Origin of the sequence: Vibrio jasicida 090810c, from assembly GCF_002887615.1 — a bacterium.
GTDB lineage: Bacteria > Pseudomonadota > Gammaproteobacteria > Enterobacterales > Vibrionaceae > Vibrio > Vibrio jasicida.
Genome location: NZ_CP025792.1, coordinates 2592843 through 2650513, shown reverse-complemented (window position 1 = coordinate 2650513; position 57671 = coordinate 2592843). Strand labels below are relative to the sequence as shown.

At 45.9% G+C, this 57671-nt stretch carries 41 protein-coding genes, 4 tRNA genes, 6 rRNA genes and 1 riboswitch (2 of these 52 cut by a window edge); of the genes, 10 read left to right on the top strand and 41 right to left on the bottom strand.

From position 1 onward, the window contains the following. A riboswitch (Lysine riboswitch) is annotated at positions 1-159 on the top strand; it begins 20 nt to the left of the window's first position. 121 nt (positions 160-280) lie between these two features. Continuing rightward, positions 281-1633 carry a lysine-sensitive aspartokinase 3 gene (gene lysC / locus C1S73_RS12640; protein ID WP_038864595.1) on the top strand — a complete coding sequence of 451 codons (1353 nt, stop codon included), beginning with the start codon at positions 281-283 and terminating at the stop codon, positions 1631-1633. Between the two features lie 75 nt (positions 1634-1708). Here lysC and metH read toward each other — a convergent pair whose 3' ends face one another. Then, positions 1709-5389 carry a methionine synthase gene (metH, locus tag C1S73_RS12635; protein WP_038864597.1) on the bottom strand — a complete coding sequence of 1227 codons (3681 nt, stop codon included), beginning with the start codon at positions 5387-5389 and terminating at the stop codon, positions 1709-1711. A 189-nt stretch (positions 5390-5578) separates the two neighbouring features. Here metH and C1S73_RS12630 point away from each other — a divergent pair, with 189 nt between their 5' ends. Next, positions 5579-6904 (top strand): cation:proton antiporter, encoded by a 1326-nt coding sequence (locus C1S73_RS12630; RefSeq protein ID WP_038864598.1) that lies wholly within the window; start codon positions 5579-5581, stop codon positions 6902-6904. 997 nt (positions 6905-7901) lie between these two features. On the opposite strand, the gene C1S73_RS12625 is transcribed toward C1S73_RS12630, so the two are convergent. The 17 genes from C1S73_RS12625 to dusA all read right to left on the bottom strand — a co-directional run bounded on the left by C1S73_RS12625 (position 7902) and on the right by dusA (position 26357). Next, positions 7902-7978 (bottom strand) — tRNA-Asp (locus C1S73_RS12625). Positions 7979-8047: 69 nt separating this feature from the next. Further along, positions 8048-8164: ribosomal RNA gene (gene rrf / locus C1S73_RS12620) — 5S ribosomal RNA — on the bottom strand. Positions 8165-8254: 90 nt separating this feature from the next. After that, positions 8255-11145: ribosomal RNA gene (locus C1S73_RS12615) — 23S ribosomal RNA — on the bottom strand. 291 nt (positions 11146-11436) lie between these two features. After that, positions 11437-11512 (bottom strand) — tRNA-Ala (locus C1S73_RS12610). Positions 11513-11551: 39 nt separating this feature from the next. Beyond that, positions 11552-11628: transfer RNA gene (locus C1S73_RS12605), tRNA-Ile, on the bottom strand. A 65-nt stretch (positions 11629-11693) separates the two neighbouring features. Continuing rightward, a 16S ribosomal RNA gene (locus C1S73_RS12600) occupies positions 11694-13246 on the bottom strand. Between the two features lie 367 nt (positions 13247-13613). After that, positions 13614-13730, bottom strand: a 5S ribosomal RNA gene (gene rrf / locus C1S73_RS12595). Between the two features lie 90 nt (positions 13731-13820). Then, positions 13821-16711: ribosomal RNA gene (locus C1S73_RS12590) — 23S ribosomal RNA — on the bottom strand. A gap of 294 nt (positions 16712-17005) precedes the next feature. Beyond that, positions 17006-17081: transfer RNA gene (locus tag C1S73_RS12585), tRNA-Glu, on the bottom strand. Positions 17082-17170: 89 nt separating this feature from the next. Continuing rightward, a 16S ribosomal RNA gene (locus C1S73_RS12580) occupies positions 17171-18723 on the bottom strand. The 16S, 23S and 5S rRNA genes sit together here with 4 tRNA genes alongside, the layout of an rRNA operon. Positions 18724-19350: 627 nt before the next feature. Then, positions 19351-20130 carry a phosphoadenylyl-sulfate reductase gene (locus C1S73_RS12570; protein ID WP_038865467.1) on the bottom strand — a complete coding sequence of 260 codons (780 nt, stop codon included), beginning with the start codon at positions 20128-20130 and terminating at the stop codon, positions 19351-19353. Next, positions 20123-21859 (bottom strand): assimilatory sulfite reductase (NADPH) hemoprotein subunit, encoded by a 1737-nt coding sequence (gene cysI, locus C1S73_RS12565; RefSeq protein ID WP_038865469.1) that lies wholly within the window; start codon positions 21857-21859, stop codon positions 20123-20125. The genes C1S73_RS12570 and cysI overlap by 8 nt, the downstream gene beginning before the upstream one ends. After that, on the bottom strand, positions 21859-23730 hold the full coding sequence (locus C1S73_RS12560; RefSeq protein WP_038865471.1) for an assimilatory sulfite reductase (NADPH) flavoprotein subunit: 1872 nt from the start codon (positions 23728-23730) through the stop codon (positions 21859-21861). Before C1S73_RS12560 ends, cysI begins: the two co-directional genes overlap by 1 nt. A 116-nt stretch (positions 23731-23846) precedes the next feature. Beyond that, positions 23847-24077: a hypothetical protein gene (locus tag C1S73_RS12555; protein WP_038865472.1), complete on the bottom strand. Its 231-nt coding sequence runs from the start codon at positions 24075-24077 to the stop codon at positions 23847-23849. A gap of 151 nt (positions 24078-24228) precedes the next feature. Beyond that, entirely contained in the window at positions 24229-24897 is a 669-nt protein-coding gene (locus C1S73_RS12550) for a TIGR04219 family outer membrane beta-barrel protein (protein ID WP_038865474.1), read from the bottom strand. A gap of 100 nt (positions 24898-24997) precedes the next feature. Next, complete coding sequence (gene pspG / locus C1S73_RS12545) at positions 24998-25213, bottom strand: envelope stress response protein PspG (protein WP_005438463.1); 216 nt, start codon at positions 25211-25213, stop codon at positions 24998-25000. Between the two features lie 163 nt (positions 25214-25376). After that, positions 25377-26357: a tRNA dihydrouridine(20/20a) synthase DusA gene (gene dusA, locus C1S73_RS12540; RefSeq protein WP_038865516.1), complete on the bottom strand. Its 981-nt coding sequence runs from the start codon at positions 26355-26357 to the stop codon at positions 25377-25379. Between the two features lie 284 nt (positions 26358-26641). Here dusA and zur point away from each other — a divergent pair, with 284 nt between their 5' ends. Continuing rightward, positions 26642-27106 carry a zinc uptake transcriptional repressor Zur gene (gene zur, locus C1S73_RS12535; RefSeq protein WP_038865518.1) on the top strand — a complete coding sequence of 155 codons (465 nt, stop codon included), beginning with the start codon at positions 26642-26644 and terminating at the stop codon, positions 27104-27106. A 9-nt stretch (positions 27107-27115) separates the two neighbouring features. Then, on the top strand, positions 27116-27577 hold the full coding sequence (locus C1S73_RS12530; protein ID WP_005381269.1) for a chemotaxis protein CheX: 462 nt from the start codon (positions 27116-27118) through the stop codon (positions 27575-27577). A 103-nt stretch (positions 27578-27680) separates the two neighbouring features. Here C1S73_RS12530 and pgi read toward each other — a convergent pair whose 3' ends face one another. Next, on the bottom strand, positions 27681-29333 hold the full coding sequence (gene pgi / locus C1S73_RS12525; RefSeq protein WP_038865475.1) for a glucose-6-phosphate isomerase: 1653 nt from the start codon (positions 29331-29333) through the stop codon (positions 27681-27683). Between the two features lie 306 nt (positions 29334-29639). Here pgi and C1S73_RS12520 point away from each other — a divergent pair, with 306 nt between their 5' ends. Further along, the gene (locus C1S73_RS12520) at positions 29640-30059 is read left to right on the top strand and encodes a secondary thiamine-phosphate synthase enzyme YjbQ (protein WP_038865477.1); all 420 of its coding nucleotides are present in this window, start codon (positions 29640-29642) and stop codon (positions 30057-30059) included. A 51-nt stretch (positions 30060-30110) separates the two neighbouring features. Here the strand turns inward: C1S73_RS12520 and C1S73_RS12515 are convergent, their stop codons facing one another. The 3 genes from C1S73_RS12515 to C1S73_RS12505 are packed head-to-tail and all read right to left on the bottom strand — an operon-like array spanning position 30111 to position 33801. After that, entirely contained in the window at positions 30111-31307 is a 1197-nt protein-coding gene (locus C1S73_RS12515; RefSeq protein WP_038865478.1) for a BamA/TamA family outer membrane protein, read from the bottom strand. 3 nt (positions 31308-31310) lie between these two features. Further along, positions 31311-32396, bottom strand: a complete 1086-nt coding sequence (alr, locus tag C1S73_RS12510; RefSeq protein WP_038865520.1) for an alanine racemase — start codon at positions 32394-32396, stop codon at positions 31311-31313. Positions 32397-32400: 4 nt separating this feature from the next. Beyond that, positions 32401-33801 (bottom strand): replicative DNA helicase, encoded by a 1401-nt coding sequence (locus C1S73_RS12505; RefSeq protein ID WP_038865480.1) that lies wholly within the window; start codon positions 33799-33801, stop codon positions 32401-32403. 322 nt (positions 33802-34123) lie between these two features. On the opposite strand from C1S73_RS12505, the gene C1S73_RS12500 reads away from it, so the two are divergent. Then, entirely contained in the window at positions 34124-34888 is a 765-nt protein-coding gene (locus tag C1S73_RS12500; RefSeq protein WP_038865481.1) for a DUF481 domain-containing protein, read from the top strand. An 81-nt stretch (positions 34889-34969) separates the two neighbouring features. On the opposite strand, the gene rplI is transcribed toward C1S73_RS12500, so the two are convergent. From rplI to pilM, 14 genes are all read right to left on the bottom strand, one after another. Further along, positions 34970-35422: a 50S ribosomal protein L9 gene (gene rplI, locus C1S73_RS12495; protein ID WP_038865482.1), complete on the bottom strand. Its 453-nt coding sequence runs from the start codon at positions 35420-35422 to the stop codon at positions 34970-34972. Positions 35423-35455: 33 nt separating this feature from the next. After that, positions 35456-35683 (bottom strand): 30S ribosomal protein S18, encoded by a 228-nt coding sequence (rpsR, locus tag C1S73_RS12490; RefSeq protein WP_000090472.1) that lies wholly within the window; start codon positions 35681-35683, stop codon positions 35456-35458. Between the two features lie 16 nt (positions 35684-35699). Next, positions 35700-36002: a primosomal replication protein N gene (priB, locus tag C1S73_RS12485; RefSeq protein WP_005438449.1), complete on the bottom strand. Its 303-nt coding sequence runs from the start codon at positions 36000-36002 to the stop codon at positions 35700-35702. Between the two features lie 8 nt (positions 36003-36010). Next, positions 36011-36400: a 30S ribosomal protein S6 gene (gene rpsF / locus C1S73_RS12480; protein WP_010443890.1), complete on the bottom strand. Its 390-nt coding sequence runs from the start codon at positions 36398-36400 to the stop codon at positions 36011-36013. Positions 36401-36629: 229 nt separating this feature from the next. Then, on the bottom strand, positions 36630-37301 hold the full coding sequence (rpe, locus tag C1S73_RS12475) for a ribulose-phosphate 3-epimerase (protein ID WP_038865484.1): 672 nt from the start codon (positions 37299-37301) through the stop codon (positions 36630-36632). Between the two features lie 100 nt (positions 37302-37401). After that, complete coding sequence (locus C1S73_RS12470) at positions 37402-38241, bottom strand: Dam family site-specific DNA-(adenine-N6)-methyltransferase (protein WP_038865486.1); 840 nt, start codon at positions 38239-38241, stop codon at positions 37402-37404. Between the two features lie 69 nt (positions 38242-38310). Continuing rightward, positions 38311-39810 (bottom strand): SPOR domain-containing protein, encoded by a 1500-nt coding sequence (locus C1S73_RS12465; protein WP_038865488.1) that lies wholly within the window; start codon positions 39808-39810, stop codon positions 38311-38313. 52 nt (positions 39811-39862) lie between these two features. Further along, entirely contained in the window at positions 39863-40963 is a 1101-nt protein-coding gene (gene aroB, locus C1S73_RS12460) for a 3-dehydroquinate synthase (RefSeq protein ID WP_038865490.1), read from the bottom strand. Between the two features lie 31 nt (positions 40964-40994). Beyond that, positions 40995-41513, bottom strand: coding sequence for a shikimate kinase AroK (gene aroK / locus C1S73_RS12455; RefSeq protein ID WP_038865492.1), 519 nt, complete (start codon positions 41511-41513; stop codon positions 40995-40997). 188 nt (positions 41514-41701) lie between these two features. Then, positions 41702-43453 carry a type IV pilus secretin PilQ gene (locus C1S73_RS12450; RefSeq protein WP_038865494.1) on the bottom strand — a complete coding sequence of 584 codons (1752 nt, stop codon included), beginning with the start codon at positions 43451-43453 and terminating at the stop codon, positions 41702-41704. A gap of 34 nt (positions 43454-43487) precedes the next feature. Then, entirely contained in the window at positions 43488-44003 is a 516-nt protein-coding gene (locus C1S73_RS12445) for a pilus assembly protein PilP (RefSeq protein ID WP_038865496.1), read from the bottom strand. Then, on the bottom strand, positions 43993-44586 hold the full coding sequence (locus tag C1S73_RS12440) for a type IV pilus inner membrane component PilO (RefSeq protein ID WP_038865498.1): 594 nt from the start codon (positions 44584-44586) through the stop codon (positions 43993-43995). The genes C1S73_RS12445 and C1S73_RS12440 overlap by 11 nt, the downstream gene beginning before the upstream one ends. Beyond that, positions 44579-45145, bottom strand: a complete 567-nt coding sequence (locus C1S73_RS12435; protein WP_038865500.1) for a PilN domain-containing protein — start codon at positions 45143-45145, stop codon at positions 44579-44581. The genes C1S73_RS12440 and C1S73_RS12435 overlap by 8 nt, the downstream gene beginning before the upstream one ends. Continuing rightward, entirely contained in the window at positions 45129-46145 is a 1017-nt protein-coding gene (gene pilM / locus C1S73_RS12430; protein WP_038865502.1) for a type IV pilus biogenesis protein PilM, read from the bottom strand. The genes C1S73_RS12435 and pilM overlap by 17 nt, the downstream gene beginning before the upstream one ends. A gap of 178 nt (positions 46146-46323) precedes the next feature. On the opposite strand from pilM, the gene C1S73_RS12425 reads away from it, so the two are divergent. Next, a complete protein-coding gene (locus C1S73_RS12425; protein WP_038865504.1) occupies positions 46324-48888 on the top strand; it encodes a penicillin-binding protein 1A in 2565 nt (854 codons plus the stop codon). Positions 48889-48957: 69 nt separating this feature from the next. Here the strand turns inward: C1S73_RS12425 and oxyR are convergent, their stop codons facing one another. Further along, a complete protein-coding gene (gene oxyR / locus C1S73_RS12420; RefSeq protein WP_038865506.1) occupies positions 48958-49866 on the bottom strand; it encodes a DNA-binding transcriptional regulator OxyR in 909 nt (302 codons plus the stop codon). Positions 49867-50039: 173 nt separating this feature from the next. Between oxyR and C1S73_RS12415 the strand changes: the two genes are divergently transcribed. The 3 genes from C1S73_RS12415 (at position 50040) to C1S73_RS12400 (ending at position 53135) form a co-directional block, all read left to right on the top strand. Continuing rightward, the gene (locus tag C1S73_RS12415; RefSeq protein ID WP_038865508.1) at positions 50040-50768 is read left to right on the top strand and encodes a redoxin family protein; all 729 of its coding nucleotides are present in this window, start codon (positions 50040-50042) and stop codon (positions 50766-50768) included. Positions 50769-50995: 227 nt separating this feature from the next. Continuing rightward, positions 50996-52468 carry a dihydrolipoyl dehydrogenase gene (locus tag C1S73_RS12410; protein WP_038865510.1) on the top strand — a complete coding sequence of 491 codons (1473 nt, stop codon included), beginning with the start codon at positions 50996-50998 and terminating at the stop codon, positions 52466-52468. A gap of 385 nt (positions 52469-52853) precedes the next feature. Beyond that, on the top strand, positions 52854-53135 hold the full coding sequence (locus tag C1S73_RS12400; protein ID WP_038865512.1) for a DUF3624 domain-containing protein: 282 nt from the start codon (positions 52854-52856) through the stop codon (positions 53133-53135). 154 nt (positions 53136-53289) lie between these two features. On the opposite strand, the gene argH is transcribed toward C1S73_RS12400, so the two are convergent. The 4 genes from argH to argC form a co-directional block, all read right to left on the bottom strand. After that, positions 53290-55164, bottom strand: coding sequence for an argininosuccinate lyase (gene argH, locus C1S73_RS12395; protein WP_038865514.1), 1875 nt, complete (start codon positions 55162-55164; stop codon positions 53290-53292). A 250-nt stretch (positions 55165-55414) separates the two neighbouring features. Further along, on the bottom strand, positions 55415-56629 hold the full coding sequence (locus tag C1S73_RS12390; RefSeq protein ID WP_038873682.1) for an argininosuccinate synthase: 1215 nt from the start codon (positions 56627-56629) through the stop codon (positions 55415-55417). A 90-nt stretch (positions 56630-56719) separates the two neighbouring features. Further along, positions 56720-57511: an acetylglutamate kinase gene (gene argB, locus C1S73_RS12385; RefSeq protein ID WP_038873685.1), complete on the bottom strand. Its 792-nt coding sequence runs from the start codon at positions 57509-57511 to the stop codon at positions 56720-56722. A 21-nt stretch (positions 57512-57532) separates the two neighbouring features. Continuing rightward, a protein-coding gene (gene argC, locus C1S73_RS12380; protein WP_038873688.1) for an N-acetyl-gamma-glutamyl-phosphate reductase crosses the window boundary here: on the bottom strand, positions 57533-57671 show its 3' end. The gene runs 866 nt beyond the window's last position; 139 of the gene's 1005 nt are visible here — the last part of the coding sequence; its start codon lies off the right edge, out of view; it ends in the stop codon at positions 57533-57535.

Genomic DNA, 57671 nt, shown 5'->3' with positions numbered 1-57671 from the left:
ACCCAGGCAGGTGATTTGTGGAGCCGCAATTCCAATACCAATCACTCAGGGGGAGTAGTGCCGAGGTAAGTCAAAGTTGCAGGATTTGGCTTATCGGTTGACTTGGGTTGAGTCCCATCAACTGTCATCAGCGCAGTCTGATGAAGGGCTTCTGAGGGTAAATTTTCAAATTACATTCTAAATACCTCTCTATTTGCTCTGTTCCTTTCCTCACCAAAACATTGGATGTATTGGCAACCAATTGATGTTGTTATTTTTTAGGAAGTCGTGGGAGAACGCAGTGAGCGCATTTAACGTAGCGAAATTCGGTGGAACCAGTGTTGCCAACTTTGAGGCAATGAGCCGTTGTGCCACCATTATAGAAAACAATCCAAATACCCGCCTTGTCGTGAGTAGTGCTTGTTCTGGCGTGACCAACCTTTTGGTCGAACTAGCAAACGGTGTTCAGGACCAAGTACATCGCGCTAAAGTGCTGCAAAAATTAGCCGATATTCATGAATCAATTTTATCTCGATTAGAAGATGCTACTAAAGCGGCTGCCGAGGTTTACGAGATTCTAGATACAGTCACAAGCCTTGCAGAAGCGGCCTCTATTCAAGCAAGCACCAAACTGACTGACCATTTAGTGGCATGTGGCGAGCTGATGTCGACTCATATTCTTGCTCAGTTAATGCGAGAAAGAGGCATCAACGCCGCTCGTTTTGATATTCGAGATATTTTAAAAACAGATGGCAACTTTGGCCGCGCAGAACCACAACTAGCAAGTATTTCAATGCTAGCGCAAGAACAGCTGGTTCCTCTTTGCCAAAAACATGTCGTCATTACACAGGGCTTTATTGGCTCAGATGAAGAAGGCAACACCACGACATTGGGTCGCGGTGGTAGTGACTACAGCGCAGCTTTGATTGCTGAAGGTGTTAAAGCCGCGGGCTTAGAGATCTGGACTGACGTTCCGGGCATTTACACTACCGACCCACGAATAGCCCCCAAAGCGTCACCAATTCCTGAGATCAGCTTTAGCGAAGCATCAGAGATGGCAAACTTCGGTGCGAAGATCCTTCACCCTTCTACTCTGGTACCAGCACTCCGTCACGATATTCCGGTCTTCGTTGGCTCTTCTAAAGAGCCAGAAAAAGGTGGTACGTGGATTCGACACCAAGTAGAGAGCTCACCGCTATTCCGAGCCCTTGCTCTTCGTTGCAATCAAACTATGGTCACTCTGCGCAGCGTGAACATGTTCCATGCTTACGGATTCTTAGCGAAAGTGTTCGAGATCCTGGCTAAACACAAGATCTCAGTAGACTTGATCACCACATCTGAAATCAGTGTGTCACTCACTCTCGATCAAACAGACACATCAGGTGGTGCTCCACAGCTACCACAGGCAGTACGCGAAGAGCTCGAAGAATTGTGTACAGTAGAAGTTGAGCACGACCTCTGTTTAGTCGCTCTGATTGGTAACAACATGAGCGAGAGCAAAGGCTACGCTAAGCAAGTCTTCGGAACACTAGAGGACTTCAACTTACGTATGATTTGTTACGGTGCAAGCCCACATAACTTATGTTTCCTTGTTCATGAGTCTGTATCACGACAAGCTATTCAGAAACTGCACACAGAGCTATTCGAGCAATAATCGCTACTAAATACTCTGGACGAATAAAACAAAGGGCTGCACGTAGCAGCCCTTTTCTTTTGCGTGTGGATCGATTTAACCGTTAATATTTGGACCGAGCCACTTTTCAGCCTCGATCCTATCCCAGCCCTTGCGATCAGCGTAACTTAACATCTGATCCTCTTGGATCTGAGCGATCGCAAAATAACGTGAGTCTGGATGGGAGAAGTACCACCCAGAAACAGAGGCTCCTGGATACATCGCATAGCTCGAGGTCAAAGACATACCAATATTCTCTTCAACATTCATCAATTCCCAAAGAGGTCCTTTCTCGGTATGTTCAGGGCATGCTGGATAACCTGGAGCAGGTCGAATACCTTGGTACTTTTCACGAATCAGGTCTTCATTAGAGAGTGCTTCTTCTGCCGCATAGCCCCAAATTTCTTTACGTACTCGTTCATGCAGACACTCAGCAAATGCTTCTGCCAGACGATCCGCAACCGCTTGAATCATAATAGCGTTGTAATCATCGCCTTGTACTTTGTATTCATCTGCGAGTTCACGCTCACCGATTCCACCAGTCACTGCAAATGCGCCAATCCAATCTTTTTTACCCGACTCTTTCGGAGCAACATAATCAGAAAGGCAATAGTTGAACCCTTTTGGTTTCTCGGTCTGCTGACGTAAATTGAGCAAAACTTTCGCTACTTCGGTACGTGATTCATCTGTGTAGACTTCGATATCATCGCCAACACTCGCAGCGGGGAACAAACCACACATACCACGAGCCTTAAGCAATCCTTCACGTTCAACTCGATCCAGCAAATCATTTGCATCTTTAAACAAACGCTTCGCCTCTTCACCAACCTCTGAATGTTTAAAAATGGTCGGGTACTTACCAACGAGAGACCACGTCATAAAGAAAGGCGTCCAATCGATGTACTGACGCAATGTCGCAATATCGAAGTCGTCAAAAACATGGATACCTGGCTTAACGGGTGCTGGCGGTGTGTAAACGTCCCAATCAATAGCAACCTTATTGGCACGAGCTTCTTCTAAAGTGACCGGCTTGGTTCTTGGCTTTTTGCGGTTGTGTTGATCACGGACACGGACGTAATCCTCATCCAGCTTCTCCACAAACGCAGGACGAAGTTCATCAGACAACAATGATGTACATACTCCAACCGCTCGCGAAGCATTATTCACATATACCACTGGGTTCTTGTAGTTTTGTTCAATCTTAACCGCAGTATGCGCTTTTGACGTCGTTGCACCGCCAATCAAGAGTGGCAAATCAAAATCAAGACGCTCCATCTCTTTTGCTACGTGAACCATTTCATCAAGAGAAGGGGTGATAAGGCCTGATAAACCAATAATGTCGACATTCTCTTCTTTCGCTACTTTGAGGATCTTTTCGCACGGCACCATGACACCAAGGTCAATGATTTCGTAGTTGTTACACTGCAAAACTACACCAACGATATTCTTGCCAATATCGTGAACGTCACCTTTCACCGTCGCGAGCAAGATTTTGCCATTCGATGAGCCCGCTTGCTTTTCTTTGTTAATGAAAGGTTCAAGGTGGGCAACCGCTTGTTTCATTACACGAGCAGACTTAACCACCTGCGGAAGGAACATCTTACCTTCCCCAAACAAGTCACCAACCACGTTCATGCCATCCATGAGAGGGCCTTCAATCACTTCTAATGGCTTGGAGGCATTTAAACGGGCCTCTTCTGTGTCTTCGACAATAAACTCCGTGATGCCCTTTACCAGCGCATGCTCTAAACGTTTTTCTACTGGCCAAGTACGCCACTCTAGAGCAGAAGCATCTTCTTCTTTGCCAACACCCTTTCCTGCGTATTCGGCGGCGATATCAAGTAGTCGCTCAGTTGAATCATCACGACGGTTGAGAACCACATCTTCTACCGCTTCACGCAACTTGTCAGGAACGTTATCGTAGATTTCTAGCTGACCCGCGTTAACGATACCCATGTCCATGCCATTTTTAAAACAGTGGTACAGGAATACCGCATGAATCGCTTCACGAACATAGTTATTACCGCGGAATGAGAAGGAAACGTTAGAGACACCACCAGAGATCATCGCATGAGGTAAGTCGCGTTTGATATCAGCCACCGCTTCGATGAAGTCCACTGCGTAATTGTTGTGTTCTTCAATACCCGTCGCGACAGCAAAAATGTTTGGATCAAAGATAATGTCTTCTGGCGGGAAGCCAACTTCGTCAACAAGGATTCGATACGCATTGGTACAAATTTCAAGTTTACGTTCTCGTGTTTCCGCCTGACCAAGTTCATCAAATGCCATCACAATAACGGCCGCACCATAACGACGGATCAACTTCGCTTGTTCAACAAACTTCTCCTTCCCTTCTTTCAAAGAGATAGAGTTAACAATGCCTTTGCCTTGAATACACTTCAAGCCAGCTTCGATAACCTCCCACTTAGAAGAGTCAACCATGATTGGTACTTTTGATATCTCTGGCTCAGATGCACATAGATTAAGGAAGCGAACCATACAGGCTTCAGCATCCAACATACCTTCATCCATGTTGATATCGATAATCTGAGCCCCGTTCTCTACTTGTTGACGAGCTACTTCAAGAGCTTCATCGTAGAGCTCTTCTTTGATCAGGCGTTTAAAACGAGCAGAGCCAGTTACGTTCGTGCGCTCACCCACGTTGATAAACAAGGTTTCTTTTTCAATAGTTAGTGGCTCAAGACCTGACAAGCGGCAAGCAACGGTAAGATCAGGTAACTCTCGAGGCTTCACCCCCTCAACTGCCATTGCCATGTGACGGATGTGTTCTGGTGTCGTACCACAACAACCACCAATTAAATTTAAGAAACCACTCTCTGCCCACTCTTTAACATGTTCAGCCATATCTTCAGGTGAAAGGTCATATTCACCAAATGCGTTCGGCAAACCCGCATTTGGATGAGTAGAGAGAAAGGATTCAGATATACGTGATAACTCTTCTACATACGGTCGCAATTCGTCAGGCCCAAGTGCACAGTTCAAACCGAACGAAAGAGGATTCACATGGCGTAACGAATTATAGAAAGCTTCGGTTGTTTGCCCAGATAGTGTTCGTCCAGACGCGTCCGTAATCGTGCCTGAAATCATAACTGGAAGTTTAAATCCTAGCTCTTCAAAGACGGAATCAACTGCAAAAGCACAAGCTTTGGCATTCAACGTATCAAAGATCGTCTCGATTAGAATAAGGTCAGAACCACCTTTAATTAAGGCGTGAGTTGACTCGGAATAAGCTTCAACTAGCTCATCAAACGAAACATTACGATAACCTGGGTCATTTACGTCAGGAGAGATAGAACAAGTACGGTTGGTTGGTCCAAGTACACCGGCAACATAACGCGGACGGTCAGGAGTCTTTGCCGTCCATTCATCAGCGGCTTCACGGGCCAGCTTAGCAGCCGCGAAGTTAATCTCTTCACTGAGACCTTCCATATCATAATCCGCCATCGCGATGGTCGTGGCGTTGAAGGTATTGGTCTCTAAAATATCAGCACCTGCTTCTAAATAAGCAGTGTGTATCTCTTTTATCAATTGAGGCTGACTAAGCACCAACAAATCGTTGTTGCCTTTTAGATCGCAATGCCAATCGGCAAAGCGCTCTCCTCGATAATCTTGCTCTTCAAGTTTGTAACCCTGAATCATGGTGCCCATACCACCATCGATCAGAAGAATACGTTGCTTTAACTGAGCTTCAATCTGTTGTCTTACATTACTTCCCACAGTACAGCCTCATTCCTTTTGTTATTTCTCCATCCTATCACACAAGCAACAGGAGTCTAGACGTCTAAAATAGGAATTGTAATTATTTTGTATTGTCTCGAGTTACAAAATAATCACGAAAAAATGTTTGCTATTTAGACAACATCGGCCGAGAATTCCATTCATAAAATGTTACAAATAGAGAGCTCTATGTCGGTCTATCATACTTTATGTTTTCTATCCGCGGCAGCAATGGTTATCGCCTTTGTAAACAGCAAGATAGGAAAGATGCAAACGACCATCGCCATTACCGCTGGTTCGATGATCCTTTCACTTCTCATTCTAATCGCAGGTCAAAACGATTGGTTTCATCTTACTGAGATTGCCACAGAAACCGTCACCAGCATAAATTTCGAAGATTTTCTTCTGAAAGGCATACTCGGCTTCCTGCTTTTTGCCGGTGGTTTGGGTATCAAACTTCCCAACCTTAAAGATCAAAAGTGGGAAATTACGGTACTCGCTTTAGGTGCAACGCTCTTCTCCACATTCTTCATTGGTTTTGTTCTTTACGGTTTTTGCCAAGTTATTGGTATTCAGTTTGACCTTGTTTACTGCTTACTGTTTGGCGCACTTATCTCTCCAACCGACCCGATTGCGGTTCTCGCTATTGTGAAGAAATTGGACGCTCCAAGACGCATTTCAACACAAATTGAAGGCGAGTCTCTGTTTAACGATGGTTTCGGTCTCGTTATCTTTGTCACTCTATTCACGATCGCATTTGGTACAGAAGCCCCGACGGTTGGTAGCGTAACCCTTCTATTCATCCAAGAAGCAATTGGCGGTATTGTTTACGGCTTCGTATTAGGGTTAGTTTTCCACTACTTGATTAGTGCGACCGATGACCACTCCATGGAACTATTATTAACGATTGGCGTTCCTACAGCAGGTTATGCTCTAGCTGAATATCTCCATGTTTCAGGACCACTTGCAATGGTAGTCTCTGGCATCATGATTGGTAACTGGACACGCTTTATCGGCTTCTCAAAAGAAAGTGAAGACCACCTAGACCATTTCTGGGAGTTGGTCGACGAATTCTTGAATGGTGTACTATTCCTTCTAATCGGTATGTCGATGTTGCTATTCGAATTCCATAAAGAAGACTGGATTATGATGGCGATATCTGTGCCGCTAGTACTTGGTGCCCGTTACCTAAGTGTCTTTATTCCTTATATTGGCTTTAAACGCTACAGAAAGTACAACCCATGGTCCGTGAAGATTCTAACTTGGGGTGGATTACGTGGAGGTCTAGCTTTAGCAATGGCACTATCAATTCCATCAGGTATTTTAGTCATCCCAGAAAAACTGATTGATGTGAAAGAGATCATCATGGTGATGACCTACTCTGTTGTAGTTTTCTCGATCCTTATTCAAGGCTCAACGATAACGCCAATGATTGAGAAAGCGAAGCAAGCAGAGAAAGAAATGGAAGCCGAAGCTTCTGTTGCTAAGCATGAAACTAAAGTCTCTCAAGAATAAACTCTCTTATAATTGAAAAATTAGGCAGCCGATTGGCTGCCTTTTTTATGCCTGAACCAAGCAGCTATTAATAGAATAGACTGGCTGATTTCCCTCAAACATCACCACGCTCTGATATCCTTCCAATATCAACAAACTCCAGTCAATACTAAAAACTCAAATTAAAACAATCCTCAAGATTCCTAGCTACACTAAGGTTGAATCTGTCGATGCTTAGTTTCAAGACTAAGTAAGATTTGGGCACAAAATACAACAGCTCGTTTACAGGCGGAATATGGCACAACATTGAACCCGATAGAGTAAGGCTATGAAAATATCATGTAGCAAACCAGAGCATTACGAACTACACCAATATTGCAGACGAGGTGTGATATGCATGGAGTTAACTCTTGGAAAGTGATGATGGAGTGGCAAATATGTGCAAAAGATAATGGATTAACCTGGCTAGTAATCTGACAGATTGGTATGGCACTAGCAGCCCACAACAAGCAACGAAGAAATTTGTGGATGCCAGAGTTGTTATTTCTAGCAAGACTTTCAAATAAGTGACTGAACGACTGGGCTTGCACTCAATTGGACTCGTTGGTTGTAGACCAAAGTAATATCGCAAATACGCCCCCCCCCAGCATTTCTGCTGGGGAGTTTTGTCTGAATAAGTAGCGAATCGGCGAGGACGCCTAGCCCGGAGTTGCAGGCGACCGAGACTCGTTCCCTGACAAGGGAAAACCTCTTTCCTTTTAAACGACAAAACCCAGTCCGAAGACTGGGTTTCTAAATAAGTGGCGGAGCGGCTGGGCTTGCACACAAGCGGGACTCGTTGGTCGTAGACCAAAAAAATAACATCGCAAACGTGAAAAGACCTCAGCATTTCTGCTGAGGTCTGGAATAAGTGGCTGACGGCCGGGGTTGCGGGCAACCGGGACTCATTCCCTGAAAGGGAACATTTTTGAGCTTTAAAATGACAAAACCCAGTCCGAAGACTGGGTTTTTAAATAAGTGGCGGAGCGGACGGGACTCGAACCCGCGACCCCCGGCGTGACAGGCCGGTATTCTAACCAACTGAACTACCGCTCCGCACTGGTTAGACATTTAAGTCTAAGTTTTTGTCTTCACTTTTTCATAAAAAGTGAAAATAAAATACAAGCCTGGCGATGTCCTACTCTCACATGGGGAAACCCCACACTACCATCGGCGCTAATTCGTTTCACTTCTGAGTTCGGAATGGAAGTCAGGTGGGTCCAAATCGCTATGGTCGCCAAGCAAATTCTTTAATTCGGAAAACTGATTTTAAGTTCTACTACACATTCAATCGTTCTTGCATTGAGTCCATCAAAACCCCTTGGGTGTTGTATGGTTAAGCCTCACGGGCAATTAGTACAGGTTAGCTCAACGCCTCACAACGCTTACACACCCTGCCTATCAACGTTCTAGTCTCGAACAACCCTTTAGGATACTTAAAGTATCAGGGAAGACTCATCTCAGGGCTCGCTTCCCGCTTAGATGCTTTCAGCGGTTATCGATTCCGAACTTAGCTACCGGGCAATGCGTCTGGCGACACAACCCGAACACCAGAGGTTCGTCCACTCCGGTCCTCTCGTACTAGGAGCAGCCCCCTTCAATCTTCCAACGCCCACGGCAGATAGGGACCGAACTGTCTCACGACGTTCTAAACCCAGCTCGCGTACCACTTTAAATGGCGAACAGCCATACCCTTGGGACCGACTTCAGCCCCAGGATGTGATGAGCCGACATCGAGGTGCCAAACACCGCCGTCGATATGAACTCTTGGGCGGTATCAGCCTGTTATCCCCGGAGTACCTTTTATCCGTTGAGCGATGGCCCTTCCATACAGAACCACCGGATCACTATGACCTGCTTTCGCACCTGCTCGAATTGTCATTCTCGCAGTCAAGCGGGCTTATGCCATTGCACTAACCTCACGATGTCCAACCGTGATTAGCCCACCTTCGTGCTCCTCCGTTACTCTTTGGGAGGAGACCGCCCCAGTCAAACTACCCACCAGGCACTGTCCGCAACCCCGATAAGGGGTCGACGTTAGAACATCAACACTACAAGGGTGGTATTTCAAGGACGGCTCCACACAATCTAGCGACTGTGCTTCAAAGCCTCCCACCTATCCTACACATGTAGGGTCAATGTTCAGTGCCAAGCTGTAGTAAAGGTTCACGGGGTCTTTCCGTCTAGCCGCGGGTACACTGCATCTTCACAGCGATTTCAATTTCACTGAGTCTCGGGTGGAGACAGCGTGGCCATCATTACGCCATTCGTGCAGGTCGGAACTTACCCGACAAGGAATTTCGCTACCTTAGGACCGTTATAGTTACGGCCGCCGTTTACCGGGGCTTCGATCAAGAGCTTCGACCGAAGTCTAACCCCATCAATTAACCTTCCGGCACCGGGCAGGCGTCACACCGTATACGTCATCTTACGATTTTGCACAGTGCTGTGTTTTTAATAAACAGTTGCAGCCACCTGGTATCTGCGACTCTCGTCAGCTCCATCCGCAAGGGACTTCACCATCAAGAGCGTACCTTCTCCCGAAGTTACGGTACCATTTTGCCTAGTTCCTTCACCCGAGTTCTCTCAAGCGCCTTGGTATTCTCTACCCGACCACCTGTGTCGGTTTGGGGTACGATTCCTTACAATCTGAAGCTTAGAGGCTTTTCCTGGAAGCATGGCATCAATGACTTCACTACCGTAGTAGCTCGACGTCGTGTCTCAGCCTTAAGAAGAGCCGGATTTACCTAACTCTTCAGCCTACGCACTTGAACCTGGACAACCGTCGCCAGGCCCACCTAGCCTTCTCCGTCCCCCCATCGCAATTGTAAGAAGTACGGGAATATTAACCCGTTTCCCATCGACTACGCCTTTCGGCCTCGCCTTAGGGGTCGACTTACCCTGCCCCGATTAACGTTGGACAGGAACCCTTGGTCTTCCGGCGAGGAGGTTTTTCACCCCCTTTATCGTTACTCATGTCAGCATTCGCACTTCTGATACCTCCAGCATGCTTTACAACACACCTTCAACGGCTTACAGAACGCTCCCCTACCCAATGAAGTAAACTTCATTGCCGCAGCTTCGGTTTATTACTTAGCCCCGTTACATCTTCCGCGCAGGCCGACTCGACCAGTGAGCTATTACGCTTTCTTTAAATGATGGCTGCTTCTAAGCCAACATCCTGGCTGTCTGAGCCTTCCCACATCGTTTCCCACTTAGTAATAATTTGGGACCTTAGCTGGCGGTCTGGGTTGTTTCCCTCTCCACGACGGACGTTAGCACCCGCCGTGTGTCTCCCGGATAGTACTTACTGGTATTCGGAGTTTGCAAAGGGTTGGTAAGTCGGGATGACCCCCTAGCCTTAACAGTGCTCTACCCCCAGTAGTATTCGTCCGAGGCGCTACCTAAATAGCTTTCGGGGAGAACCAGCTATCTCCAGGTTTGATTGGCCTTTCACCCCTAGCCACAAGTCATCCGCTAATTTTTCAACATTAGTCGGTTCGGTCCTCCAATTGATGTTACTCAATCTTCAACCTGCCCATGGCTAGATCACCTGGTTTCGGGTCTATATCCAGCGACTAAGTCGCGCAGTTAACACTCGCTTTCGCTACGGCTCCCCTAGATGGTTAACCTTGCCACTGAATATAAGTCGCTGACCCATTATACAAAAGGTACGCAGTCACACCACGAAGGTGCTCCTACTGCTTGTACGTACACGGTTTCAGGTTCTATTTCACTCCCCTCACAGGGGTTCTTTTCGCCTTTCCCTCACGGTACTGGTTCACTATCGGTCAGTCAGTAGTATTTAGCCTTGGAGGATGGTCCCCCCATATTCAGACAGGATATCACGTGTCCCGCCCTACTCGATTTCACTGAATGTGCGTTGTCAACTACGGGGCTATCACCCTTTATTGCCGGACTTTCCAGACCGTTCGTCTAACGCATATAAAGCTTAAGGGCTAGTCCAATTTCGCTCGCCGCTACTTTCGGAATCTCGGTTGATTTCTTTTCCTCGGGGTACTTAGATGTTTCAGTTCCCCCGGTTCGCCTCGCTGCGCTATGTATTCACGCAGCGATACTAGCTTATGCTAGTGGGTTTCCCCATTCGGAAATCCCAGACTCAAGTGGTTTTTACTACCTAATCTGGGCTTATCGCAAGTTAATACGTCCTTCATCGCCTCTGACTGCCAAGGCATCCACCGTGTACGCTTAGTCACTTAACCATACAACCCGAAGGAGTTTCGAGTTGATAATCAAATCACCAAAGTTGTCTCTCATTATTTGAATGAGCGAGAGACATTTCGATTTTGCCGGACTCAATTTCGAATAATCACTTTAAAAGTGATATTCCCAAGAACACTTGAATGTGTTTTTTGGTGTTTGTCATAAAGACAAACATTGAGAACTTTACAAACAATCTTAAAGATTGTTTTGTCAGCTTTCCAAATTGTTAAAGAGCTAGATTTTCTGATGAAAACCATTTTTAAAGATTCTTTTTCAAGAACACTTAAAGATGGTGGAGCTATGCGGGATCGAACCGCAGACCTCCTGCGTGCAAGGCAGGCGCTCTCCCAGCTGAGCTATAGCCCCATCAAGGTGTCGATACTGCATACCAATTTCAAAAGAAATTGGTGGGTCTGAGTGGACTCGAACCACCGACCTCTCGCTTATCAGGCGAACGCTCTAACCACCTGAGCTACAGACCCAGTATCGTCTCTTACTTATAAACCGTATCAATCTGTGTGGACACTCATCGTGAGTAATCATCGTATAAGGAGGTGATCCAGCGCCAGGTTCCCCTAGCGCTACCTTGTTACGACTTCACCCCAGTCATGAACCACAAAGTGGTAAGCGTCCTCCCGAAGGTTAAACTACCTACTTCTTTTGCAGCCCACTCCCATGGTGTGACGGGCGGTGTGTACAAGGCCCGGGAACGTATTCACCGTGGCATTCTGATCCACGATTACTAGCGATTCCGACTTCATGGAGTCGAGTTGCAGACTCCAATCCGGACTACGACGCACTTTTTGGGATTCGCTCACTATCGCTAGCTTGCTGCCCTCTGTATGCGCCATTGTAGCACGTGTGTAGCCCTACTCGTAAGGGCCATGATGACTTGACGTCGTCCCCACCTTCCTCCGGTTTATCACCGGCAGTCTCCCTGGAGTTCCCGACATTACTCGCTGGCAAACAAGGATAAGGGTTGCGCTCGTTGCGGGACTTAACCCAACATTTCACAACACGAGCTGACGACAGCCATGCAGCACCTGTCTCAGAGTTCCCGAAGGCACCAATCCATCTCTGGAAAGTTCTCTGGATGTCAAGAGTAGGTAAGGTTCTTCGCGTTGCATCGAATTAAACCACATGCTCCACCGCTTGTGCGGGCCCCCGTCAATTCATTTGAGTTTTAATCTTGCGACCGTACTCCCCAGGCGGTCTACTTAACGCGTTAGCTCCGAAAGCCACGGCTCAAGGCCACAACCTCCAAGTAGACATCGTTTACGGCGTGGACTACCAGGGTATCTAATCCTGTTTGCTCCCCACGCTTTCGCATCTGAGTGTCAGTATCTGTCCAGGGGGCCGCCTTCGCCACCGGTATTCCTTCAGATCTCTACGCATTTCACCGCTACACCTGAAATTCTACCCCCCTCTACAGTACTCTAGTCTGCCAGTTTCAAATGCTATTCCGAGGTTGAGCCCCGGGCTTTCACATCTGACTTAACAAACCACCTGCATGCGCTTTACGCCCAGTAATTCCGATTAACGCTCGCACCCTCCGTATTACCGCGGCTGCTGGCACGGAGTTAGCCGGTGCTTCTTCTGTCGCTAACGTCAAATGATAGTGCTATTAACACTACCACCTTCCTCACGACTGAAAGTGCTTTACAACCCGAAGGCCTTCTTCACACACGCGGCATGGCTGCATCAGGCTTGCGCCCATTGTGCAATATTCCCCACTGCTGCCTCCCGTAGGAGTCTGGACCGTGTCTCAGTTCCAGTGTGGCTGATCATCCTCTCAGACCAGCTAGGGATCGTCGCCTTGGTGAGCCATTACCTCACCAACTAGCTAATCCCACCTAGGCATATCCTGACGCGAGAGGCCCGAAGGTCCCCCTCTTTGGCCCGTAGGCATTATGCGGTATTAGCCATCGTTTCCAATGGTTATCCCCCACATCAGGGCAATTTCCTAGGCATTACTCACCCGTCCGCCGCTCGACGCCCTTAACGTTCCCCGAAGGTTCAGTTAAGTCGTTTCCGCTCGACTTGCATGTGTTAGGCCTGCCGCCAGCGTTCAATCTGAGCCATGATCAAACTCTTCAATTTAAGATTTTGTTCGGCTCAACGAATACTGACTTCAAAACTCATCCTTACTCGAAAGTAAGAAGTAATTTTAAAGCTATTACCATTCCAACAGAATGATAATGAATTGACTGTGCCAAGTCCGAAGACTTGATTGGTCACTCAGTTCATTGAAACCTAATTTGAAACCGAAGTTTCTAATTGGATTATCATCAACGAGTGCCCACACAGATTGATAGGTCTATATTGTTAAAGAGCTTGGCTTTCAGTGCCTTAGCACTTAAGCGAGGTGCGTATAATACGCCTTTCACTTTGAAAGTCAACATAAAACTCTAAAATAATTTAGAACCTTATGGTGACTTGCTTATTAAATAAGCAAGTGCGAAATAAAGCCTGGCGATGTCCTACTCTCACATGGGGAAACCCCACACTACCATCGGCGCTAATTCGTTTCACTTCTGAGTTCGGAATGGAAGTCAGGTGGGTCCAAATCGCTATGGTCGCCAAGCAAATTCTTTAATTCGGAAAACTGATTTTAAGTTCTACTACACATTCAATCGTTCTTGCATTGAGTCCATCAAAACCCCTTGGGTGTTGTATGGTTAAGCCTCACGGGCAATTAGTACAGGTTAGCTCAACGCCTCACAACGCTTACACACCCTGCCTATCAACGTTCTAGTCTCGAACAACCCTTTAGGATACTTAAAGTATCAGGGAAGACTCATCTCAGGGCTCGCTTCCCGCTTAGATGCTTTCAGCGGTTATCGATTCCGAACTTAGCTACCGGGCAATGCGTCTGGCGACACAACCCGAACACCAGAGGTTCGTCCACTCCGGTCCTCTCGTACTAGGAGCAGCCCCCTTCAATCTTCCAACGCCCACGGCAGATAGGGACCGAACTGTCTCACGACGTTCTAAACCCAGCTCGCGTACCACTTTAAATGGCGAACAGCCATACCCTTGGGACCGACTTCAGCCCCAGGATGTGATGAGCCGACATCGAGGTGCCAAACACCGCCGTCGATATGAACTCTTGGGCGGTATCAGCCTGTTATCCCCGGAGTACCTTTTATCCGTTGAGCGATGGCCCTTCCATACAGAACCACCGGATCACTATGACCTGCTTTCGCACCTGCTCGAATTGTCATTCTCGCAGTCAAGCGGGCTTATGCCATTGCACTAACCTCACGATGTCCAACCGTGATTAGCCCACCTTCGTGCTCCTCCGTTACTCTTTGGGAGGAGACCGCCCCAGTCAAACTACCCACCAGGCACTGTCCGCAACCCCGATAAGGGGTCGACGTTAGAACATCAACACTACAAGGGTGGTATTTCAAGGACGGCTCCACACAATCTAGCGACTGTGCTTCAAAGCCTCCCACCTATCCTACACATGTAGGGTCAATGTTCAGTGCCAAGCTGTAGTAAAGGTTCACGGGGTCTTTCCGTCTAGCCGCGGGTACACTGCATCTTCACAGCGATTTCAATTTCACTGAGTCTCGGGTGGAGACAGCGTGGCCATCATTACGCCATTCGTGCAGGTCGGAACTTACCCGACAAGGAATTTCGCTACCTTAGGACCGTTATAGTTACGGCCGCCGTTTACCGGGGCTTCGATCAAGAGCTTCGACCGAAGTCTAACCCCATCAATTAACCTTCCGGCACCGGGCAGGCGTCACACCGTATACGTCATCTTACGATTTTGCACAGTGCTGTGTTTTTAATAAACAGTTGCAGCCACCTGGTATCTGCGACTCTCGTCAGCTCCATCCGCAAGGGACTTCACCATCAAGAGCGTACCTTCTCCCGAAGTTACGGTACCATTTTGCCTAGTTCCTTCACCCGAGTTCTCTCAAGCGCCTTGGTATTCTCTACCCGACCACCTGTGTCGGTTTGGGGTACGATTCCTTACAATCTGAAGCTTAGAGGCTTTTCCTGGAAGCATGGCATCAATGACTTCACTACCGTAGTAGCTCGACGTCGTGTCTCAGCCTTAAGAAGAGCCGGATTTACCTAACTCTTCAGCCTACGCACTTGAACCTGGACAACCGTCGCCAGGCCCACCTAGCCTTCTCCGTCCCCCCATCGCAATTGTAAGAAGTACGGGAATATTAACCCGTTTCCCATCGACTACGCCTTTCGGCCTCGCCTTAGGGGTCGACTTACCCTGCCCCGATTAACGTTGGACAGGAACCCTTGGTCTTCCGGCGAGGAGGTTTTTCACCCCCTTTATCGTTACTCATGTCAGCATTCGCACTTCTGATACCTCCAGCATGCTTTACAACACACCTTCAACGGCTTACAGAACGCTCCCCTACCCAATGAAGTAAACTTCATTGCCGCAGCTTCGGTTTATTACTTAGCCCCGTTACATCTTCCGCGCAGGCCGACTCGACCAGTGAGCTATTACGCTTTCTTTAAATGATGGCTGCTTCTAAGCCAACATCCTGGCTGTCTGAGCCTTCCCACATCGTTTCCCACTTAGTAATAATTTGGGACCTTAGCTGGCGGTCTGGGTTGTTTCCCTCTCCACGACGGACGTTAGCACCCGCCGTGTGTCTCCCGGATAGTACTTACTGGTATTCGGAGTTTGCAAAGGGTTGGTAAGTCGGGATGACCCCCTAGCCTTAACAGTGCTCTACCCCCAGTAGTATTCGTCCGAGGCGCTACCTAAATAGCTTTCGGGGAGAACCAGCTATCTCCAGGTTTGATTGGCCTTTCACCCCTAGCCACAAGTCATCCGCTAATTTTTCAACATTAGTCGGTTCGGTCCTCCAATTGATGTTACTCAATCTTCAACCTGCCCATGGCTAGATCACCTGGTTTCGGGTCTATATCCAGCGACTAAGTCGCGCAGTTAACACTCGCTTTCGCTACGGCTCCCCTAGATGGTTAACCTTGCCACTGAATATAAGTCGCTGACCCATTATACAAAAGGTACGCAGTCACACCACGAAGGTGCTCCTACTGCTTGTACGTACACGGTTTCAGGTTCTATTTCACTCCCCTCACAGGGGTTCTTTTCGCCTTTCCCTCACGGTACTGGTTCACTATCGGTCAGTCAGTAGTATTTAGCCTTGGAGGATGGTCCCCCCATATTCAGACAGGATATCACGTGTCCCGCCCTACTCGATTTCACTGAATGTGCGTTGTCAACTACGGGGCTATCACCCTTTATTGCCGGACTTTCCAGACCGTTCGTCTAACGCATATAAAGCTTAAGGGCTAGTCCAATTTCGCTCGCCGCTACTTTCGGAATCTCGGTTGATTTCTTTTCCTCGGGGTACTTAGATGTTTCAGTTCCCCCGGTTTGCCTCGCTGCGCTATGTATTCACGCAGCGATACTAGCTTATGCTAGTGGGTTTCCCCATTCGGAAATCCCAGACTCAAGTGGTTTTTACTACCTAATCTGGGCTTATCGCAAGTTAATACGTCCTTCATCGCCTCTGACTGCCAAGGCATCCACCGTGTACGCTTAGTCACTTAACCATACAACCCGAAGGAGTTTCGAGTTGATAATCAAATCACCAAAGTTGTCTCTCATTATTTGAATGAGCGAGAGACATTTCGATTTTGCCGGACTCAATTTCGAATAATCACTTTAAAAGTGATATTCCCAAGAACACTTGAATGTGTTTTTTGGTGTTTGTCTTAAAGACAAACATTGAGAACTTTACAAGTAATCTTAAAGATTACTTTGTCAGCTTTCCAAATTGTTAAAGAGCTAATCACTTCTTATGAAGTAACCATTTTTAAAAACTCTCAAGAGAGAATGTTTAAAGATGGTATCCCGTAGGGGAGTCGAACCCCTGTTACCGCCGTGAAAGGGCGGTGTCCTAGGCCTCTAGACGAACGGGACACTGGATTGAAGATATTGGGATATCTTCGTCTCTTTTACTTATAAACCGTATCAATCTGTGTGGACACTCATCGTGAGTAATCATCGTATAAGGAGGTGATCCAGCGCCAGGTTCCCCTAGCGCTACCTTGTTACGACTTCACCCCAGTCATGAACCACAAAGTGGTAAGCGTCCTCCCGAAGGTTAAACTACCTACTTCTTTTGCAGCCCACTCCCATGGTGTGACGGGCGGTGTGTACAAGGCCCGGGAACGTATTCACCGTGGCATTCTGATCCACGATTACTAGCGATTCCGACTTCATGGAGTCGAGTTGCAGACTCCAATCCGGACTACGACGCACTTTTTGGGATTCGCTCACTATCGCTAGCTTGCTGCCCTCTGTATGCGCCATTGTAGCACGTGTGTAGCCCTACTCGTAAGGGCCATGATGACTTGACGTCGTCCCCACCTTCCTCCGGTTTATCACCGGCAGTCTCCCTGGAGTTCCCGACATTACTCGCTGGCAAACAAGGATAAGGGTTGCGCTCGTTGCGGGACTTAACCCAACATTTCACAACACGAGCTGACGACAGCCATGCAGCACCTGTCTCAGAGTTCCCGAAGGCACCAATCCATCTCTGGAAAGTTCTCTGGATGTCAAGAGTAGGTAAGGTTCTTCGCGTTGCATCGAATTAAACCACATGCTCCACCGCTTGTGCGGGCCCCCGTCAATTCATTTGAGTTTTAATCTTGCGACCGTACTCCCCAGGCGGTCTACTTAACGCGTTAGCTCCGAAAGCCACGGCTCAAGGCCACAACCTCCAAGTAGACATCGTTTACGGCGTGGACTACCAGGGTATCTAATCCTGTTTGCTCCCCACGCTTTCGCATCTGAGTGTCAGTATCTGTCCAGGGGGCCGCCTTCGCCACCGGTATTCCTTCAGATCTCTACGCATTTCACCGCTACACCTGAAATTCTACCCCCCTCTACAGTACTCTAGTCTGCCAGTTTCAAATGCTATTCCGAGGTTGAGCCCCGGGCTTTCACATCTGACTTAACAAACCACCTGCATGCGCTTTACGCCCAGTAATTCCGATTAACGCTCGCACCCTCCGTATTACCGCGGCTGCTGGCACGGAGTTAGCCGGTGCTTCTTCTGTCGCTAACGTCAAATGATAGTGCTATTAACACTACCACCTTCCTCACGACTGAAAGTGCTTTACAACCCGAAGGCCTTCTTCACACACGCGGCATGGCTGCATCAGGCTTGCGCCCATTGTGCAATATTCCCCACTGCTGCCTCCCGTAGGAGTCTGGACCGTGTCTCAGTTCCAGTGTGGCTGATCATCCTCTCAGACCAGCTAGGGATCGTCGCCTTGGTGAGCCATTACCTCACCAACTAGCTAATCCCACCTAGGCATATCCTGACGCGAGAGGCCCGAAGGTCCCCCTCTTTGGCCCGTAGGCATTATGCGGTATTAGCCATCGTTTCCAATGGTTATCCCCCACATCAGGGCAATTTCCTAGGCATTACTCACCCGTCCGCCGCTCGACGCCCTTAACGTTCCCCGAAGGTTCAGTTAAGTCGTTTCCGCTCGACTTGCATGTGTTAGGCCTGCCGCCAGCGTTCAATCTGAGCCATGATCAAACTCTTCAATTTAAGATTTTGTTCGGCTCAACGAATACTGACTTCAAAACTCATCCTTACTCGAAAGTAAGAAGTAATTTTAAAGCTATTACCATTCCAACAGAATGATAATGAATTGACTGTGCCAAGTCCGAAGACTTGATTGGTCACTCAGTTCATTGAAACCTAATTTGAAACCGAAGTTTCTAATTGGATTATCATCAACGAGTGCCCACACAGATTGATAGGTCTATATTTTTAAAGAGCGATTCTTCTTTGTGACTCACATCACTTTGGAAGAGGCGGCCATTCTAGCGAGATAATTTTTTGTGTCAAACACTTTTTTCAAATTATTTCGCTTTTCTTTCTGACCTTATCGACGTTGCTTGAACCCTTGTGAGCGCTTGCCCTGTCGATGAGGTGGCATTATAGAGATCGCGCTCACGTTGGCAAGTGTTATTTTGTAAAAATTGCAAAAATAATGGTTAAACGTCGACTTTTCATTCAAAGGCTTATTTATCCAACTTTACCCCAAAGAGTTAAACAACTTATCCACAGAGTTATCCTTTTTTGCCCATTTTTACTTACTGTAAATAAAGAAAGCTGCTTTACAGCAGCTTTCTTTATTTAGCCGATACGTGTGTTTCGGCGTCTAAATGACTAGATGCCAGAACCATCTTGTTCTGCGCCCTCATCTTCATGAAGACCACACTCTCGTTTTAAACCGAAGAAGCGGGTTTCTTCTTCTGACATGCCTGGTTCCCACTTCCTTGTTGTATGAGTATCACCTACCGAAAGATATCCTTGGTCCCATAGAGGGTGATAACTTAAACCATGTTCTTCTAGGTAGTAATGCACATCTTTATTCGTCCAGTCGATCACTGGTAAGAATTTAAATACACCATTTTGAATCGACAAGATTGGTAGACCTGCACGAGATTGGCTTTGCTCTCGACGCAATCCTGAAAACCAAGTACCGACATTTTGCTCACGCAGAGCCCGTCGCATTGGTTCTACTTTGTTTATCTTGTTGTACTTTTCAATTCCCTCTATACCTTGTTCCCAAAGTTTTCCGTAACGTGCTTCTTGCCAATGGGCGCTTTCTTTTGCTCGGTATACTTTAAGGTTGAGGCTCAGTTGCGCTTTCAACTGGTCAATAAATTGATAAGTCTCCGCAAATAGATATCCGGTGTCCGTTAGGATGATTGGAATGTCCGGCTTTTGTTGTGTCACAAGATGGAGCATCACTGCTGCTTGGATACCGAAACTGGATGAGACTGCGAACTCCCCTTCCAAATTCTCCAATGCCCACTTTACTCTCTCTTGTGCCGAAAGCTGTTCGAGCTCGACATTGATTTGAGCAAGACGGAGGATTTGCTCCGTCTTAGTTAATGTCAGTAACTCTGCTAGCTCCGGGTTGGACGCTACAGAATCAAGCATGGAAATCCCTCTTTGATATAAACACTTCTTGAATAATGCCAGCTCGAATCGTGAAATCGCCAAATGCTTCGCCTTCTTCACGTTCAGCAGCCCAACGAGCCACCAGCTTATCAATCTCTTCTAAGATTTGCTTATCCGTAATGTTCTCTTTATACATCTTCGGTACTCGAGTACCGCCGCGGTTACCACCTAGGTGTAAGTTGTATCGACCCGGAGCTTTACCAACTAAGCCGATTTCTGCCAACATTGCTCGGCCACAGCCATTTGGACACCCTGTTACACGAAGAATGATATTGTCTTCTTCCGATAGACCATGCTTTTCTAGAATATCTTCAACATCAGTAACAAACTGAGGAAGATATCGTTCAGCCTCAGCCATCGCGAGCGGACAAGTAGGAAATGCGACACACGCCATCGAGTTCTTACGCTGCTCACTCACACCATCATTCATTAAGCCATGTTCACGAGCAATCTTCTCGATCTTCGATTTTTGGCTTTTTGGTACACCAGCAACAATCAAATTTTGGTTTGCCGTCATGCGGAAATCGCCTTTGTGGATTTTGGCAATTTCAGCAACACCTGCCTTAAGTGGTTTACCCGGGAAATCCAACAGACGACCGTTTTCGATGAAGAGTGCTAGGTGATGCTTACCATCGATCCCTTCAACCCAACCAATACGGTCACCACGTTCTGTTAATTCGTAAGGGCGACTTTGCTCAAACTTAACACCAGCACGCTTTTCTACTTCTGCTTTAAAGACATCACTTCCGACACGATCTAATGTGTACTTCGTTTTTGCATTCTTACGGTTCGAACGGTTACCCCAATCACGTTGCGTTGTTACTACAGCAGCCGCAACATCAAGCGTTTTCTCTAATGGGATAAAACCAAAGTCATCCGCTCTGCGTGGGTAAGTTGACGTATCGCCATGCGTCATCGCTAGACCGCCACCAACAAGCACGTTAAAACCAACCAACTTACCGTTATCTGCAATCGCTACGAAGTTAAGATCGTTAGCGTGTACGTCTACGTCATTTTGCGGTGGGATAACCACTGTGGTTTTAAACTTACGTGGTAAGTAGTTCTTACCCAAAATCGGTTCGTCTTCTTCCGTGCTTTCTACTTTTTCACCGTCTAACCAAATCTCGGCATAAGCGCGTGTCTTCGGTAATAGATGCTCACTGATCTTCTTCGCCCACTCGTAAGCCTCTTGGTGTAGCTCCGACTCCACTGGATTAGTGGTACACAATACGTTACGGTTAACATCACCCGCGGTGGCAATCGAATCAATACCAATGCTGTTGAGCGTTTGGTGCATCAACTTGATATTTGGTTTTAGCACGCCGTGGAACTGAAACGTTTGACGAGTCGTAAGACGAATACTTCCATATAAAGAGTGCTCAGTTGCAAACTTGTCGATCGCTAGCCATTGCTTTGGCGTAATGATGCCGCCCGGCATACGTGCACGAAGCATGACATTGTGCAACGGCTCCAACTTTTGCTTAGCACGCTCATTACGGATATCGCGATCATCTTGCTGGTACATTCCGTGGAAACGAATCAACTGGAAGTTATCTGCAGTAAAACCACCGGTAATGCGGTCTTGTAGATCTTGTTCAATCGTTCCACGTAGTAAGTTACTTTCTCTTTTAAGGCGCTCGTTATCCGAGAGTGGACCAAGTACCTCACCTAATACTTCTTGGCTGTTTGATTGTTCATTCGCGCTCATTAGTACACATCCCTTTGGTAACGTTTCGCTTTACGTAGATCGTTGATAAATGCTTCGGCTTCTTCACGAGATAGCTTGCCTTGTTGCTCGGCTACAAATACCAGCGCATCGTGAACATCTTTTGCCATACGAGTGGCATCACCACATACATAGATGTAGGCACCATCTTGAATCCATTGCCACACTTGTTCAGCGTTTTCTAGGATGCGATGTTGAACATAAACCTTCTCTGCTTGGTCACGACTAAACGCAACATCAAGGCGAGTCAGCAAACCTGACTTGAGGTACTTCTGCCATTCCACTTGGTAAAGGAAATCTTGGGTAAAGGTACGGTCACCAAAGAACAACCAGTTCTTGCCTTCCGCGTCACGGTTATCACGCTCTTGAATAAAACTACGGAAAGGCGCAATACCGGTACCAGGGCCAACCATGATGATTGGTGTGTTGTCATCTTGTGGCAGTTTGAAGTTATTATTGTGCTCAACAAACACTTTCACTTCACCACCTTCTTCCAGACGTTGAGCGAGGAAACCTGATGCTCCGCCATAGCGCTTCTCATCACCTTTATCGTATTCAACTAATCCTACGGTTAAGTGAACCTCTTCATCAACTTCGGTTTGGCTTGAAGCGATAGAATATAGACGAGGTGTCAATCGACGAAGTAAACCAACCAACTCTTCTGCACTTAGCTTGGTCTTCTTCTCCGCAAGCACATCTACGACTTGAGTGTTTGCTGCGTACTCACGAAGTTTGTCTTTATCTTCCACTAGCTTTTGTAGTTTCTTACTACCAGATAGCTCTGCAAATTTGGTGACAAACTGAGGGTTTGATGCGGTGATTTCATATTTGCTAACCAATGCACTATGAATAGAAAGGCTTTCACCATCCACTTCTACACTTTCAACACCGGATAGACCAGCCTTAGCTAAGATAGCATTGGCTAATTCTGAACTATTATCGAACCACACACCTAAAGCATCGCCGGCTTGATAAGTTAAACCTGAGTCTTCGAGGTCAATCTCTACGTGGCGAACATCTTTGCCCGAATCACGACCCGTGATTTTCTGGCTAGTCAGTAACGTTGCGGTATATGGGTTTTGCTTGTTATAAGCAGAGTGACCAGGAGCGGCTTGACCAACAGGAAGTTGAACCACTTCCGCTTCGTTACCAGAAGAAAGCGCTTCTTTTACTTGCTCAAGCGCTTGTTTACGCCACTCTGCGGCCGGCGCTTCGTAATCCACATCACAATCAATGCGATCGATGAAGGCAGTTGCACCTAGCTTAGATAAGTAAGTATCGAAGTCTTTACCCGTTTGGCAGAAAAATTCGTAGCTAGAATCGCCAAGAGCGATCACCGCATATTGCAGGTTTGGTAGCTTAGGCGCTTTCTTTGATTGAAGGAATTCATGCAGCTCAATGGCATTATCTGGCGCTTCACCCTCTCCATTAGTGGACGCAACGATGATTACATGCGTCTCTTTAGCAAGATTTTTGCCTTTGTAATCACTAGCATCAAATAGCTCTACAACAATGCCTTCTGCTTTGGCTTCTTGCTCTAGTGCTTCAGCAACACCTTTCGCATTGCCGGTTTGAGAAGCAAAAATGATGCTTAGCTTGCCTGCTGGTTTTGTAGCGACAGAAGCAGCAGCCTGTGCTATTGGGCCTGCAGCTGCTGAACTTGGTTGGTTTTGCGCTAAACCCCAAAAATAACCACTGACCCAAGCGAGTTGTTGTGAAGATAACTCAGAGACAGTTTGCTGGAGTGAACTAAATTGCTGGTCATTCAGAGGGCTTGCGATTGGTGGGTTTCCACCTTGCCCATTATTTTCTTCCGACACATTCTTGTAAGACTCATTCTTTTGAAAAGACATTGTCACGACATCCCTATTCATTGCGTGACGATAGATTAACCACTCTCCCTAATAACAAGAAAGAATAGATGTGAATGTTTTATAACTTTTTGGAAGTAAGAAAATCAAAGTTAGGGTCAACGATCTTCAATCCGAACTTGTTGAAAGCCGACTGCCATGGCCGATTTAGAGGCCGTATCGAGGTCATCATAGAGACATTCTTCCCCATGTGTATCGGTAAGACAGACAAAACCACCACGGGCATGCCTAAACTCAACAACCCAACCTCCTTCTTGTATTGAAGGTTCGATAATGGCTTCTACCAGCTGGTTATCACGAAATAGATGTCTCAATTCATTTATTGTCATCGCAATCCTTGCTCCAACTTTTATACATTGCTCCTAAATAAGCATGGTCGAAGTCTGAAAACTTGGGCGATTAATTCGATTGAATATAATGAAGTGATATAAAAAAACGCCGCTTATAAGGCGACGTTTTAAAGGAATAAGTTAATTATGTTTAGAAAGAGTATTGAGCACCAACAAAGAAGCCATCAGCAAAAATGAACTCTTTACCTAAGCTCGATAAGAACTCTTCTGACTCAAGGTCAATCACACGGTAGCCACCACGGAAGGTCAATTCAGATTCCTGGAAAGGGATACGGTACTGAACACCAGCCATTAGGTCGGTGCTCTTGATGCCTTTGCTATCGCCGAAGTTCATCTCACCAATCACATCGAAGTTGGTATTAGGTACGGTGATTTCTGCGTAGCCATACCAAGCCCAGATAAGTTCATCAAACTCTTCCGTACGGGCATTTGTACCCGCATCCACATACTTAGTGTCACTCAAATTACTAAAGGTCAGACCCGCATCGAAATGCAGTAAGTCATGTTCAAGAATTTGGTAGTAAAGAGTGAGATCTAATTTGTCGAAACCCATGTAATCTGCATCAACGTTAGAATAACGAAGGCGAGCATTTGGCACGTATTTTATGTCGTGCTCAACCGCAGCATAGAAAGAACCAGTTGTATTGCTATCTCTTCTTACTTCATTAACTTTAGTATCTGCCACCCAAACTTCTGCACCTACAGTGGTAGTAAAAGAAGAAGCTTCTTCATTTGCAAAACAAGGATAAGACGCTGCCAACGATAGTGTCGTTAAAGCGATGGTCGCTTTATATGTCATGTAATTTTTACTCCGAGATAGCTGATTTCAACATTAAGGGGCATGTGAGAAATATTATCATACTCTCACTGCCCTCTATCAACTAAATCTCTACAATCCGTTACTTATAACGAGGCTGAGCGACGAAGTTTTTAAAAAACCATATGCCTAATGCAATCACTATTAACCAAGGCAATAGTTTTAGCACAGCTCCAACCATGCCCAATAAGAACATCACCACCAATGCAATGCCAGTCGCAGCAAATACAGTCACCATCGTAATACCAGTCACGAGCAAAGTTGCCGCAAATACTAAAATAAAGATCAGCTCCAACATAATCACTTCTCCTTTGTTTTAGTTTTACTAGAGCAGGTTCTGTACCAACTAATTAAAACAAGAATAAAACCATGATCTATAAGTAAAAATAAAGCCAGAGACATTTCTGCACTCTGGCTTTTCTATTTGTGAGTTGGTAATTTTCACCAACCACTGGTGAAATTTACACGTTCAATTCTTTTGGAATCTTCGCCAGTGCATCTTGCAACACCTCTAAACCAGAACCTGGCTTGTGTGCATTCTCACTGATGTGGCGACGCCATTGACGAGCACCAGGCATACTTTGAAATAAGCCCAACATATGACGAGTGATATGGCCAATGTAAGCACCCTTTGCAAGTTGTGCTTCGATATACGGGTACATCTCTTCAACGATCTCACTGCGCTTCTTTACTGGTACGGTTGAACCAAACAATTCTTGGTCAACAGATGCTAGCAAGTAGGGGCTTTGATAAGCTTCACGACCAATCATCACACCATCTAAATGTTGTAGATGCCCTTTCGCTTCTTCTAATGACTTTACGCCACCGTTCACAGCGATAGTCAGGTGAGAGAAATCTTTCTTCAACTGGTAAGCGCGTGGGTAATCCAACGGTGGAATCTCACGGTTTTCTTTCGGGCTTAAACCACTTAACCATGCTTTACGCGCATGAATAGTAAATTGTTCACAGCCACCTTTCTCCGACACAATCGATACGAAGTCAGTTAAAAACTCATAAGAATCTTGGTCGTCAATGCCAATACGCGTCTTTACCGTAACAGGAATATCAACCACATCTTTCATCGATGCGATACAGTCAGCGACCAACTGTGGCTCGGCCATTAAGCACGCGCCGAAACGGCCATTTTGAACACGATCAGATGGGCAACCCACGTTTAGGTTAATCTCATCGTAGCCACGCTCTTGGGCTAACTTAGCGCACGTTGCCAAATCAGCTGGGTTTGAACCGCCAAGTTGAAGGGCTAACGGGTGCTCTTCTTCGTTATAAGCTAGGAAATCTCCTTTTCCATGAATGATCGCACCTGTTGTTACCATTTCGGTGTACAGCAGGGTTTCTTTGGTCATTAAGCGATGGAAGTAGCGACAATGACGATCCGTCCAATCCAACATTGGTGCTACAGAGAGCCTGCAAGAATGAGTCATGATATAAACACCCGTTTTTACGTTGCCAAGGTAGAGCGCGGCGTTGCGCCCCAAAAATTAAGTCGGGTATTGTATACCCACCGTGCAATGGATGCGAGCGCTGTGAATCGCCGCCCCAACACCCTATTTCGGCATTGGTATCTCGTTCTGTGATATCCGTTGCTCACTCTACTCTTCATCGACTTGCTTTAGTTCATGATTTTCGGTCTGATAGTAGGTAAAATGCAGTATTTCTAAACGAACTTCGTATAGAAATGGTTTATCATAAAGCACGTCCGATAGTTATGGTGAAAGATTTGGACCCAACAATCCTTGAACAAATTGAACAAATCTGCGCTGAGCGCGGAGTAAGATTGACGCCGCAGCGCCGACGCGTTTTTGAGCTAATTTGTTCTAATCGCCGCGCCTCTAGTGCGTATGAGCTATTGGAGCAACTGAAAGAGAGTGAGCCTCAGGCTAAGCCACCGACTGTTTATCGAGCATTAGATTTTCTTCTAGAACAAGGCTTTATTCATCGAGTGGAATCAACGAACAGTTTTATTACTTGTTGTTCGTTCAATACTCAACAGCATTTTTTCCAACTGTTAATTTGCGATAAATGTGGCGATGTCGTTGAACTCGAAGACGAGACGCTGATATCCTTATTAGCCAATAACGCCGAGAAACATGGATTCAAGCTAACGAATCAAGTTATCGAAACCCATGGCGAATGCCAGGCGTGTTCCTCGGAGACGAAAGAAGAAAGATAGAAGAACGTTATGCGCGCTGAATTTGTAAACCCGTTTTTAGCTTCTTTAATGAATGTTCTAAAAACTATGGCTTCGCTAGAACTGAAGCCACAAAAACCGCGAATCAAGAAAGATGAGATCGCACGAGGTGACGTTTCTGGTCTTATTGGTATGGTTGGCCCACAAACTCGTGGTTCAATGTCGATTACCTTTGATGAAGCGTTAGCACTAGAAATCATGCAAAACATGCTTGGAGAACGTCCAAACGGACTGAACGAGGAAGTGACTGACATGGTTGGTGAGATCACTAACATGGTGACTGGTGGTGCGAAACGTATTCTAGCGGAAAGTGGGTTCGACTTTGATATGGCAACGCCAGTTGTGGTATCAGGTAGAGGCCATACCATTCGCCACAAGTGTGAAGGCTCAATCATCATCATGCCTTTCTCTTCACAGTGGGGAAATGCCTTCATCGAGATTTGCTTCGAATAATAGAGAATAAATAAGTTGGTAAACGCCAACCTATTTGTTTCTGTCTCAGACAATAAAAAAGGTCAGCACTGGCTGACCTTTTCTTTTTCTATCTATTCAAACATTAAGCTTTAAAAGCTTTGAATGCGTTGATTAGACCGTTTGTAGAGCTGTCGTGTGAACTGATTTCAGAACCGTCAGCTAGCTCAGGTAGGATTTGGTTTGCTAGTTGTTTACCTAGCTCAACACCCCATTGGTCGAAGCTGAAGATGTTCCAGATAACGCCTTGAACGAAGATTTTGTGCTCGTACATTGCGATCAAGTTACCTAGCGTGCGAGGTGTGATTTGCTTAACTAGGATAGAGTTCGTTGGTCGGTTACCTTCAAATACTTTGAACGGTACTAGAGACGCCATTTCTTCTTCGCTCTTACCTGCTTTCGCAAATTCTGCCTTCACAGTTTCTGCTGACTTACCAAATGCCAATGCTTCTGTTTGTGCAAAGAAGTTAGACATCAGTTTTTGGTGGTGGTCGCTTGCTGGGTTGTGGCTGATTGCTGGAGCAATGAAGTCACATGGGATCAGTTTAGTACCTTGGTGAATCAGCTGGTAGAACGCGTGCTGACCGTTAGTACCTGGTTCACCCCAAATGATAGGACCAGTTTGGTAAGTCACTGCATTACCTTCACGGTCAACATACTTACCGTTAGATTCCATGTTACCTTGCTGGAAGTACGCCGCGAAACGGTGCATGTACTGATCGTAAGGTAGGATTGCTTCAGACTCAGCGCCATGGAAGTTGTTGTACCAAATACCGATCAAAGCAAGAATTACAGGGATGTTGCTTTCTAGATCTGTCGATACGAAGTAGTTATCCATCTCGTGAGCACCGTCTAGAAGCTCGATAAAGTTGTCGTAACCTACAGACAATGCAATTGAAAGACCGATTGCTGACCATAATGAGTAACGACCACCAACCCAGTCCCAGAACTCAAACATGTTGTCTGTGTCGATACCAAATTCAGATACCGCAGGAGCGTTAGTAGAAAGCGCTGCGAAGTGCTTAGCAACGTGTGCTTGATCGCCTGCAGTTTCTAGGAACCAATCACGAGCAGAGTGCGCGTTTGTCATGGTTTCTTGAGTCGTGAATGTCTTAGACGCGATCAAGAATAGTGTTGTCTCTGGATCGACTTTCTTAAGAGTTTCAACGATGTGAGTACCATCAACGTTAGAAACGAAGTGCAGGTTTAGGTGGTTTTTGTATGGTGCTAGTGCTTCAGTCACCATGTAAGGACCAAGGTCAGAACCACCGATACCGATGTTTACGATGTCTGTGATTGCTTTACCTGTGTAACCTTTCCACTCACCGCCAATTACGCGATCAGTGAATGATTTAATTTTCTCAAGAACTGCGTTTACCGCAGGCATCACGTCTTCGCCGCCAACCATTACTGGCTTGTTAGAACGGTTACGCAGTGCAGTGTGAAGAACAGCGCGATCTTCTGTTTTGTTGATCGCTTCACCACTGAACATCGCTTCAATTGCTGACTTAAGCTCAGTCTCGTTAGCAAGAGCGAAAAGGTGCTTCAGAGTGTCCTCGTTGATTAGGTTCTTTGAGTAATCGACTAGGATGTCTGAGCCGAAGCGTGCAGAGTATTTGTCGAAACGCGCCGCGTCTTGAGTAAATAGCTCTTTCAGATCCATATCTTGTGCAGATTCGAAATGCGCAGTTAGCGCTTTCCAAGCTTGTGTTTGCGTTGGATTGATATTTTTCAACATGGTCTTTATCCCGATGTTACAGTAGGTTCCATTCCTTACAGTCTAGCGAAAACTGCGGAATCCCCGATTTAGCAAAAAGAATATAAATTAGATGTTTGGGCGAATTGCCACAAAACAAGGCTTTGTAATTTTTTTTCAATCATCAATTATGACCGAGTGCCTTTACACTCACATTGAGTTAGGTCACGTTCCCTGTTTCGAATTTGAACAATTCATTTAAGATATCGGGAATCATATCATCTACTCATGATAGGCTCTAATTGGATTAGGATAGACGCCAAATCGAATTTTTCCAAAGGAACGCATATGTGGGCACAAAAAACACTGCAATTAAAAGCGCGTAGCCGTGGCTTCCATCTCATCACTGATGAAATTGAACAACAATTACCACAAATCCAATCGCTTTCAGTAGGTTTGTTACACCTGTTTATTCAACACACTTCGGCCAGTTTGACCTTGAATGAAAATGCCGACCCAACAGTACGCATGGATATGGAAGCCCACTTCAACAAATTTGTTCCTGAGCGTGCCCCGTACTACCAACACACTTATGAAGGTGATGATGATATGCCAGCCCATATTAAAGCGTCTTTACTTGGCAGTAGTGTGACAATTCCCATCCAAAACGGTCAATTAGCGTTAGGAACATGGCAGGGTATTTACTTGGGTGAGCACCGCGATTATGGCGGAAGCCGTCGTGTCATCGCAACCATCAACGGTGAATAGTTCAGATAAAACAAAGGCTAACCAACTGGTTAGCCTTTGTTTTATCTCAATTTAGAAGGGCTGATTGATCATTACTCGGAAGGTGCCTTCATCATCACCTTTGGCCATTTCAGCACGAACAACAATACCCTCGACTTGGAAGCGCACTGCACCACCGATGTTCCACTTCATGTCTTCATGTAATGTTTTAAGATTGTATTCATCTGCAACTCTACCCACTTCGACAAAAGCTACCCACTGCCACCATGGTAAGTCGTAGTAGTTAATCAATGGAATATCATCGAGCGGTTGCCAATCTGGCAATACACGATACTCAGCAGAGTAGTGAATCGCGCTGCGTCCATGGTAACGACCAGCTGTATAACCACGTAGACGATACAAACCGCCTAAACGAACTTGTTCTTGTTCTGGTGGACGACTACACACTGCACCATCACATTGCTCCCACGTTGGCGTATCTGCAGTGAAAAAATCAAAGGCGAGCACTTGTTGATCGAACCAATCCCCTAACGGCCCCAATGAATAATATTGGCTGTTTTGAAATTCCCACTTTAACCACAGATCCTCTGATTGCAAACTGTCCGCGCCAGTGGTTAGGTCGAAAGAGGTATGAGAGCCACGCGTCGTGTTACGTACACTGTCTCGGTTATCCCAATCAAAGGTCAGAGTAAAGCCCGTCGCTTCTTCCTTTTTATCATTGTAGATATCCAACTCTCGAGACGAGTAAAAAGGCGTGAAGATGATGGAGCTCACTCCCGAGTCAATTGGAGAAGCAAAGCTAACATCTCGAACTGGTTGGAATGCGCCAAGTAACCCATGTTCACGGACATTCCCCCAAGGCAGTAAGTACTTGAATTCAAGCTTATAGTTATCTTCGTCTCCATTAGTCACGGTTTTCTCTTCCGTTGAAGAGTCATTCGAGCCTTGGTTGCCTAAGTAGTACGGATTATCGTTAAAACGTGCTTGGTACATCTGCGTACTGAACAACAGGTTTGAAGATAGAGCGTAATTGAAGGCAGAAAGAAAACCGACATAGCTATCTTTCTCAGAGTAAAGTCCCATTCCGAATAAAGCCGCTTGAGGCTGACCGACACCTTTCGCAACCCCGGCTAAACCGACGGTGCTACCCATGGTATCCGTACTGAAATAGAAAGGAACAAATGCTGAATCTTTCTCTTTCGCAAGCGTCTGTGGAGATAAAAAAAGGCTGGCAGAGAATGCCAGCACTGAAAATAATATTTTCTTCATGGGTTACTTCGAATATTCCATTTCGACACGAGAAGTCAGTTTAGTCACTAACTCATAAGCAATGGTGCCAATGTGGCTTGCCACCTCTTCTGCAGGGAGTTCTTTCCCCCACAGTATTGCTTCATCACTGACCTTATCTGTCGCATCAGGGCCGAGATCAACAGTCAACATGTCCATTGAGACTCGACCGGCAATAGGCACTTTGCGACCATTGACCAAAACGGGTGTGCCATTCGGGGCAGTTCGTGGGTAACCATCGCCATAGCCAACCGCAATGACCCCTACTTTGGTATCACGCTCGCTGGTCCACATACCACCATAGCCAACACTTTCGCCTTTCTTCACCTCACGAACTGCGATCAAGTGCGATTTTAGTGTCATGACCGGTTGATAGCCAAGTTCTTGCGCCGTTTTATCATTGAATGGTGAAACACCGTACATGATGATCCCCGGACGAACCCAATCCAATTGACTTTGTGGCCAAGCAAGTAGACCAGCTGAAGCTGCAAGAGAGCGCTCTCCCTGACAACCAGCAGTCAAAGACATAAAACGTTCAATCTGCTCAGGAGTGATGTTGCTGTCTAGCTCATCTGCACAACCGAAATGACTCATGTAACGGAGTGGTTTCGCTACGTTTGAACACTCTTTTAAGCGTGAAACGAATTCGTCGTATTGCTCTGGACGAACCCCCAAGCGATGCATACCGCTGTCGATTTTAAGCCAAACGACCACAGGGGTTTCCAGCTCTGCTTGCTCCAGAGCAACAAGCTGTTCTTCACAGTGCACAACCGTTTGAATGTTGTTGGTCACTAAAATAGGTAAGTCACCTGGTGAGTAAAAACCTTCTAGCAGCAGAATGGGTTTTACCACACCACAAGCGCGTAATTGCAGCGCTTCTTCAATTCGTGCAACACCAAAGGCATCGGCGTGTGTCGCATGCTTCGCGACATGACGTAGACCATGGCCGTAGCCATTGGCTTTGACCACCGCCATCACTTTGCTGTCTGGTGCTTGCTCTTTTACACGTTGCAGGTTGTATTGCAACGCAGACAAGTCAATGCATGCCATCGCGGCTTTCTTGTAACTCATTGCATTACTCATCATCAATATCAAATGCTGGACCCGCGTAATTATCAAAGCGCGAGTGTTGTCCTTGGAAGGTCAAGCGTACTGAACCGATAGGACCATTACGTTGTTTACCCAAGATAATTTCTGCGGTGCCTTTATATGGGCTATCTGGGTGATAAACCTCATCACGGTAGATGAACATAATCAAGTCTGCATCCTGCTCGATAGAGCCTGATTCACGCAAGTCCGAGTTAACTGGGCGTTTATCAGAACGTTGCTCTAGGGAACGGTTAAGCTGCGATAGTGCGACAACTGGCACGTTCAGCTCTTTTGCTAATGCTTTAAGTGAACGTGAGATCTCTGCAATCTCAAGAGTACGGTTATCCGACATTGCTGGGACACGCATCAACTGAAGGTAGTCGACCATGATCATTGATAGACCACCATGTTCACGAGCGATACGACGTGCTCGCGAGCGAACTTCTGTTGGAGTTAGACCTGAGCTGTCATCAATGTACATGTTCTTCTTCTGCATCAGGATACCCATGGTAGAAGAAATACGCGCCCAATCTTCATCGTCTAGCTGACCAGTACGGATCTTGGTTTGGTCAACACGAGAAAGAGACGCAAGCATACGCATCATCAACTGTTCTGCTGGCATCTCTAGCGAGAAAATAAGCACCGGCTTTTCTTGCTGCATCGCGGCATTTTCACACAAGTTCATCGCAAAGGTCGTTTTACCCATCGATGGACGCGCAGCAACAATCACCAAGTCAGAGCCTTGTAGGCCAGCCGTTTTCTTGTTGAGATCAGTAAAACCAGTATCGACACCTGTCACACCATCTTGTGGTGTTTTGTACAGAATCTCGATACGTTCAAGTGTTTTTTCAAGAATGTTATCCACGTTTTGTGGGCCTTCATTCTCACTGGTACGAGCCTCTGCAATTGCAAAAACTTTACTCTCGGCTAGGTCAATTAAGTCTTCAGAGCTACGACCTTGAGGATCGTAACCTGCATCCGCAATCTCATTGGCTACACCAATTAAACCGCGCACAATCGCGCGTTCAGCAACGATATCGGCATAAGCATTAATATTCGCAGCACTTGGTGTGTTTTTGGCCAGATCGGCAAGGTAAGCAAAGCCACCCACATCTTCAAGCTGTTCATGACGCTCAAGATGTTCAGAAAGTGTGATTAAGTCGAGAGGCTTACCCGCTTCTAGTGTGGTTTTCACGCCTTCGAAAATAAGACGGTGTGGACGGCTATAGAAATCACTGCTGACAACACGCTCTGCAACGGTGTCCCAACGTTCATTGTCCAGTAAGAGACCACCAATCACTGATTGCTCGGCTTCCAGTGAGTGAGGTGGCACTTTGATTGCGTCTACCTGACTGTCTGAAGGTTTGCGATTTCTGTTTTCCGCCATGACTTTGCTCGATAACTACTAATGACCCAAGATTATAACCTTAAACCCAACCAAGATGCTTCCCCGATGCGACAATTACTTGTTAAGAATTCAACAAGTGAATGACTAACAATCTGCTTTTCATCGCGGTTAACTTTTGTGATTTAGTTAGAATCGATTTATCCGTAATGAAACAGATAGTTCACTAAGTTTAGTCGTTCGAGAGGGAGCCTACACCTTGGTTCTTACGTTTAGGTCTAATAAAATTTAACCTACCATTGACCCAATAAAATATCTGTATCAGTATCATGCCCCTCCTTTTTTAATTACGTTCGAGGTATTTGTGTCCCGATACTGGTTACTTGGCTTTAGCTTACTTTGCACGGGAGCATCGTTCGCTGAAGAATCAGTACAGCCAGAGCAAGAAATTGAAGTGCCCGATCCTCTACTTACTGAGGTCGAGTTCGGCTATCAAGCTCACACAGGTAACACGGACTCTCGTTCCCTGAATGCTCGTCTGAGTGCTGAATATACTTCTGGCCGACACCGTTCAAACGGTGAATGGAAGTATTACAACCTTTATAAAGATGGTGAAGAAGACAAGCGTTCTTCGACCTACACCGCGCAAAGTGACTACAAGTTAGGCTCAAAGACTTATTTGTACGGCAGTTTTAAAGGGGTTGATTCGCGCTACAGTGCTTACTTTAAAGACTACACACTTTCTGGCGGTCTGGGTTACCAGTTCGCCTATACAGAGAATTTCACGCTAGAGGCGGAGATCGGTCCTGGCTTTCGTTATCAAGAACCAAACCTTGATGAGATAGACGATGACGATATCGTCTTTCCTGATATCGTTCGAGAAGGCATTTTCCGTGGGAATATCAATACCACGTGGCATGCTTTGGATAACTTAAGTTTTTCTGCCGACATTACCTTAGTAAGTGGTAAAAGCAACACGCGTGTCGATAGTGATCTCAGCGTGACTAACGACATCACTGAAGATATCGCCTTAAAGTTGGCACACTCGCGTCAATACCACGATAAAGTGCCAGAGGGGCTCAGTAAAGCAGACAGTGTATTCTCTGTAAACTTACTGTTCGCCTTCTAATTCTCACTTTTTTCTCTGAAAATCAGACATAAAAAAAGCACCTCAAAAGAGGTGCTTTTTACTATTTCGCTTGGTACTGAATTACTCAGCAGCAACAACTTGTACGTTCGCAGTAGCGAAAACTTCAGAGTGAAGTTGAACGCTGATCTCGAACTCACCAGTGTTACGTAGAGCACCTTCAGGAAGGCGAACTTCGCTCTTAGCAACTTCAACGCCTGCAGCTGTGATAGCGTCAGCGATGTCACGAGTACCGATAGAACCGAACAGTTTACCTTCGTCACCAGCTTTAGAAGCGATAACAACTGCTTCTAGAGCGTTAACTTTCTCAGCACGTGCTTCAGCAGCAGTTAGTTGCTCAGCAACTTTAGCTTCTAGTTCAGCGCGACGAGCTTCGAACATTTCAACGTTGCCTTTAGTTGCCATAACTGCTTTACCTTGAGGGATAAGGAAGTTACGAGCGTAGCCAGACTTAACGTTTACTGTATCGCCAAGACCACCTAGGTTACCGATTTTATCAAGTAGAATAACTTGCATTGTTTAATCCTCTTTCTTAATAAAACGAACCGATTACTGATGCTTGTCAGTGTACGGTAGTAGAGCTAGGTAGCGAGAACGCTTGATAGCGCGAGCTAGTTGACGCTGGTACTTAGCGCTTGTACCAGTGATACGGCTAGGTACGATTTTACCAGCTTCAGTGATGTAGTTTTTAAGAGTTGCTACGTCTTTGTAATCAATCTCTTGTACGCCTTCTGCAGTGAAACGGCAGAATTTACGACGACGGAAGAAACGAGCCATGGGCTATCTCCTGATCTTAAATTTGAGTAATGTTGTCGGCGTGTAACACTAATTTCCCAACGCCATTTCGGCCGGTCTGATAAGCGACAAAACCGCCTACCTTAATGTTACTGCCTTGTACTAAATTCTGAGTTAATGCTTGTGACCCAAGCCCACTAACCACTACCGGCATTCGACAATATACTTGTCGAGGTAGATTAGCTTCGATAACGGTAGAGCGATGCTCTAGCCAAAATCGACAGTGTTCAATGCCACCAGGGCTTTTACTACGAATGGGCGGCTTGGCAATGGTGCCACTCAGCTCCATTCGATTGGTCATAAGAAATATTACTCAGCAGCTGCTTCTGGCTTAGCTTCAGCACGCTCTTCGCGACGAGGAGCACGCTCTGCACGCTCTTCTTTCTGCTTAAGCATGATAGATTGCTCAGTGATAGCCGCTTTAGTACGCATGATCATGTTACGTAGAACTGCATCGTTGAAACGGAAAGCAGTTTCTAGCTCATCGATTACAGCTTGGTCAGCTTCAACGTTCATTAGAACGTAGTGAGCTTTGTGAAGCTTGTTGATTGGGTAAGCCAGTTGACGACGGCCCCAGTCTTCTAGACGGTGGATTTTACCGCCAGCTTCAGTGATTGAACCAGTGTAACGCTCGATCATGCCAGCAACTTGCTCGCTTTGATCAGGGTGCACCATGAATACGATTTCGTAATGACGCATTGGTTGCTCCTTACGGATTATTAGCTTCCACGATTGGCTCGGTCGTCCAGAGGAAGCAAGGAACTAAAGAAAATTGACCGAGAATTAAGGAAGACGGATAGTACAGAAAGGAAGCAAAATAGGCAAGTGATTATTTGCGTCACTCAGACGATATTTTCTTCGCTCTAGCCCTAGATACGACAAAGGCTGCCAGCAAAGTGACAGCCTTGGAAGCTTAAGACTTCAATGCTTATTTTGCTTTTGCTAGCTCTTCACGCATTTGGTCGATCACTTGCTTGTAGTCTGGCTGACCGAAAATTGCAGAACCTGCGACAAACATGTCCGCGCCAGCTTCCGCAATTTCACGAATATTATCGACTTTCACACCACCATCAATTTCAAGGCGAATATCACGGCCAGACTCATCAATCATCTTACGTACAGCGCGCAATTTATCCAGCGTATGAGGGATGAATGATTGGCCACCAAAGCCAGGGTTTACTGACATTAGAAGAATTAGGTCAACTTTATCCATGATGAATTCAAGGTGTGACAGCGGTGTAGCTGGGTTAAGTACTACACCAGCTTGACAGCCATGTTCTTTGATCAACTGCAATGTACGATCAACGTGCTCTGATGCTTCAACGTGGAAGGTAATCATCGATGCACCCGCTTTCGCGAAGTCTGGGATGATACGGTCTACGGGCTTCACCATTAGGTGAACATCGATTGGAGCCGTGATGCCATAGTCACGAAGTGCTTTACAGATTGGCGCACCAAAAGTCAGGTTTGGTACGTAGTGGTTATCCATTACATCGAAATGCACCACATCCGCACCCGCTGCGAGTACTTTTTCCACGTCTTCACCGAGACGAGCAAAATCAGCCGATAAAATGGATGGAGCAATAAGAAAATCTTTCATACCTGACCTCAGTAGTGGCGAGCAAACAACAAATAATGTTGCGCGCAATTCTACCGAAGCCAGTGGGGAGATCCACTACTTAGACGTAATAGTGTGAGAATTATGAGGCAGAAGTATCCGAGTTCGGCGCATTAAAAAGAGCCAGTAACTCATCGACTTTGTTTCGGCCGCTGCCATTACGGCTAATAGTACGCTTAACTTTAACAACGCTCAGATCAGCACCATGATACAAGCGGCGCGTGAGTGTCGTATCGTGGTTAGAAATCAAAACAGGAATGCCGCGTTCAGTCGCTGCCCTCTCTGCGATGTCCGCCAATGCGGCTTGGTCATCAAGCGTAAAGCCATTTCCAGCGTAAGAGGTAAAGTTTGCTGTGTTCGATAGTGGGGCATAAGGTGGATCACAGTAAACCACACTGCCCTTACGTGCTCGACTGAATGTCTCAGGATAGCCTTCACAAACGAAAGTGGCTTTCTTCGCTTTTTCAGCAAAGAATTCCATTTCAGCTTCTGGAAAGTACGGCTTCTTGTATGAGCCAAAAGGCACGTTGAAGCCGCCTTTTTTGTTATAGCGACAAAGGCCATTAAAACCAAAACGGTTCATGTATAAGAAGGCCAGTGATCGATACATCACATCGTCTGTGTTGTTGAACTCAGCACGAATACTTAAATACGCTTCTTTACGATTGTTCTCAGCAACAAACCAGCGTTTCGCTTCTGAGATGTACTCTTCAGGACGCTCTTTCAGTAAGTTGTAGAGATTGATCAAATCAGGGTTGATGTCGGCCAATAGATATTGGTCATAATCAGTATTTAGAAATACTGAACCTGCACCAACAAAAGGTTCAACTAGCTTTCGAGCCGGTGGCAAATGACGTTGGATGTCTTCAACCAGACCGTATTTTCCTCCTGCCCACTTAAGAAAGGCTCGTTGCTTTTTCATCTACTGCTCTATCTATCGACCAAAAATTAAGGCTGCGGAATGTAACATATTTTTCAACGAAGCTCAGGATTATTTCACGCGATCAATTTCACGATGCACCTGACCTAAAGATTTTGCCCAAGGACTCAACGATTTCAGTGATTCTGGCAAACTTTCCACCGCATCGCGTGCAAGTTGGATAGTCGGATAATCTTTATAGGTCACAATGTACCATTCCGTCCCGCTGCGCACGGTTGGGTAGATTCTCACTTGTTGGCTAAGTTGGTGTTCATCCAAAAAAGCTTGCACATCTTCCATTGACGTCATTGCGGCTAGCTGCAAGGTATACGCTCTTGGCGAAATCGCTTTGAGCTCTTTTCGCGCAAAAGAGAATTTTACGATCGGCTTGCTGGAAGGGCTCGGTTCTGTTGATGCAACCTGCTCTTTTTGAACCACATTAATCAATGACGAAGCAGCGCTAGTTTTCGCTTGAGGAACAGACTCTTCAACCACTTGTTTGATGTCATCTGTATTGGCTTCCTCTGGCTTTCCTTCCAACAGCGCATCCACGACGTCAGATTCAATCACAACGCGTTGCTGTTTATCTTCAGAGCCAACACTTGCCACTTCATCCGTTACCGCTGGAGGCAGTGAATCAGAATCGTCCGTTGCCTTAGTTAGATCCGCTTGCTCATTGGTATCATTTTGCGCGGTTGCAGAATCTGCACCACTGACTTTTGATTCTGGGGTCGTTAAGGTTGGAATGGCCGTTTGTTCAATACTACCAGTGATCAGCTGAGCTTTATCGTCAGCACTTGGTTGATTGAACATCCACCAGTACCCACCCGCTGCTAACAGTAATAGAACCAGCACCACCAATGCGATATTTAGTGGTGAGCCAACAATTGAGCGGATAACGATCCTTTTTTCCACTTTCATTTCTCCTAACGCCATGATGTCGCCCGGTACAGGGTCGACTTTTTTAAATGCATCTCGAACGCGCTTTTCGGATTCATCATCAACGTACCGAATCACCAAGGATTCAAAGAAACGACGCGCTTCCACTTCTGAGAGCATTTCTACATCAAGCTCTACTGGTTTGTGCTCTTGTCCGTAACTAATACGTGACAATAATGATTCCAATCGACCAGCTTGTGTGAATAACAAGATGTTTATTTTCCACTTCGGATTCACTTGCGCTGCAAGTACTAACGTCCAAAGCTCCGAAACTAACGTTTCACTGAGAAGATGTGCATCATCGACAACAATAGCGATGTCGCATGCCTCGTTACCCAAGATTCTTTCAAGACTGTCAACCAAGGTATCTTGTTGGTTAAATAAAGCATCCGAAACGATCTGGCTCAAGATGAGCATTCGACGTTGAACATCATCTTGATTGGCATGACAAAGTAGCAAACATTGATTTTTGTTACTTGCACCAAGCTCAAGATATCGTTGCGCTAACCAAGATTTGCCATATCCCGCATGGCCATTAATCGCGATAAGATTAGAGCCAAAGTTGGTTAACAATCCTAATCGATCCAATAACTCGGTTTGAGAATCCAATTCCAGAACGTGAGCAAAACTCATCTAATAACCTTAATAAACAACAAGAATGACGCCCGAAGACGTCATTACAAGGTTAAATATCGCGACCGAAGTCGATAGCTTGTTTGATCACATCTTGAGGAGTATCGGCAATGACTTCTGCACTACCAATCCCCGTAGGTAAAACTAAACGAAGCTGACCTGAAAGCACTTTTTTATCACGCATCATGTGCATCATAAAATCATCAAAAGTCATGCTTTCTGGAGTGTGGACTGGCAATTTCGCACGACGCAGAATCGCAATAATGCGATCAAGCTGTTCTTGAGTGATAAGCCCACGAAGATGTGACGTTTTCGCAGCCATCACGGTGCCAGAAGAAACGGCTTCACCATGTAACCAATTGCCGTAACCTAGCTCAGCCTCAATAGCATGACCATAAGTATGACCCAAGTTGAGCAACGCTCGGATACCCGATTCTTTTTCGTCTTGAGCAACGACTTCCGCTTTAATTTCACAACAACGTGCAATCGCGTAAGTCAGTGCTTCTTCTTCAAGGGCATAGAGGCGTTCGAGATTCTCTTCTAACCAATCGAAAAACGCACCGTCATAAATGATGCCGTACTTGATCACTTCCGCAATACCAGCGGCGAACTCACGCTCTGGCAGTGTAGATAAGCAATTGGTGTCAATGATGACTGCTTTAGGTTGGTAGAAAGCGCCAATCATGTTTTTGCCCAGCGGATGGTTAACCGCAGTTTTACCACCAACTGAAGAATCAACTTGAGACAACAAGGTGGTCGGGATTTGAATAAAATCCACCCCACGTTGATAACAAGCGGAAGCAAAACCAACTAAATCACCGATCACGCCACCGCCCAGTGCAATAATCATAACGTCACGTGCATAGCTTCCCTCTAGCAGGAAGTTCATGACTTGATTAAATACTTCTAGGCTTTTGTATTGCTCACCATCGGGTAATTCAAGCAAAGAGGCATCACAACCAAGTTGCTTTAGTTGACTAAGAATTTGGTCCGCGTACAGAGGCGCGACCGTGACATTACTGATCACGACAACCTTCTGATTTGCGTTTTTATTTGAGAGAACTTGAGAAAGGTACGCCGGGTCCTCAAATAACCCGGCGCCAATAGAGATTGGGTAGCTACGCTCTGCTAGATTGACCGTAATCCGTTCCATCGGTGTGCTCCAATTTGAAAAAGATAAATGCTTATCTCTCTTCTAGCATTTTTACGATCTGGTTGGCTACCACTTTTGCACTCTGATCGTCAGTACGAACTGTGTAATCCGCTACTTCTTCGTATAGTGGGTTACGTTCGCCTGCCAAAGATTCCAACACTTCACGAGGATTGTCCGTTTGAAGTAATGGACGCTTCTTGTCACGGTTTGTACGTGCAAGTTGCTTTTCGATAGTTGTTTCTAGGTAAACAACAACACCACGAGCAGAAAGGCGATTGCGGTTTTCTTTGCTCATTACAGAGCCACCACCAGTCGCTAGCACGATGCCTTGCTCTTGAGTTAAGTCTTCAAGCACCGTTTCTTCACGCTTACGGAAGCCTTCTTCACCTTCTACATCAAAAACCCAAGAGATATCTGCACCGGTACGTTCTTCGATCACTGTATCAGAGTCCACGAACTCCATATGCAGCTGCTGTGCTAGATGTCTACCAATTGTACTTTTGCCGGCACCCATTGGGCCAACAAGAAAAATATTACGTTTCTCAGCCATATTTAGCGGTAATTTACAACGTTAATTCAATAAGATCGCCACAAGAAAACACAGCCAAAGTGCTGTTTCACAAGGCTTGTGGCACCAATTCCTCACAGATAATTCGTGATAAGACCCGAAATTATCCAAGCATGGTGCCACTAATGCAACTTTATTTTTGATCTAATCGTTTTTTTGCTGATTCTGTCTTACTGAATAACGACCTTCGGTGTAACAAAAATCAACAACTCACTTTTGCCTACATTTTCGTAACTTCGGCGGAAAAGCGCTCCTAACAGAGGTAAATCACCTAATAAAGGCACCTTATCGACGGAGTTGGTAATACTATGTTGGAAAATACCACCGAGTACGACGGTCTCTCCGTTATTCACTAACACTTGAGTACCAATACGTTGAGTATCGATCGCTACCGCCTCACCAGTACCCGTTTTTACCACTTGCCCTGGTCTATCTTGCGTAACACTTAAATCCAGCACCAAACGGTTGTCAGGAGTAATCTGCGGTGTCACCTTCAAACTAAGCACAGCTTTTTTAAAGGTCACAGAAGTTGCACCACTGGATGACGACTCTAAATAAGGGATCTCTGTACCTTGCTCTATATAGGCCGGTTTTTTGTTAGTGGTAATGAGACGTGGACTTGAAATGATTTCAGCTTTTGATTCTTGTTGTAGTGCAGACAGCTCTAAATCCAACAAGGTGTCAGAACCTAGCTTAGCCACTTGAAAGGCAAGGCTGGTTGCATTTGGACTGGTTGCTGCCAAGTTGACGTTAAGGAAGTCATCGATACCGACACTACCACCACCGTCGTCACCTTCGCCGTCACCACCTCCGCCATCATAAAGGCCGATAGTGGCAAGGTTGTTTTCGATAGAACCACCCACCGTGTGACTACCATTAATAGAAGTAAAGCCCCAACGAACACCCAGCTCGTCCATATTACCTTCATTGATGGTAACGATACGCGCTTCAATTTGAACCTGTTTCACTGGAATATCGAGAGACTCTATGATTTCACGAATCACTTCAATGTTACTAGGAAGCTCTCGAATCAGCAGAGAATTGGTGCGTTCATCAATCGTCATACTGCCGCGGTCCGACAACATGCTGATATTACCTTCACCATTGATCATCTCTGCGATATCAGAGGCTTTCGCAAAGTTCACTTTGATGATCTCCGAAGAAAGATCTCCCATCTCTTGCTCAAGCTTCTGCTTCTCTAACTGCTGCTTCTCACGCAAGTCCAGCTCATCTTTTGGTGCGACCAGAATAACGTTGCCATCCACGCGTTTGTCTAAGCCTTTTACTTGCAGAATGATATCGAGTACTTGCTGCCAAGGCACACCATCAAGACGCAATGTGAGATTGCCTTCTACTGAGTCAGAAACAACTAAGTTGAACTGGTTATAATCCGCGATAAGTTGCAGAACGTTACGCACTGGGATGTCTTGGAAGTTAATCGAAATCAACTTGCCTTCTTTTTCCAGAATACTTTTGTCTGGCACCTTTTCGTTCGGCTTGAGCTTACCCACTTTAACTTCCAAGTATCGCCCTGTCAGACGGTAATCATGGGTATAGTCTTCATCAATATAAGCCACGAGGCGCGTTGTCGAGGTATCACGAAATATCTCGACACTTTCCACTACGGTAGAGAAGTCTTTTACATCAAGAAGATAAAGCTGATCATCTTTAACTGACGTATTGAGCAAATCGATACTCAAGCCTTCTTGCACGCGCTTGATGTCCACAATGGCAGCAGGCGAAGCAAGCTCAACCACGATCACCGCGTCTTTGTCTTTATTGGTACGGAAATCAATGCTTTTGAAGGCATTAGACTGAACTTCGTTCGCGACTGCGAAAGGGGCTAAAAATAAAAACAACCAAAAAGAGAAGAGCCCTATTAGCTTCCTTGGTATACGTGTTAATCCTTGTCTCATTTTCATCATTACTCAATATCAAAAATAAATGCAGCTATGCCTATCTCAACGCCAACTTAACTTTGCGTTTTTGCCAACAACCCAGACCGTCTGGCAGAGTTTCATTAATCAATAAATAGTTGTGGGATACATGGGTGACCTTGCCGTTGTTGCGCCCTAAATATTGGCCCGGTTTTACTTTATAAACAGTGCCATTCGGCGCTTGGACTAACCCAGATACGCTACTTCCCATTCCCATTACGCCCTTCAAACGCAATTGCCCAAGAGGAAAACGCTCTAACTTGCCAGTTCGCTTCCTTGAAGGTGGTTGCCAACAGTCTTCTCTGGCAACCGGTTGGGTGGCTATAGTCGCCTCCTTCGGCAGCTCAAACGGTGCTCGCATGATTTGAGGGTCGTAATTGACCACCACATATTCTTCGGCGGGCTTGAGCTTGGAGACGTCACGTCGAGCTTGGTTTTCTACATCACGAATAAAACCGGTAAGCGACTCATCATTGGCTTGGCAACCCGTTAGCAACGTGACCATACAAACCATCAGCAAAGAACTATTTCGCATCTTTCTGTTCCTCTGGTTTGAACTGGTATGTATTCGCCTTAACACGGAAGTGCAACGTCTCACTTTCTTGGCTGACACGCTGCCAAGTCACGTCTTTAAATGTGATGATGCGAGGTAATGTCGCTATCGCTTGTGAAAAACGACCAATGTCGTGGAAATCTCCCGTTAACTCGATATTGAGCGGTAACCGATAAAGGAAGTGTTCAGATTGTTTTTTACCCCAGTCAATCCGAGTAAAAGTCAGTTTGTTATCAATACCGAGTTCGTTGACTGAGGCCAACATAGTTGCCAGTTCTTTTTGCGCAGGTAATTGCTGAAGCAACAACTCGTAGCGCGTGGTTAACTCATCGAGTTGAGATTGTAGCTGGGGTAAGGCCGCAACTTTGTTAGCTTTGATGCGCAACGCGACTTTCAAGGTTTGCTCTTCTTGAATCAACGTATTCAAGCGCTCCTCTTCGGGCTTTAAGTAAAACCAATACCCAAAACCTTGGATTAAAAGCACCATTAATAAGATGACCACTAACTGAGGCAGCACTGGCCACTCAGCAATTTCATCCATATCAAGATCTTGCCAATTAACCACGTTGCTCTCCTTCCGCTTCTTTAAACATGAAAGAGACTTTGAACGTTTGGAACTCTTTACCAAAACGCGCTTTACCATGAACGATAGAATGCATCTCTACATCAAGTAACTTCGCAGAGCGTTCCATATTGTCTAACATCGTCGCCAAACGTGGTGTGCTGTCTGAAATACCAGAGATTTCAATCTCAAAATCGTTCATTTTGATTTTGTCGACGTAGACACCATCCGGAATCACCGACGGCATCAAGTTCATAAACTCAGTGGTTTTGTTACGTCCGTTTTGTAAACCTTCCACCGTTTTCAAACGCTCTAGGATTTTGCCGTGCTCTTGCTCTGCAATCTTCATTGCCTCAATGCGTTTATCCAACTGAGATATATAGTGTGCTAGGTAGTCCAAACGCTGTTGCTGCTGATCTTGTTGATACTGGTAGTATTTACCGATTCCCCACTGCACACCCAGCGCCGCAATAACACCAAGCACAATCAAACCGACAAAACGGCGGCGGTGTTCTTCACGCTGATTTTCACGCCAAGGGAGCAGGTTAATGTGATAGAGCATGATGACCTCCCAGCCACTGGATACCACGAACTGCCAAACCCGCAGCGGTAGTGAAGTGCTGCCAATCTGCGGCGCGGCGCTTGCGCTTAGAAACTTTCATTTCAAATAAGCCCAGTGGGTTAAGCAACTCACATTCGAGCGCCAGTTGACTGGAGAGCTCTTCAGCTAACATTGGGGTGGACGCCCCCTCACCGGAGAGCCAAATACCTTTAATATCTTGAGAACCATTAATAGAGGTATAGAGTTGCATTTGACGTTTCACGCGATCCACAACTTGACGGTTGAATTGTTCTGTCATGACTTGAGCATCATCAGAAAGCGGGTTGTCGTGCAAAAGGCCACTAGCGGCACGAGTGCCACACACAAACTCTTTATGGAATAACTCACCTTGCTCGGTAAACATAGTGAACGAGCTATTTAATACCCCGATGTCCAGTAGACAGTATTTGCTTTTGTCAGGGTAGCGTTCCGTGGTTAACTTCCAGATATGCCCAAGACTTTGGGAATGCACGTCCACCAGCACGGTTTTTAGACCAGATTTTTGCAATGCTTCTACGCGGGTTTCCACCACGTCTTTACGTGTTGCGAAAACTTGATAGCTTTCTGTCCCACGCATTTGCTCATCAGATTCCACTAATACAAAATCAAGACTAAGCTCTTCTACAGGGAACGGCGATTGATGAGAAAAAGCCTGTACGACGGCAAACTCTTTTTCACTTTCCTCTAAACTTTGTTCGATTTGCAGTTTTTTGCTGATCACCGCATTGTCAGGAACTGAAATCGCGACTCGATTAGCCCTAAAAGGGAGGTCTTTTTTCATCTCTTTTAGGGTCTTTACAATTTCTTGATGATTTATGGTGTTATTTTCAGCGACAATACCTTCTTTAAGTATTATTTCTTTGTAACCCAGTAAGGCATAACTGTTGCCATTGGGTTTAAGTACCACGGCTTTGAGGCTGTTATGGCCGATATCTATGCCCGTAACTAATAGCTTATCCATCTCTACTCTCGCTCCGAAATTCCTGTGTGCCAGTGTCATTAGCACCCAGAGAATTTTCTTCGTGCAAAGGTTGTTATTAGCATCCAAATAAGAGTTAATATCTCTTATGTGCTAAATTTTTGACCTAAGAGTACAAGGGTTTGCCGTTACACAGCCTCAACCAATCAGGGATTCTCCGGTGAAGTTCATAAAGCGTTTATTATTTTTAACATTGATTTGCATAATTCTTGGAGTCACCACAATTTTTGGCTTCTATCAATACGTGAAGCCTGAATTGCCAGATGTTGCAACACTAAAAAATGTTGAATTACAAACACCTATGCAGGTATTTAGTCAAGACGGGAAACTGATCGCACAGTTTGGCGAGAAGCGTCGAATTCCTGTTACCTACGACGAAATTCCGCAAGATTTAATTCATGCGCTGATCGCGACCGAAGATAGCCGCTTTTACGAGCACCCAGGTATTGACCCAATCGGCATTACGCGTGCAGCTGTTGTTGTTGCGTTATCGGGTTCAGCAAAACAAGGTGCGAGTACTATTACTCAGCAGCTAGCGCGTAACTTCTTCTTATCTAACGAGAAGAAGATCATGCGTAAAATTAAAGAAATCTTCATTGCCATTCATATTGAGCAGCTGCTTTCTAAACAAGAAATCATGGAGCTGTATGTCAATAAAATCTTCCTTGGTTACCGCTCTTACGGTTTTGGCGCAGCAGCTCAAGTTTACTTTGGTAAGAGCTTAAATGAACTGACCTTGAGTGAAATCGCAACACTGGCAGGTATGCCAAAAGCGCCATCAACCATGAACCCGCTTTACTCACTAGAGCGCGCAACAAACCGTCGTAACGTGGTTTTGATGCGTATGCTAGATGAGAAATACATCACTCAAGAACAGTACGATGAAGCACGTTCAGAGCCGATTGTTGCTCGCTACCACAGTGCTGAGATTGAACTCTCTGCTCCATACGTTGCAGAGTTAGCACGCTCATGGGCAGTAAAAGAATACGGTGCGGAGCAGGCTTACACGTCAGGCTTAAATATCTACATGACGGTAGATTCAAAACTGCAAGATGCCGCAAATACCGCATCCATCAATAACATCCTTGCGTACGATGAACGTCACGGCTACCGCGGCGCGGAAAAAGTACTGTGGAAAGAAGGCGAAACGGCTTGGGATTCAGAACAAATTGAAAAGCATCTGAAGAAACAACCGACCTATGGCCAGCTCTATCCTGCTATTGTCACTAAAGTCGATGACAAAACCGCGCAAGTTTGGGTGAAAAATAACGAAGAGCAAACCATCGCTTGGACTGGTATGAATTGGGCTCGTAAGTACCTGACTGATCAACGTCAAGGTAGAGCACCGAAATCAGCCAAAGAGATCTTAGCTGTAGGCCAACAAATCTGGGTACGTGAAATCAGTACGACAGATAAAGAAGGCACAACCATCAATAACTGGAAGCTAAGCCAAGTACCAAGCGCAAATACAGCGTTTGTGGCAATGAACCCAGAAAACGGTGCAATACTGTCTCTAGTTGGTGGCTTTAACTTTGTTCATAGCAAGTTTAACCGTGCAACCATGTCTATTCGTCAGGTTGGTTCGAGTATCAAACCATTCATATATTCGGCAGCAATCAATAAGGGCTTAACCCTTGCTTCACTAGTAAACGATGCGCCAATCAACAAGTGGGATGCAGGTTCAGGTTCGGCATGGCGTCCAAAGAACTCACCGCCGACTTACGTTGGCCCAACTCGCCTACGTATCGGTTTAGCGCAGTCGAAAAACGTAATGGCCGTACGTACACTACGTGAAGTTGGCCTAGATGAAACACGTGAATACCTAACTCGCTTTGGGTTTGATATTGACCAAGTGCCTCGTTCAGAAACGATCGCATTGGGTGCTGGTAGCTTAACACCAATGAAAGTCGCACAAGGCTACTCTGTATTTGCAAATGGTGGCTACTATGTAGAACCGTTTTACATTGACCACGTTGAAAACTCATTTGGTGAAGTACTGTTTAAGGCAAACCCAAAAGTGATTTGTCAGCACGACTGCCCTCAAATGCCAGTACAGCCTGAAGATAAGTTTGCAGCCGAATTTGGTGAGCAAGATGTAACAACGGAAAACATTGCCCCTGATAACGCTCTAGAAAACGACACACCACAATATGCAAAACAAGTTATCTCTGCTCAAAATGCATTCATCATGCGCGAGATGATGTACAGCAATATCTGGGGTGGTGGCAGCTGGCGTGATGGTACAGGTTGGAACGGTACCGGCTGGCGAGCACAGAAACTGGAGCGTCGTGATATCGGTGGTAAAACGGGCACAACCAACGACTCAAAAGACACTTGGTATAACGGTTACGGTCCGGGTATTGTGGCTATTGCATGGGTTGGTTTTGATGATCACTCTCGCACGTTAGGCCGTACCACTGTGAACAGTAACCTAGGGAAAGGCCAAATTTCTGGTGCAGAATCTGGCGCGAAAACGGCAGAACCAGCTTGGATTGATTTCATGCGTGCTGCACTAGACGGAGTGCCTCAACAAGGTAAGAATATTCCAGACGATATCGTTCGAGTTCGTATCGATCGTGATAGTGGCCTACTGACTCATAAAGTTGATGGTTCATCCATGTTCGAATACTTCGAAAAAGGCACAGAACCAACCGAGTATGTCGGCAACAGCCTGGAAGACAGCATCTACTCTGGTGGTAGCGGCGGTGCAGAAGAACTGTTCTAATACCACGCAATACTAACAAAGAAAAAGGGAGCCGATTGGCTCCCTTTTGTTTATATCAGCATCTCAAAGCTAGGCTGCAATTGGTGCTTCTTTCGCTTCAAGAATGTTTTTGATGGTCGCTGCTAAGGTTTCAAAACGCGTACGCAATGGAGAGCCTGGACGGTAAACCAACACAATGCTGCGTGATGGTGTTGGGTTCATTGCTGGCACGTAACACACGCCATCTTTTTTCTTTTCATGCGGCACAGACAACTGTGGCAACAGAGTAATCCCTGCTCCCGCCGCCACCATGTTACGCAGTGTTTCTAGGCTAGTCGCTTTAAAGCGCTCATCATCTTTCGCTCCTGCAGCAAAGCAGAAACCCAGAGCTTGGTCTCGTAAACAATGACCATCACCCAAAGACAACACCGTCTTGCCATTGAGGTCGAGCATATCAATATGATCTAACCCAGCCCATTCGTGATCACAAGGTACCGCAACACTTAAAGGCTCGTTGTACACCTCAATTTCTTTAAAGGGCGCAGTCTCATCAACCGATGCTAAAACAAGACAATCTAACTTGCCATCTTCTAATTGACGGACCAATTGGTGGGTCTGCGCCTCATGTAAAAATAGCTCCAAATCTGGAAACTCTTCTTTAAGGTGAGGAACTATTTTAGGTAGGAGGTAAGGACCAACTGTTGGGATAAAGCCAATGTGCATTGGGCCAGTCATGGCACCACTTTGACCGCTCGCCATATCTTTGAAGGTTTTTACTTCACTCAAAATACGTTTTGCTTGCTCAACCAACTGTAAACCAGAGTCAGTAAACAACACGCGACGACTGCTTCTTTCAAGCAGGGCAGTGCCTAACTCGTCTTCTAGTTTACGAATCTGGCCACTCAATGTTGGCTGACTAACAAAACAAGCTTCCGCTGCTTTTCGAAAATGCTTGTGCTCCGCAAGCGCCACCAAGTACTCAAAATCTCGGATATTCATAACGTACGATTCGCTTCTTGTTTGGCGATAGAAATAATCTATCAAAACCATAGCATTAAACGATTAGAGCTATCAAAGTTTTTTTTCAATAATGAGCTCAAGAAAACGAAACTGAGCGCTAAATAACGCTAAGCTCGATAATGAATTATTCATAGATTTAAAAGGAAATCATCATGTTTGCATCAAAAGAAGGTCAAGCTGTACCACAAGTTACTTTTCCTATCCGTAAAGGTGACGCATGGGTGAATGTAACCACGGAAGACTTGTTCAAAGACAAAACGGTTATCGTATTTAGCTTGCCTGGTGCGTTTACTCCGACGTGTTCATCAAGCCACCTACCACGTTACAACGAATTGTTCTCTGTATTTAAAGAACATGGCGTGGATGAGATTCTATGTGTTTCCGTAAACGATACATTCGTAATGAACGCATGGAAAGCTGACCAAGAAGCTGAAAACATCACTTTCATCCCAGATGGTAACGGTGAGTTTACAGACGGTATGGGTATGCTTGTAGATAAAAACGACATTGGTTTTGGTAAGCGTTCATGGCGTTACAGCATGCTAGTGAAAAACGGCGTAGTAGAAAAAATGTTCATCGAACCAAACGAGCCAGGCGACCCGTTCAAAGTATCTGATGCAGATACGATGATGAATTACATCGCTCCTGAGTACAAAACTCAAGAATCAATCACCGTATTCACTAAACCAGGTTGCCCTTTCTGTATGAAGGCGAAACAAAACTTGATTGACCACGGTCTTCAATATGAAGAAGTGATTCTGGGTAAAGACGCAACAACAGTAAGTCTACGTGCAATCTCTGGTCGCACAACGGTACCTCAAGTGTTCATCGGTGGTAAACACATCGGCGGTAGCGAAGAGCTAGAAACGTACCTAGGTTAATAATTTGCCTAATGGGCTTGAGTTGGCAATCTCGCTGTCTAGAACTCAGCCCTTGGTCTCCCAGAGCATCCCTCGCCTGGGAGACCACTCCCCTCAATCACTTCCTATGCTTAGTCTTGATAACTGGTCGTCTTCACCGTTCAACCAGTTATCAAGATTAATGAACTCAAATTCACTAATCCAAACTTAGTCACTTCAACTGCGTTTGGAAAAAACGAGAATCCATTATGAAACAGTTAAATGTCGACGTGGCAATTATTGGTGGTGGTACAGCTGGTCTTGGCGCCTACCGCGCAGCAAAATCACACGCAGACAGCGTTGTGATGATCGAAGGTGGCCCTTACGGCACAACATGTGCTCGTGTCGGATGCATGCCGTCGAAACTTTTGATCGCCGCCGCTGAAAGCGTACACCAAATCGAGAAAGCACCGGGCTTTGGTGTACATCCACAAGGCGACATTTACATTAATGGTCGTGAAGTCATGGACCGAGTAAAGCGAGAACGTGACCGCTTTGTAGGCTTTGTGTTGGAAGGCGTCGATGAGATTCCTACTGAAGATAAAGTGTCGGGTTATGCTAAGTTTACCAACGACAACACGTTAATCGTTGATGAGCACACTCAAATCACAGCTAAGCGTATTGTGATCGCAACCGGTTCGCGTCCTGCTTACCCTGCCGTATGGAATGAACTCGGCGACCGCTTAGTGATTAACGATGATGTGTTCGATTGGGATGACTTGCCAGAATCTGTTGCCGTATTTGGTCCGGGTGTGATTGGTCTTGAATTGGGTCAAGCGTTGCATCGCTTAGGTGTAAATGTGAAGCTATTTGGTCTTGGTGGTCAAGTAGGACCATTGACCGACCCTGAAGTGATGGCGTATGCCGATAAAGCCTTCAAAGAAGAGTTCTACCTTGATGCCGATGTAAAAGTCGAAAACATGAAACGTATTACTTCACCAGAAAATGACGGTGAAGATAAGGTCGAAATCCAATTCATCAACCACGATGGTGAACTAGAAACCTTTATTGTTGATTACGTATTGGCAGCAACTGGTCGTCGCCCGAATGTCGACAAGCTAGCGATTGAAAACACCAATGTGGCACTGGATGAGCGCGGCGTACCAACGGCGGATCATTACACTCTGCAAACCTCGGTAGAGAGCATCTTTATCGCGGGTGATGCAAGCAATCAAATTCCATTATTACACGAAGCGGCAGATCAGGGACGTATTGCTGGCGACAACGCAGGTCGTTTCCCTGATATTCGTGCAGGCCTGCGCCGCTCGTCAATCTCAGCAGTGTTCTCTGATCCACAAATTGCTATGGTAGGAGAAACCTTCAAGCAACTAGAAACGCGTTTTGGCACATGTGGCTGTTTCGCTACCGGTCAAGTATCGTTTGAAAATCAAGGTCGCTCACGCGTTATGCTTCGAAATAAAGGCATTCTGCATGTCTATGGGGAACAAGGCACTGGTCGCTTCTTGGGCGCAGAAATGATGGGACCAAACGCCGAACACCTAGCCCACCTGCTTGCTTGGGCACACCAAAATAAAATGACAGTATCTGAAATGCTTGATATGCCATTTTACCACCCTGTTATTGAAGAAGGCGTTCGCACTGCGCTACGAGATTTGAATGCGAAGCTCCACTTAGGTCCTGAGATGATCAAACATTGTCTTGATTGTGGACCTGGTTGCTAACGCTCACTCTCTTTACCTCTCCCAGACAAACAAAAGCCTCGTCATAGACGAGGCTTTCTCATTCCAACTCTATCAGTTCAAACTGAGCAAAGTGGTTGTTTATGCAGTCATCATTGCGTAACGGCTAACAAGCACAATGGCAGTAAAACCAATTGTGAAGAAACCACCAGCAAGGCCTAGTGCTACTTTAAGTTCTGTCGACATTATAATTTTTCCTATTGTCAGGCTGACAGCGCACCATACACCAATTACGTGCTACACATTTTTAACCAAGTTAATTTTCCATTTTTGGTTCGATAGACACGACATAGAAACCAGACAAAGAGAAACTCAAACATGAGTTAGCCGTTATAATCAGGGACAAATAGATAGTGTGGATAGAACAATGGCTTGTCGAAGTTGCCAAGAGCACTGGTTTTGGAAAAAGATCGGACGTTGCCAACGATGCATGGATCAACTGACGGTACTTTCTGTTTTATGTTGGATCGTGTGGTGGTTTGCGTTTAAAGATGATCCACAAAGTATTGAATCGATCGCGCTGATCTTTGCCGGATTTGCATTTAACGGCTTACTGTTTTTGCACCTATGGATGCGCTTCGTGGTTTTGCCGTGGCAGCGCCGTCGTGGAAAAGAAAGTAAGGATGCTCATCACCCAGATGACAGATAGAAAAAAGCCCCAAAACCAATACCGGTCTTGGGGCTCTCTTAGATTCTTCTAAGAAAAAGCAGTGGTACTTTAATAGACCGGGCTTCCTCTCAAAGGTTCCAAGTTTTTTTCCAATTTTTTTAGTATTTTCTTAAATACTAATAGAATCATCAACCTAGGCTACGTTACTTTTCTGGATCAATTGTTCGAACAAGTTGATCTCTAGTGCAACTTCATCACACGCATGCTGACGCGGACACTGATCGCAATCTTTCAGTACTTTTTCTGGTAGCAACGACTTCGAGGTTGGCAAGAAGCTCTGCTTCATAAAGAATTCAGGCGTACGTGTCAGCACAAAAACTTTCTTGATAGCCATTTGGCGTGCTTTCTCAACCAGATAGTTCACAATCGCACTACCCTGCCCTTGGCCTTGCCAACCAGCTTCAATGCCTAGAGAACGAATTTCTGCTAACCCTGAGTCATAGACATACAAAGATGCACAACCAGTAACCTCTCCGTGATGCTCGGCAACCGCGAAGGAGCCAATATCACGTACCAACTCATTGCGTGAGCGCGGTAGGTTTTCCCCCATATTCGCCCAATAAGCAACCATACCTTCTACGGTTTCAATATCGGTTAGACGAGCAGGTCGAACTTTCACTGCTGATGTATCACGTTGAGAAAGGCGCTTGTCTGCTTGATCGACGGCGAAAGCAACTTGCTGAGGCGCGACACCACCAAGTGCACAACGCTTCTCAAGACACGAGTCGATGGTTAAGATGTCATACACATCCGCTTCAATCACTTCAGAGAAAGCTTTCAGCTCTTCAATCGACAATTCTTCCAACGCACAGCCTTTGGCAATAGCACCGACCACAGCGACACCGACAATATGGTGCGCTTCACGGAATGGGATGCCTTTCGCCACTAGATAATCTGCCAGTTCGGTAGAGTTTGCGTAACCTTGTTTCGCGGCTTCTAACGTACGCTCACCATTAACCTTGATGCCATCAAAACACAGTGCCGCCATTTCCATGCAATCGTTCCATGTATCAAGTGCATCGAACAGGCCTTCCTTGTCTTCCTGCATGTCTTTGTTGTAAGCCAGTGGCAGCGCTTTCACTGTCATCATCATGCCAGCAAGTGCGCCGTACACACGCCCCGTCTTACCACGAATAAGCTCGAGTGCATCTGGGTTTTTCTTCTGTGGCATCAGAGAAGAACCTGAGGTTACCGTATCAGCTAATTCAATAAAATTAGATTCACCCGAATTGTAGAAGATCATATCTTCTGCTAAACGCGAAAGGTGTAACATCGAGATAGACGCCACAGACATCAACTCCATCACATGGTCACGGTCAGAAACCGAGTCTAACGAGTTACGTGTTGCACGATGGAAACCAAGGTTATAAGCCAACTCTTCACGATCGATTGGATAAGCGGTACCAGCAAGCGCACCCGATCCAAGCGGACAAGTATCCAAACGCTTAAGGGCATCACTCAAACGTGAGTAATCACGTTCAAACATTTCAACATAAGCCAAACACCAGTGAGCAAACGTAACAGGCTGAGCACGTTGCAAATGCGTATAGCCCGGAAGCACCGTACCTTGATGTTGCTTAGCTACGCCTACCATTTGTGTTTGCAGACGGTCTAAAGCAATCAACAGCTGTTGGCCTTGCTGACGACACCAAAGTTTAAGGTCGGTTGCCACTTGGTCATTACGAGAACGGCCTGTATGTAGCTTCTTGCCTAAGTCACCCACTTTGCTGATCAACTGCTGTTCAACCCAAGAGTGGATATCTTCTGCATCCGAACGTAGGATTTGCTGAGGGTCTTCCATCACTTCAAGCTTGAGCTCATTGAGAGCTAGTTCTAGCTTTTGCTGCTCATCTGCTGATAATACGTCAACAGAAAGCAAGGCTTTTGACCACGCAATTGAGCCAACAATATCTTGCTCAGCCAATCGGTAATCGAAACGCAATGAATCGTTGAAGTCCTTAAATCTGGTGTCTGCCGCTTGGGTAAATCTTCCGCCCCATAATGCCATTGCGTTTCTCCTGATGACTATTGCTTACGCTAACGTATTCTTCATTAAGTGTTGACCAAATCGGTGGTCATTTGCTCACTTTTTCTTATGCCTCAACGTTACGATAATCACAGATAAAAATAAAGTAGAAATTCAATATTTTTACATATTTATTCATGGTTATTTTATCTTTATGCCAATGAGGTCAGCAAAAACGAAAAAGACCCGCCAATAGTGGCAGGTCTCTTATCTTATAAGGCGCTAAATTGGTTTATTTTTTCTGGCTGTTCAACGCACGAATACGGCTTGATAGCGAGTAAAGGCGGATAAAGCCTTCAGCATGGCTTTGGTCATAAACTTCATCTTCACCAAAAGTAGCAAATTCTTCAGAGTACAAACTGTTATCCGAACGTTTTTGCGTTACCGTTGCGTGGCCTTTGTAAAGCTTCACAACTACTTCACCATTCACGTCTTGCGCGAGCTCTTCAGAAGCCGCAAGAATAGACTTACATAGAGGCGTGAACCAACGACCATCGTAAACAAGGTGCGATGCTTTCAGACCAAGCTCCTCGCGGAATTCAAATGATGCTTTGTCCAGCACAAGTTGCTCCACTGCACGCAGCGCTTCCATCATGATAGCGCCACCCGGAGTTTCGTAGCAACCACGAGACTTCATCCCCACTAGACGGTTTTCGACAATATCGATACGACCAACACCGTGCTTCGCACCTTTCTCGTTTAGATAAACCAACGCGTTGTATGGTGTCATCGCTTCGCCGTCTACCTCAACGACTTCGCCTTTCGCTACTTTCAAGGTCACGGTTTCCGCTTCATTCGGTGCTTGTTCTGGGTCTACAGTCCAAGCCCAGCAATCTTCATTTGGCGCATTCCATGTATCTTCTAGAACACCACCTTCAGTAGAAATGTGCCATGCATTCGCATCACGCGAGTAAATCTTAGTAAGAGATGCTGAACAAGGAATGTTACGCCCTGCTAGGTAGTCCAGACATTCTTCACGGCTCACTAAATCCCATTCACGCCAAGGCGCAATAACGTGCAGATCTGGTGCTAGCGCTGCAAATGCACCTTCAAAACGTACTTGGTCGTTACCTTTACCGGTACAACCATGACACAGAGCGTCTGCGCCAACTTTACGTGCGACTTCAACCTGCGCTTTGGCAATGATAGGACGCGCCATTGATGTTCCTAGTAGGTATTTACCTTCGTAGTAAGCGCCTGTTTTTAGTGTCGGGTAAATGTAGTCTGCGACCATTTCTTCTTTCAGGTCAGCGATGTAGCACTCTGAAGCACCTGAAGCTTTTGCTTTCGCTTCAATACCTTCTAGCTCCTCTGCACCTTGACCAACATCGGCAACGAAAGCCACCACTTCACAGTCGTAGTTCTCTTTTAGCCACGGGATGATTACTGAAGTATCTAGACCGCCTGAGTATGCGACTACCACTTTATTTACGTTCACTTTGCTCATGTTTTTTCTCCAAACTTAACTGGCGCTGCTCTCGGCGGTCAGTGCCAACCACTTCTTAATGTTCAATTCTTAAACTGGTTTGCTTCTGCTTTATTGAGGCAGAAACTGCGTTCCAATACTTTCACCCGCGAATAGCTGGGTCAGTTTCTCTGGGTAACGCCATGTCGCGACTTCGATAGGACGACCAAGATCATTGGCAGCCTCCAAAGCGGCTTTAACTTTGACGATCATACCGTCGGTGATTACTTGCCCTTTGATCAACGCATCGGCTTCTTGCTCAGATAGCGTTTTGATCAAATGCCCTTTGCCATCAAGTACACCGCTCACATCGGATAGAAGCACTAACTCCGCATCCAATGCACCTGCTACGGCAACCGCAGCTTGGTCAGCATTCACATTCATCATCTGACCTTTTTCAGTCAGACCAATTGAGCTGATGATCGGCAGTGCACCTGCGCTTAGCACCGCTTGTAAAAGGGTTGAATCACCTGGTGATGCTTTGCCTACAGCGCCTAGCTCTGGATCAAGTTCTTCAACATGACATAACCCACCATCGGCGAGACTAAGACCCACTGCATTCAGACCATCCGCAATCGCTTGACCTTGAAGCAATTTGTTTGCTGTGCCTGCAAGCGCGCCTGCAATCACAGGAATTTGCTCATAAGGCGTCACGCGAAGACCGTTTTTCTTTACGGTTTCAAGCTGAAGCTTTGCCATCAACTCATCAACTAGGTAGCCACCGCCATGAACGATGGCGATTTGTCGCTGTGCTGATTTTTGGTATGCCGCAATAGCAGCAAACAGTTGGCTTAAGGTTTGAGTGCAAGATAGAGCTGCACCACCGAGCTTAATGACTAAAGGAGCTTGATTGGTTTGCGTCATCGCATTTCCCTCTTTCAACGACTACAGCAACGCTGTCAGTTCTGGGTAACCGTAATGAATATTGAGACATTGCATCGCTTGACTCGATGCACCTTTAAGTAGGTTGTCGATAGCCGAAATCACAATGATGTGTTCGCCTTGCACCTTCCAGCCGATATCA

Excerpts from the sequence above, each read along its gene's own strand:
- C1S73_RS12415 (WP_038865508.1), top strand. The coding sequence starts at position 50,040 with ATGTTTGCATCAAAAGAAGGTCAAGCTGTACCACAAGTTACTTTTCCT.
- argB (WP_038873685.1), bottom strand. The coding sequence starts at position 57,511 with ATGACGCAAACCAATCAAGCTCCTTTAGTCATTAAGCTCGGTGGTGCA.
- C1S73_RS12570 (WP_038865467.1), bottom strand. The coding sequence starts at position 20,130 with ATGCTTGATTCTGTAGCGTCCAACCCGGAGCTAGCAGAGTTACTGACA.
- C1S73_RS12470 (WP_038865486.1), bottom strand. The coding sequence starts at position 38,241 with ATGAAAAAGCAACGAGCCTTTCTTAAGTGGGCAGGAGGAAAATACGGT.
- C1S73_RS12530 (WP_005381269.1), top strand. The coding sequence starts at position 27,116 with ATGCGCGCTGAATTTGTAAACCCGTTTTTAGCTTCTTTAATGAATGTT.
- C1S73_RS12390 (WP_038873682.1), bottom strand. The coding sequence starts at position 56,629 with ATGAGCAAAGTGAACGTAAATAAAGTGGTAGTCGCATACTCAGGCGGT.
- C1S73_RS12435 (WP_038865500.1), bottom strand. The coding sequence starts at position 45,145 with ATGCTCTATCACATTAACCTGCTCCCTTGGCGTGAAAATCAGCGTGAA.
- zur (WP_038865518.1), top strand. The coding sequence starts at position 26,642 with ATGGTGAAAGATTTGGACCCAACAATCCTTGAACAAATTGAACAAATC.
- C1S73_RS12505 (WP_038865480.1), bottom strand. The coding sequence starts at position 33,801 with ATGGCGGAAAACAGAAATCGCAAACCTTCAGACAGTCAGGTAGACGCA.
- oxyR (WP_038865506.1), bottom strand. The coding sequence starts at position 49,866 with ATGAATATCCGAGATTTTGAGTACTTGGTGGCGCTTGCGGAGCACAAG.
- C1S73_RS12630 (WP_038864598.1), top strand. The coding sequence starts at position 5,579 with ATGTCGGTCTATCATACTTTATGTTTTCTATCCGCGGCAGCAATGGTT.
- C1S73_RS12520 (WP_038865477.1), top strand. The coding sequence starts at position 29,640 with ATGTGGGCACAAAAAACACTGCAATTAAAAGCGCGTAGCCGTGGCTTC.
- C1S73_RS12465 (WP_038865488.1), bottom strand. The coding sequence starts at position 39,810 with ATGAGTTTTGCTCACGTTCTGGAATTGGATTCTCAAACCGAGTTATTG.
- C1S73_RS12555 (WP_038865472.1), bottom strand. The coding sequence starts at position 24,077 with ATGACAATAAATGAATTGAGACATCTATTTCGTGATAACCAGCTGGTA.
- C1S73_RS12550 (WP_038865474.1), bottom strand. The coding sequence starts at position 24,897 with ATGACATATAAAGCGACCATCGCTTTAACGACACTATCGTTGGCAGCG.
- C1S73_RS12560 (WP_038865471.1), bottom strand. The coding sequence starts at position 23,730 with ATGTCTTTTCAAAAGAATGAGTCTTACAAGAATGTGTCGGAAGAAAAT.
- cysI (WP_038865469.1), bottom strand. The coding sequence starts at position 21,859 with ATGAGCGCGAATGAACAATCAAACAGCCAAGAAGTATTAGGTGAGGTA.
- priB (WP_005438449.1), bottom strand. The coding sequence starts at position 36,002 with ATGACCAATCGAATGGAGCTGAGTGGCACCATTGCCAAGCCGCCCATT.
- dusA (WP_038865516.1), bottom strand. The coding sequence starts at position 26,357 with ATGACTCATTCTTGCAGGCTCTCTGTAGCACCAATGTTGGATTGGACG.
- argH (WP_038865514.1), bottom strand. The coding sequence starts at position 55,164 with ATGGCATTATGGGGCGGAAGATTTACCCAAGCGGCAGACACCAGATTT.
- aroK (WP_038865492.1), bottom strand. The coding sequence starts at position 41,513 with ATGGCTGAGAAACGTAATATTTTTCTTGTTGGCCCAATGGGTGCCGGC.
- alr (WP_038865520.1), bottom strand. The coding sequence starts at position 32,396 with ATGAGTTACAAGAAAGCCGCGATGGCATGCATTGACTTGTCTGCGTTG.
- C1S73_RS12445 (WP_038865496.1), bottom strand. The coding sequence starts at position 44,003 with ATGCGAAATAGTTCTTTGCTGATGGTTTGTATGGTCACGTTGCTAACG.
- pspG (WP_005438463.1), bottom strand. The coding sequence starts at position 25,213 with ATGTTGGAGCTGATCTTTATTTTAGTATTTGCGGCAACTTTGCTCGTG.
- rplI (WP_038865482.1), bottom strand. The coding sequence starts at position 35,422 with ATGCAAGTTATTCTACTTGATAAAATCGGTAACCTAGGTGGTCTTGGC.
- pilM (WP_038865502.1), bottom strand. The coding sequence starts at position 46,145 with ATGGATAAGCTATTAGTTACGGGCATAGATATCGGCCATAACAGCCTC.
- rpsF (WP_010443890.1), bottom strand. The coding sequence starts at position 36,400 with ATGCGTCATTACGAAATCGTATTCATGGTGCACCCTGATCAAAGCGAG.
- C1S73_RS12515 (WP_038865478.1), bottom strand. The coding sequence starts at position 31,307 with ATGAAGAAAATATTATTTTCAGTGCTGGCATTCTCTGCCAGCCTTTTT.
- C1S73_RS12400 (WP_038865512.1), top strand. The coding sequence starts at position 52,854 with ATGGCTTGTCGAAGTTGCCAAGAGCACTGGTTTTGGAAAAAGATCGGA.
- aroB (WP_038865490.1), bottom strand. The coding sequence starts at position 40,963 with ATGGAACGGATTACGGTCAATCTAGCAGAGCGTAGCTACCCAATCTCT.
- rpe (WP_038865484.1), bottom strand. The coding sequence starts at position 37,301 with ATGAAAGATTTTCTTATTGCTCCATCCATTTTATCGGCTGATTTTGCT.
- rpsR (WP_000090472.1), bottom strand. The coding sequence starts at position 35,683 with ATGGCTCGTTTCTTCCGTCGTCGTAAATTCTGCCGTTTCACTGCAGAA.
- pgi (WP_038865475.1), bottom strand. The coding sequence starts at position 29,333 with ATGTTGAAAAATATCAATCCAACGCAAACACAAGCTTGGAAAGCGCTA.
- C1S73_RS12410 (WP_038865510.1), top strand. The coding sequence starts at position 50,996 with ATGAAACAGTTAAATGTCGACGTGGCAATTATTGGTGGTGGTACAGCT.
- C1S73_RS12450 (WP_038865494.1), bottom strand. The coding sequence starts at position 43,453 with ATGAAAATGAGACAAGGATTAACACGTATACCAAGGAAGCTAATAGGG.